This is a genomic window from Thiomonas sp. FB-Cd (assembly GCF_000733775.1).
Classification (GTDB): Bacteria; Pseudomonadota; Gammaproteobacteria; order Burkholderiales; family Burkholderiaceae_C; genus Thiomonas_A.
Window position 1 is genome coordinate 1,085,708 of sequence record NZ_JPOE01000005.1, and the last position, 57,389, is coordinate 1,143,096.

The window sequence follows — 57,389 nt, forward strand, 5'->3', positions numbered from 1 at the left end:
CACTGACCCAACGGCGATCCGCAACCTTCTTCTTGGCTCGGGACGCCCCTACGTCTCGTTCGGAGATGTCCTGACCATCTGCTGGTCTCTAGGCATACCCGTCCTGCATCTGCGCCTCTTTCCAGCGCGCACGAAGGGTGTGACCGCCATCGCAGTTCGCCTGGGAGAACAGCATGCGATTCTGGTCGCGCGCGAGTCCGGATCAGAAGCCCAATACATGTTTCACGTCGCCCACGAGCTGGGGCACATCGCGCTCGGCCATCTCAAGGGAGCGTCTGCGATCGTCGATGCCGATCCCAAGGATCCGGACAATGACCCCGGCGAGTTGATCGATGACGAGGAAGAGGTTGCGGCAGATCGATACGCGCAAGGTCTACTCACGGGCAGCGAGAACTTCTCGGTAGACCGAGATGGCCTCGGCACACATGGCACTGCACGCGAGTTGGCTCAGATGGCGATCGCAGTGGGTGCAACCATGCAAGTCGACCCAGGCCACGTTGCCATGTCGTTCGGGCACACAACCAGCGAGTGGTCGATGGCGATGGCTGCTGCATCTCGGGTAGCGACGCAATCCGAGAAGCCCGGCACGCTGGTTAACCGAGTGCTGTGGAGCCAACTTGGGCGTGCCGAGGCAGATGCCATGGCACAGTCGCGGGCATTCCTTGAGGCAGTCGCCCCCATATGACGGCGCTCCTCATCGACAACGACATAGTCATCAAGTTGGCCCGCATGGACGTTTTCAACGAAGGCGTCCATGCAATCGGGTATTCCTCAGCCGACTTAGGCTCGCTAGCCGTTATGCTGCGCTACATGGGGCAGCTTTCGGAGGCTAGGCGCCTCCAGCTAACGCACTCTAAGGAAGAGGCAGATCGACTCCATGCGGCGCTACAGTCGATCACGGTCATAGAGCCGACTGACGCGGAAACTAGGACTATTGCCAAGGTAGGTAAGCTAGCTGTCGAGAGCGGCCTCGATCTGCAAGAAGGCGAGCTCATGCTTGCCGTGATCGCCGTCAGCCGAGGCAACCTAAGAATTGCAACCGGGGACAAACGCGCACTGCGATCGCTTCCAGCGCTCGAGACTCGTTGGCTCGACGCGGGCGCACTCCGGCGGCAGCTCTACTGTCTAGAGCAGATCTTCAAATCGATTTGCGCGACCCTCGGTCTGCAGCGCGTTCGCGCGGCGGTCAATACATCGCCAAGGGCTGATGAGACTATCCGTTTCGCCTACGATAATATGCAAATGAGTGGCAAAACCGCCTTCATCGCATTCCTCGATTTGGTGATCAAGGAGCACGTCGAAAAACCCGCACCAGGCTGGCTCGCGTAGGCAGCCGCGACATCCCCAGCTAGCGGAGAACAACGGCGTAGGGTTGCGCCAGCTGGGCAGCTAGGCTCAGTTTCACGACCCGATCATCGGGCCCGGGATGTGCCGCAGGGTCATAGACGAGGCAAGCTTTGTCAACACGGCCGCGAATATATTGGTCTCCGCGCGTGCCCACCATGCGACCGATGCCCACGGACGTCTTTGACAACGGCACACTGAGGTCGAAGTCGTCCAGTGAGTTGACGATGAGCGCGAAGCGCGACCCAATCACATTCACTCCTTTGGGGACAGGCTGGTAGGTATTGCCACCGTCCGCGCTGAATTCCTTTGCCTTACCCGCGGCGTAGTGATGGGAGGAAATCTCCTCCATCAGTAGCATGACCTTCGTGCCATTCGCCGAGACCTGTTTAACGAAGGGTTGAACCGCTGTGAAGGGATGGCAGCTATTGCCACCGTAACCCCAGAACGAAACGCCCGCCGCCGCGATCTCCGCGCGCTTGCGAAGAATGATGTCCTGGAGCGACTCATTGGCGTGGACGCCGACCTTCATGTAGAGAAACGGATCACCTTGCTTGAGCATGGTCATTGGGAATCTCCAAGCAGTTCTAGCTGATAGGTGCCATCGACAGCCTTGCCGTAGTCAACTCGATTGGCGTCTCGCACGTATTTCACGCGAAGGTTCTGTTCGCGGCCATAGAAGTCCTCGAGCCTCTTTTCATGCAGCGCGTAGCTCTTCATTGGCAATTGCCGATCAGGGTGCGAACGGAAGAACAGGTTGCAGGACTTCAGGTCAGGCGCATCATCCAGATGGTATTCGTGCAGGTTGGTCTGCATCTCCTGGACGAAGAAGCCGTTGTCCAACGCGAATCGCTGAGCCTGCGCCAAGACGCGCTGCGACCAAGGCACAGCCTTGTCATCTGCAATCACCACGACGCCAACGGCATCTGCCCCGCAGGCCTCCATCCCCCGCTCCGCGAAGACCTTGACGCTCTCGCCATCGTTACTCGCGCCCCAGGGCGGATTCGTATAGAAAGCGTTGAATTGACCCAGGATATCCTCTGGCAAAGGGTCAATGCAGTTGTAGAGGCGAGACTTGATGCGATCGGACATCTCAGCCCGATCAGCGAACCTGGCCACGGCGTTGACAATTCGCTCGTCGAAATCGAGCACCAAGATGGAGCTGGGTCCCTCGTCGAGAACTTGTCGATGCATCAGATAGGCTAGGCAAAGGCTGATTGCGTCGCCGTCCCCAATGAATATCAATCGGCGATCAGCAAAGCGCTGGGCGACGAGGCTTGTTTGGAGCACCATGTCTCCAGCCTTCATGTAGATCTGGTCGAACTCGCGCAAAGGCTGTGGCCGATTCTGGATAACGTCGGAGACCGCGTTGATTGCTCGTCGCAAGTCTAGTTGGGCATTCGAACGTGTTGCCATGGGTTCCTTAACTGATCGACACCAGGGGGCCTGTCGCGCACAGTGGCGCGCCACTCAATAGAACACAATCTAACTCCAAAACACTACATACCAGCGCCGTAGGAAGGTACTATAGATTCGGCCCACAAATAGATTGAACTTATTGAGTTTTTCCGCATCTCAGATTCATGGAAAAAGACGATGCAAGAAAACTCAGCCCAGCCGAGCAGCACGAGCGGCGCCGGCAAGTCATCCGCGCCCACAAACGAGGGCGAACGCGCACGCAGATTGCCCAGGAGATCGGGTTGAGCTACACGGCAGTGAGCAAGACGATCGCGCGCTTTGAATCGCAGGGATTGGCGGGTCTGGCGCCGCGCACACGCGGTCGGCGCAGTGGCGAGGATCGCGCCCTGTCGATGGAGCAGGAACAAGCCATACAGCGCCTCATCTGCGACCACCGCCCGGAGCAGTTGAAGATGGACTTCGCACTATGGAGCCGAGCCGCCGTCATGCAGTTGATCGAGCGCGAATACGGCATCAAGCTGCATGTGCGCTCAGTGGGCAAATACCTGGCGCGCTGGGGCTTCACGCCGCAAAAGCCGATCAAGCGGGCCTATGAACAGTCACCTGCAGCGGTCAAGGAATGGCTGGACACGCAGTACCCGCAGATTGCGCAGCGCGCCAAGGCCGAGGGCGCAGAGATTCACTGGGGCGACGAGACGGCGCTGGTCAACACCGATGTGCGGGGCCGCAGCTTTGCGCCCAAGGGGCAGACGCCGGTGGCCATGGCGGTGGGCGGCACACGTCAAAAGCTCTCCATGATTGCCTCCGTGACCAACCAGGGCAAGGCGCGCTGGATGATCATCGACGGCGCGTTCAACCATGAGCGGTTGATCGAGTTCTTCGAGTCCCTGGTCAAAGACACGGGCAAGAAGATCTTCCTGATTCTGGACAACCTGGGGGTGCATCATTGCAAGCCGGTGAAGGCGTGGCTGGCGCAGCACGCCGAGCAGATGGAGGTGTTCTATCTGCCCAGCTACAGCCCTGAGCTCAATCCGGAGGAGCGCCTGAACGCGGACCTCAAGCATGTGATCCGAACCAAGGTTCCAGTGAGAACCAAGGCGAAGTTGCAGGCCGCCGCCGTTGAGCACATGACCGCCCTGACCAACAAGCCCGAGCGTGTCAAAACCTTCTTTCAAGATCCGTTTGTCAAATACGCCGCATGACACTGTTTGAGGGCCGAATCAATAAAGGGGCACAGTCTAAAGTCCCGCTGCCCCCGGTAGCCTTCATCAGCCGTGGCCTGTTACGACAGTCGCGCCTTATTCGCAACTGCGTCAACGACTCCTTCGAGAGGACCGCTGCTGTCGATGAAATAGACGGGTTTTGCAAGCAGGATCCCGTACTCGATGGCGACCGAGCACTGCAGCTGGGTGTGCATGCCGGCCTCGAGGGGCGAGATCTTCGGTCGCCCTCTCGGGTCGTCGGCTATGCGCTGGCAGGCCACGTCGGGGTCGGTGTACAGGCAAACAATGCAATCCGGTGCTAATGCGAGCAAAGTCTTGGGTCCAAAGGACGTCACGCGAAATCCGTATGACTCCTTCGTGACGGCATGCGAGTCGATGATCATTGGTCCAGTCTCGCGACGCTTGGCGGCGAGCTCTGCGAGCTCTAAATCGAGCCCTTGAACATCTTCTGGTGTGATCACGGCTCCAGACATGCGCCGGATGTCATCCTCGCTCATGGACAGGCCCGTTCGACGTTCAGCGAACTTGCGCAGTTCTTTGCTGTATGCGAACACCAGCAACCCTGGCAGTCTCGTGGCCAAGGCAGCGGAGACTGTCGATTTGCCCGTTGCTGGAGCACCGGTCAGGTAAATGACCGGAAAGCGTTGCACTTGCATGCGTCCCTCCCACGCCTATGCTACACGTCTGGCACGCGAACCTGCGCTGCAGCGCCAGGATCGTTGATAAAGGTAGCATCATTCAATTGGAGGACGCGAAATGACAAAATTCGCAACGCGCCTGAAGGAAGCGGGGGGGTGAAGCTACAAACTATCGATGGTGAGGGGACCGTCGTTGATCCCAAGCTACCGGGGATGCCAGCCTATCCATATGCGAAGGCATTGTCGGGAGATAAAACGGTTGCCCAGTAAAAGCGACGCTTGAACACGTGGATGCCGCGAATGCTCTTCCATGTTTCTGACTTCGCTGACACCAGGTTGCGCACGGCAACTCGAAGCTCAAGTCCATTCGTGCGCCGAAGTGAGCGAAAAATTGGTGTCACACGGGTGGATTTGCACCCCAAAAGGCAATCCGAGCGAGAAGCCGCATTTTATCTGTGTGGTGTTCGCAGTGTCGCTGTTCTCGTCTGCGGTCGCCGAACGCTGGAGGCCGATCGGTAAACCTCTCGGCCTGGAAATCGGAACTCCGACAAGGCCTAGCCAGTTCCGCCAACTTCACTAATTCGTTTCATCCTCTTCACTAATTTCTTCGCAAAAAGTGACTTCCAGTCCCATTCACTTCGCTATGTTGACACTATTTGTCGACTTAGCGAAGTGAATGAGACTATAGCGAAGACGGTGCGACTATAGCGATCATTTCAGGGGAACGGCATGCAAATCGGGGCGTTTCCCCGGGGTGATGGACTGTGGCGAGTCGACTGGTTCGGCGGCATCGCGTTCCCCGACCTCCTGCTCCGCCGCAACCAGCCTTCGGTCTTCGTTCACCTTTCGCGCGTCACCGATCCGGCAGTGCTGGCGGACCCGATGGCGCCGGTCAGTGCCGCGTCGACCCTCCCGTGGCAGAAGCAGTTCAAGTGCTGGGTCTCGGTCGACTCCACCATGCTGCTGCGCATCGGCGACCTGTGGTCCGACCAGCGCCTCGTCGCCTCTCCCGAACACGAGGTCGAGATCTTCGAGAAGATCAAGATCGACCGCACGACCGCCCAGCTGCTCAAGGTCGGGTACAGCGACGCCAACGACAACTTCCTGCTGCCGGCCGCCGAGCACCCATGGCCAACACCCGCTCGTACTGCGTCCGGGTGGACCTCGGCGAGGGCCGCAGCATGGTCGTCCCGAGCATGGAGCTGGCGCGGTTCTACTTCGGCTCGTCGAGCCCCTTGCTGGCATCGCTGTTCCTGCCACCGTTCGACTCGAAGCGGTTGTATTCGGCGGTTCGCATCGGCCCGTTCGGCGAGGATGTCGAATTGGACCTCGCCGAAGGAGTCCCAAAGGAGTCCGGGCCCGACATCGCGCGCATCGCGGCTGACAAGACCGCCGCGAACGCCGCCGCCATGATCGCCGTCTCCCTGCTGCGGCAGCCGCCGCCAGGCGTCGCCGACATCTACCCGCAGTGCGTGTTCCCGTTCGAGGGGGCGACGACCATCAAGGCCTCCGGGAAGTGGCTGTCGCTCGGCGGACAACCGCGGTCGACCTTCCTGGCCTACCGCCTGCGCTCGTGTTCGCATCCATTCCCGTTCGAGAACCTGCAGGTCAAGACCACGGGCGCTAAGCGCCGGCCTTGGCGTCCCGCGGCGCCGAGCGGCAGCGCAGGCACCCAGAGCCGCGTAGGCGCCCCGGATGCAAAGGACCCCACCTTGCGGGAGCGCGATGCCTCCGGCGCGCTCGCCCCTCGCACCAGGCGGCTGCTTCTGCGCGAGGTGAAGTTCCCAGACTTAGCGTACAAGCGCGTGTGGAGCGAAACGCAGCTCGCGGAAGGTGGCACCGCGCCCGTCGCGGCCAAGGGCGTGACTGCGGTCCCCGATTTAGCTGTGGGTGCGCCGGGTTCGGTACGGAGAGTCCGTTCGATCTCACTGGTCGAGGCGCTGACCCAGCCTAAGGGCCCGCCCGCATTTCTGCGGCCGGCCATCGAGCGCCTTGCCCGGCTGAAACGAATCGAGGTGACGCGGCTTACGGCGAGCCTGGACGATGGGTGGACGGTGCCGATTCCCTACACGGTCAGCGACGATGGCGAGATCCCGCCGGAGGTCTTCATCGCGGATGGGGGCTCCGATCGGATTCGACGCGTTGCCGCAATCTCTCTTCGCGCAACACGGCAGCACGTGTACGTCGTCGTCAAGGAGACGGATGGTGACGCGATTCACGTGGACCGCGGGTCCCGAGAGGTCGGCCTTCGGGCGCTGCTGGATCGCGTGTTCGGCATCACGCCACTCAGCGACTGACAGTCGGCCTTGGACTAAACCGCTTATATGGATGCCTCCCGGATAGCAAGCAGATTTTGCTTGTGATGAGAAGAAGTCGGCTGCGTCCTTATATCCGGCCTCATTGCAGTTGCCCAGTTGCCTGGGATCTGCGGGCCCCGATGCTTATTCGCTGGCGAACACCTCATCTCTCGCGAGGACTTTTTACGTCCGAGCGGTTTACCAGGTTTTGCTCACCCGCGGTCTGACCACTTTCACATCACTTCGCTTGTGCTGCCTGCTATCTATTCACACCTCCTGTCAGCGGATTGGCACCATTGTTTGGCGCCGGCGATTCACGCCATTTCGGGTTTCACACTCACATGGTTGCTTTCATACTCCTGCGCTTTGGCAGTAAGTGCCCAGATCGTTCTCGCCATCTTGGCTGCCTGCGCCACGCAGACGACATTCGAATGGCGTCGTACTTTCAGCCCCGCCATCCAGGGACTTGGTTGCCTGACGTTGTGCACTACGCCTCTGGCACCATTGACCAGCAGGGTACGTAGGTAGGTGTCCCCTCGTTTGGAGATGCTGCCCAGCCGAACTTTGCCACCGGTGCCACTTTGTGACGGCACAAGGCCCAGCCAGGCACAGAATTCACGTCCGGACTTGAATGCGCTGGCTTCCCCCATGGTTGCTATGGCCGCTGTGGCGGTCAGCAATCCGACGCCTGGAATCTTGGCAATGCGCTGCATCTGGGGGTCTTGCTGGAGTTGCAATTTCAGTCGACCCTCTATGGCCAGAATGTCCACTTCAAAAGCCTTGACACGCATGACCTGCTCCCGCAAGCTGTCGACGACCACCTGCGGGAGGGTGCTTGCCAGCGCCTCAAGTGCCGACTCAATTTCGCTGAACAGCGCTTTATCGCCCTTGGCGAAGGTGGCTCCGAATTCGTAGAGTAACCCTCGCAGTGCATTGGTCTGCATGATTCGCATCTTCATCAGTGCCTGACGCTGCCGGTGCAATGTCAACGTCGCCTGCTGAGCTACTGATTTGATGCCCACAAACTTGACACCAGGTTGCTGCACCGCCAGCCAGATGGCGCGTGCGTCCGTGGCGTCGGTTTTGTTTCCGCTGACAAATGGGCGAACCACTTTGGCGTGCAGAAGTCGCACGGTATGGCCCAAAGAGCGCAACGCCCGTGCCCAGTAGTGTCCACTGCCGCAAGCCTCGATGGCGATCAGGCTGGGCCTGCGGTTGGCGAAGTGTTCTAGCACCTTTGCCCGCTTGATTTGCACGTTGGAGATTTCGCCGGTCTCCATGTCGACGCTGTGCAGTTGAAACACCTTCTGCGCAATGTCCAGGCCGACCACCTGCTGCCCGGCCATCGTGCCAATCACTTGTCCCGCGTGCATCCCAGTATTACGACTCATGATGGATCCTCTGTGGTGTTGGTGAAGACGGTGGTCTATCACTTCTTGGGCGCTTTGATGCCGTATCCAGCAGAGGATTCACCCGCAACTCGGGACTTCTCTACTGACCAACGGCTGTTCAGGCTTTGTGCCCAATCCACTGCCCAGCCCGAAGGAGGGAGGCATCCATAGCATCTCTCGCGGTAGGCGCTCCGGGAGGGGCTGCGCGGGTTCGGAGGAGTGGTGATTCCTATGTTGGACACAGAGACCATCGGTCACCTGATCGTAGGCTTCCACGATGAGGAGCGGGGCCCCTTCTATCGCGGCCACAGTTCGGCCACGCGAGGCGTGCCGAAATGCACCAAGCGAGAATGTGCCCTGACGGGCGAGACCCTCGGCACCGAATCCCCATGAAGCTGCTCATCGTCGAAGACAATCGCGCCTTGGTGGCCAACCTGTTCGCCTACTTCGAGGCGCGCGGCCATATTCTGGACGCAGCGCCCGACGGCGCCACCGGCCTGCGCCTCGCTTCCGACAACCACTATGACGCGATTGTTCTCGACTGGACGCTGCCACGCATGGACGGGGTACAAGTCCTGCAGGAATTGCGCCGAAGCGTGCGCAAGGACGTCCCCGTGCTGATGCTCACAGCCAAGGGAGAAATAGCCGACAAGATAGAGGCGCTGCGCATCGGTGCCGATGATTACCTGGTCAAGCCGTTCGACCTTGCCGAGTTGGAGGCACGGCTGCTTGCGCAGATCCGCCGCGCCAGCGGCCGGGTGACCGATGCTCGGCTGCAGATTTGTGATCTGGTCATGGACCTGAGCACGGCGGAGGTTACGCGCGACGCGCGGCCCATCGCCCTGCAGCCGGCAACCCGCCGCCTGCTCGAAGTGTTGATGCGGGCGGCGCCGGCGCTCGTGCCGCGGGAGCGGCTGGAGGAAGTGCTATGGGGCGACGACCCGCCCGATCGCGACCTGCTTCGCTCGCAGATGCACGTGTTGCGACGTGCGATCGACGCGCCATTTGCGAGCAAGCTGCTGCACACGGTTCCCAGGGTCGGCTATCGACTCGCCGCAACAGCGACCCCCGACGACCGTGAAAACGAATAGCCTGCGCGCCCGCATCACGGTAGGGCTGCTCCTGTACGCGGCGGTGCTGAGTGCGGCCGTGATCGCTGTCGGAGGGTTCCTGAACGACCGGCACGAGCGCCTGGTATGGATGAGCCTGCTCGGCGACGTGATGGTGCGCGATCTGCGGGCTGCCCACCTTCCGGCGGGCGACGTCAACCCGCCGAGGGTACGCCTCGTCGACCTCGACTCGCCCGCCGCGCGGAGCCTGCCGGCCGAGGTGCGCCGCCTCGGTCCGGGGCTGTACGACGACATCGACCCGGAGAACCTGCCTTACGCAGTCCTGGTGCGGGACGTTCAGGGCCATCGAATGGCAGCGCTGATCGACATCTCGGCGCAGCGGGCACAGGAGCGCCGTCTCGCCTACCTGCTCGATGCGATCGTCGCGCTGGGGCTTGCGCTGCTGATGGTTGCCACCTGGTGGCTTGCCGGCAGGTTGTTACGCCCCGTTTCACGTCTGGTGGGCGCCGTGCATGCACTCGATCCATCGCTGCGCGAGGCGCGTTTGACGCCGGGGTACCAGTTGCATGAGATCCAGGCGCTGGAGACCGCATTCAACGGCTTTCTGCAGCGGCTCGACGGCTTCGTGCTGCGCGAGCGCGAGTTCGTCGACACTGCGAGCCACGAACTGCGCACGCCGATCTCGGTCATCGCTGGAGCCGCCCAGGTGCTCGAGTCCGAAACGCTCGGCGCCGATGGTCAGCGGGCGCTGCAGCGCATCCGCCTCACGACCGATTCCATGCAGGACACGCTGGCGGCCCTGCTGCAGCTCGCCAAGGAGCCCTCGCCAGCGGCTGCGCCTGCGCCCCTGGCGCTGGAAACATGGTTGCCCGACCTGATCGATGACTACCGGCCCCTGCTCGAAGGGCGGCCGCTTTCCCTGGAGGTCGGCACCATTGAATCCGCCTCGGTGCGTGTTGCGCCCGCTGTTGCGGCGATGATCTTCGGCAATCTGGTCCGCAATGCCATTGAGCACACTCCGGCTGGGCGTCTGGAGATCGGCCTTCGGAAGGGTGTGTTTTCCATCGACAGCCGGGGCGATGCGTTGGACGCCGCCGCGGTGGCCCGTCTCTATCGCTCGCTTGCCCTTGCCGATGCCGGACGCACCCTTGGAGCCGGTATCGGACTGTATCTGGTGCGGCAGTTGTGCGATCGGCTGGGGTGGAGCCTCGCCTACACGCACGGCGAATCGGGTGAGCTGCAAGTGCGGCTGGACCTGCATCTGCGTGACGACGGCCGGTCTGAGCCGACGACAAATTGACGACACCCGCGTTCCTAGCATGAGCGCTTTCCCTCATGCGATACGACGCGATGAAGACCCGTCTGTCGGCCGCTTTGCTCGTTTCCGCGCTGCTTGCCGGATGCGCGAGCTACACACCGCAGCCCATCCATCCCGACAAGACTGCGGATGCACTGGCTAGGCGCACGCTCTCTGATCCCCGTTTGCTGCGCTTCCTCGCGGCCCAACTGCACAAGAGCAGTGCACCACCCTGGAACCTCTCCACGCTATCCCTGGTGGCCGCCTATGAGCGCCCCGACATGCCGCTGGCCGAGGCCAGGCTGCTGGAGGCCAAGGGCGGCGAGACCACCGCGGCGGCGCTGCCGAACCCGAACCTGCAACTTGCGCCCACCTACGACACGACCACCCCAGCGCCGCCCTGGACGGTCGGCCCCGTCGTCACCTTCCTGATCCAATCCTACGGTGCGCGTCCCGCACGCATCGCGCAGGCACGGGCTCGAACCGAGCAGGCGCGCGAGGCCATCGCCGTCACCGCCTGGCAACTGCGCGGCCAGGTGCGAACAGCCATGCTCGATCTCTGGGCTGCGCAGCAAGCCGCAGCGCTTGCTGCGCAGCGTGCGTCCCTTGCGGAGCGCTATCGCGAGGTCGTCGCGCAGCGCTATCAGGCAGGCATGGTCTCGGCAGCGACGCTGACCACCGCGACGCTCGCCCTCAACCAGGCCGAACTGGAGCTCGCATCGCAGCGCCGCGCCAGTCGACTGGGGCGAGCCTCCCTGGCTGCCGCACTGGGCTTGCCGACCACCGCGCTGGATGGCGTCGATCTCGACATGCGGGGCATCGCCCACCCACGGCAGCCCGGCCGCCTTGAACCCCTGATCCACTCGGCGCTCACCTCGCGCCCGGACGTACTCGCTGCTCTCGCGCATTACGCCGCCGCAGAGGCCGCGCTGCGCCTGGCGGTTGCGCAGCAGTACCCCGCCATCGACATCGGTCCCGGCTACCACTACGACCAGGGCGACAACAAGTTCATCCTGTCGATATCCCTGCCGCTGCCCATCCTCAACCAGAACCAGGGCCCGATCGCTCAGGCCCGCGCCGCACGACGAGTTGCAGCCGAGCAGTTCCTCGCGACCCAGACCAACGTGCTGGCCGAGATCGATCAAGCACGGACGGACTGGCACGCCAGCGTGTCCGAGCTGGACAGCGCGCGCCGGCTGCGCAAGGCCGCCGCCGATGCTCTCAAGCGGGAGCAGGACGCCTTCGCCGCGGGGCAAATCGGCCGGCTACGGATTCTCGGCGCCAGGCTGGCCTACGTGCAGGCACAACAGGGCGCGCTGTCGGCGTCGGTCCACGAGCGCAACGCGCTCGGCCGCCTCGAAGCGGCGCTCTACCACCCCTTCCTGGTTGCCAACCGGAGCCAATGATGCTCAGGACACACCTTCTCAAGTGGGCCGCGTTTTCGGTCGCGGCCATTGCCGCCGCGGGCACTGCCGGCGCGAGCGAACTCTCCACGGTCACCCTCGATGCCAAGGCCGTCTCGGCGGGCGGCATCCGCACCGTCGAGCTGCAGCAGGTCGAGCGCGCGCAGACGATAAACGCCTTCGGCATCGTCCTCGACCCGGGCCCCTTGATCAACCTGGCGGCTCAGATCACCGCTGCGCGGGGCAAGCTCGCGGCGGCGCATGCCGCAGCGGCGCTCGCGCGTAGTGAGGCTGCACGCGCCACCAATCTGTACGGTAACCAGCACAACATCTCGCAGGCGGCTTTCCAGGCTGCGCAAGCGCACCTGCAGGTCGCTCAGGCCGAACAGGCCAGCGCTCAGGCGCAACTGGGCGAGCTCATGGCCCGCGCACGCACCGACTGGGGTGCCAGGCTCGGGGCCGCAGCGGCCTCCGGCGCCGCGCCACTACCGCAGTTAGAAAGCGGCACTCAGCAGCTCGTCGAAGCCAGCGTTCCGCTCGGCCAATCGCTTCCGCGCGTATCGACCCATGCCCAGGCGTCGACACCCGACGGCCAACCCGTGGCCCTGCGATGGATCAGCCGCGCACCGCGCGCTGCAGCGGGGGTCGCTGGCCCCGGTCTGTACTACCTCATGACGCCCCAGGACTCAGCGCCCATCGGGACGCCGATCACGGTCACGCTGCGCGGACCGGGTACCGTGTCAGGCGTGCTGATTCCTGCGTCGGCAGTGGTCTGGCACGACGGGCATGCGCTCGTGTACCGCCAAAGCAGCACCAACACCTTCACACCGATCGCGCTGCACGAGCCTGTGCGTGTCGGACAGGGGTATTTCGTCTCTGGGCGTGACGGCGCTGCGCTGCAACCTGGACAGCACATCGTGGTCGCTGGCGCTGCGTTGGTGTTCTCGGCGTCACAGGCGCCGGCGCCGGCTGCAGCTGCCAAGGCGGCCAAGCCGGACGATGACGACGATTGAAGGGGAACGTTGATGCGTGCAATCGTCGAGTTCTGCCTGCGTCTTCGCTGGCTGGTGCTGTTCGCGGCGCTCGCGCTGACGCTCGTGGGCGTCGTCGCGGTCATCCATGCGCCCTATGACGTGTTCCCCGAGTTCGGGCAACCCTCGGTTACGGTCGTGACCAACGCCGCGGGGCTGGCGCCCCGACAGATCGAGGCGCTGGTCACCACTCCGGTGGAGGATGCCGTCAACGGCATTCCCGGCCTTGCGCACCTGCGCTCGCAATCGATGGAAGGGCTGTCGGTGGTCACCGCCGTGTTCGGTGGCCGCACCGATGTGTATCGCGACCAGCAACTCGTGGCGCAAAGGGTGGCACCGCTGAGCGCCATGCTGCCGCCCGGAGCGACCCCGGTGATCGCGCCCCTGCAATCATCGACCGGGGTGGCGTTGTCCATCGGACTGAGCTCGTCCAAGCTGTCGCTGATGCAGTTGACCCAGATCGCTCGCTGGACCGTCCGTCCGGCGCTGCTCGCCGTGCCCGGGGTGTCGAAGGTGGTGATCTTCGGGGCGCAGCCTGAGCAGTTCCAGGCACAGTTCGACCCGCGCAAGCTCGTGGCCTTGCACATCGGGCTGAATCAGCTCACCACGGCGGCGGCCGAATCGAGCGGGGTGCGCGGCGCAGGTGTCGTCGATACGCCCAACCAGCAACTCTTCCTGATGAGTCATGGCCAGGCCACAACTCCGGCAGCGCTGGCCTACAGCCTGCTGGTGCGCCGCGCGCACCAGAGCGTGACACTGGGCGAGGTCGCGCACGTGGTGGCCGCGCCGCCACCGGCCATCGGCGGCGCGCTGGTGGGTACCAAGCCAGGTCTGCTGCTGGTCGTGGGTTCCCAGTACGGCGCCAACACGCTCGCCGTGACCCGCGGTCTGGATCGCGCGCTTGCGACCCTGGCGCCGGTGTTCCGGCACAATGGGATTGCGGTCGAGCCCAACGGTCTGCGTCCGGCCTCGTTCATCGACACTGCCCTGCGCGACGTGCGCAACTCGCTTTCCATCGGCGCGCTGTTGATCGTGCTGGTGCTGTACCTTGCACTGCGCAACTGGCGCACGGCGGTCATCTCGTTCGCGGCGATCCCGTTGTCGCTGCTCGCCGCCGCGCTGATCCTGGATCATTTCGGCTTCAGCCTGAACACGCTCTCGCTCGGCGGCCTGGCGATTGCGCTGGGCGAAGTGGTGGACGATGCCGTGGTGGGCGTGGAGAACATCCATCGCCGCCTGCGGGAGAATCGTGCCCTGGCCCAGCCGCGGCCCGTCTACGAGGTCATGCTGCGCGCGACCATGGAGGTGCGCAAGGCCGTGATTTTCGCCACACTGGCGGTGACCATCGTGTTTCTGCCCGTGCTGCGCCTCTCGGGCGTTGCAGGGCGCATGTTCAGCCCGCTGGCGCTGGCCTACATCTTTGCCATCCTTTCCTCGCTGGCGGTCGCGCTCACGGTGACCCCCGCGTTGGCGATGCTGCTCCTTGGGCATAGCCATCTCGATCCCAAGGATCCGCCACTGGTGGCCAGTGCCAAGCGGGGCTACGGTCGGCTGCTGGCCGGCGTGCATAGGCGTCCCGGCCCGGTGTGGGCCTTGGTGGGGGTGATCGTGGTCGCCGGCCTGGCCAGCGTGCCGTTGCTGCGCACCAGCTTCCTGCCTCGGTTCAACGAGAACGACCTCATCGTGCATTTCCAGACGGCGCCCGGCACGTCGCTGGCGACAACGATGGACATCGGGAAGCGCGCCGTGGCGATCATGCAGCGCATGCCCGAGGTGGCGCATGTGGTGATGCACGCCGGGCGAGCCCACCTGTCCAACGGCAATGCGCTGACCAACAAGGCGGAGATCGACGTGGGTTTGAGCACCAAGGGCAACGCCGACAGCGCCGCCACCGAGGCACGCATCCTGGAGGCGGTCCGTGGAGCGCCGGGAGTGCGCTGGTGGGCCAACACCTTCCTCACTGAGCGTATCCACGAGACGCTGTCGGGCGTGACCGCCCCCGTGGTGGTGACCCTCTACGGCCGCCATCTCTCGGCGCTGAACGACGACGCCCAACGCGTCGCCGAGGCGCTGCGTCAGGTGCCGGGAGCGGCCGGGGTGCGTATCCAGGCGCCCCCCGGTACTCCGGAACTCTCGATCACGCTCGACCGCGCGGCGCTGACACGCTATGGCTTCACGCCGACGCAGATCCTGAAGGCCATCCAGACCTGCTACAGCGGCACCATGGTCGGCCGGGTGTATACGGCAGGAGCATCGTTGCCCATCGTGGTGGTGCTTCCCCCATCCCTGCGCTCGGACCCATCAGCGATCGCGAAGGTGCCGCTGGTCAACCGCGACGGCACGGTCGTGTTGCTGGGCGCGCTGGCACGCATTCGCGAGCGCTCCGGCCAATCGCTCATCCTTCACCGCAGCGCGCAGCGCGTGCAGCTCGTCACCGCCAACGTCAGCGGTAGTGCCAGCCACTTCGTGACCTTGGCCCGCCACCGGCTTGCGCATCTCCCCCTGACGTCGGGCGACTACCTGCGCATCGGCGGCACGGCGGCAGCGTCGGGCCAAGCCAGACTGCAATTGGCGCTGGATTTCGGACTGGCCCTGGCAGCGATCCTGGGCCTGCTGTTCATCGCGCTGCGCGACGGGCGGACGGTGGCGCTGCTGGCCGTGAACCTTCCCTTCGCGCTGGTGGGTGGGATTGCCGCAATCTGGATCGCCCGTTTGCCCATCTCGCTGGGCGCGGCAGTCGGCTTCGTGACGGTGTTCGGGATTACCCTGCGCAACTCGATCATGCTGCTGTCGCATTACCGGACACTGGTGACCGAGGAGGGCCTGCCCTGGTCCTGGGAGACGGCGCGCCTCGGAGCGATGAACCGGCTTGCGCCCATCCTGATGACGGCCTCGGTCACGGCGCTGGGCTTGCTGCCGTTAGCGATCGGCGCACATCTTCCCGGTCAGGAGATCGAAGGGCCGATGGCCATCGTGATTCTCGGCGGCTTGTTCAGTTCGACCGCGCTGACCCTGCTGGTGCTGCCGACCCTGGCGCTTCGCTTCGCGCGGTTCGTGGCGGTGGAGCCGTGGGGTACCGCCGCGGCACAGTCGTCGATGCCATGACGATTGTGGAGATGCCTTGGACCAGAATCACATCTGCCCCAACTTCACAATACCTTGGTGCCGGAAGTCGGCTTGCAGTCTTGCTGATCTCGGTGGCCGGTTTGCACACCGCTGCAGTCGTTGCCACGGGCACACCCTTATGCCTGCTTTGGCCGAACACGAGACGCTGGTCACCAATGGCGGCACCTCGGCCCAAGCGAGCGCTGGACGCTGCCGGTGGCGACGACAACAACGCTGCAGGCAGCGGTCGATGCGATCGTCAGCACCCTTGCCAGTCAGGCCGCCATCGCGACATGACTTAAGACACCCGAACTCCGCCGAACCAGGGGCGGTTCAGCGGGGTTCGGGTGGGCTGCCCGATCATCGCCGGGATATGCAGCGTTATGCGGCGCACTGCTTGCGGCGCTCATCGGTGATCCGGTGACTCCGCCTCTGATGAGTGCTTCGGCGCTGATGGGAATCGGCAATCTGGCGGCACCTGACGGAGCGGCACGAGCACGAGCAGGTTATTGTCCTTCACTCTCCGCTGGGTAGACGAATTTCGAACGATGTATACCCGTCCGCGCAAGTCACGCCCACGCTGCCGCCGTGCAACTCGGCAATTGCCTTGACGATCGCCAGACCGAGGCCGCGCCCTTCGGCGTCGAGCTCCGACCGCGCGCGCTCGACGCGGTACAACCTCTCGAAAACGCGCTCCCGCGCCGCGATCGGAATCTCGGGACCTGGATTGACCACCTTGATGCACATCGCGCCGTCGCTCGTCGCTTCGAGAGCTACGCGAACGGTTCCTCCTTCATCGGTGTATCGGATGGCGTTCGACAGGAGATTCGACAGCGCACGGCGGATCAGCATTCGATCCGCGATCACGCGCGCGTCGCCGCTCCTATCGAGCGTGATGTCTCGTGCCGAGGCCAGGTTTTCGTAGAAATCGAGCAGCCCGTCGACTTCGTCGCCAAGGCGCAGCGGCTCAAGACGTAGCGCAAGTTGTCGATTGTCAGCCTTCGCGATGAACAACATGTCGGAGATCATGTGCGCGAGCCGCTGGCACTCGGCTTCATTGGCTTGCAGCGCAGACCGATAGGCGTCGAGGTCGCTATGCCCGTCGAGCGTGACCTGGGTCTGCAGCAGCAGATTGTTGACCGGTGTGCGAAGTTCGTGCGCGATGTCGTCGGAAAACTCGCTCAAGCGGGCGAAGGCTTCGTGCAACCGCAAAAGCATGGTGTTGAACGCGTCGACCAGCGACTCAAGCTCGCGCGGGACGTTGCCGCTGGGCATCGGCTGATCGAGGGCTTTGGCCGAAATCAGCGCGACCTGCGCGGACAGGCGCTCCAGCGGCGCCAGGCCGCGGCGCGTGATCAGCCACGAAAGCCAGCCTAGGCCAAGCGCAACCTGCAGGATGCCGAACCAAAGGAACTCCCGAAAATCCTGAAGGAAAGTCTGGTCCTCGGTGATGTCGAGCGCGATCGCGACGGTCGCGTCCGGAACTCCGGTGCCCAGCTTCAAGTACCGTGCGCGCGCGATTCGATAACTGTGTTCATCGTCGCTCCACGTCACCGGTGCGCCCTGTCCCTCGTCGCTTGCCACCTCCAAATGCGCCAGCACGCGCTGGCCTCCGGCGGCGTAGACGATGTGCCCGGCGACGGTGAGCACCATGGCCATTCCTGGATGGCCGAACGCCATGTCGCGGAAGCGCCGATCGAGCGCGCCGGAATCGGCCAGGTTTGGCGAGCTTCTCAGGATCTCGCGCGTGAGATCGAGCTTGCCCTGAAGCTCCTCGCGGTCGTGGTCGCGAAACCTGTAATTGCCCGCACGCTCGAACACTACCCCAGCGATCAGCAGCGCGACAGCGCCTGCGGTTGCGAACAGCAGGCTGATTCTCGTGGTCAGCGAAAGCGGCCGCTTCATGCTTCGGGCACGTCGAGCACGTAGCCGACGCCGCGCACCGTCCTGATCAGCTTCACGTCGAATCCGTCGTCGACCTTGCTGCGCAGCCGGCTAACTGCGACGTCGACCACGTTGGTTCCGCTGTCGAAGTTGATGTCCCAGATCTCCGAGGCAATCTGCAGCCGCGGGATCACTTCGCCGCGGCGTCGCATCAGCAGTTCGAGCAACGCGAACTCCTTCGGCGTCAACTCGATGCGCCGACCGGCGCGAGTCGCACGCCGGCGCAGCACGTCGAGATGCAGTTCGGCGACGTTCAGGTGGTCGACGATCTGCGTCGGCTGGTCGCGCCGCAACCGCGCACGCAGCCGCGCAAGCAGCTCGGTAAATGCGAAGGGTTTGACGAGGTAGTCGTCGGCACCGAGTTCCAGTCCCTTGACGCGGTCGTCGATCGCCTCACGCGCGGTGAGGAACAGTACTGGCACGTCGCGCCCAGCGCCGCGCAGTTGGCGCAGCACCTGCCATCCATCGAGCAGAGGAAGCATGACGTCAAGCACGATGACGTCGTAGTGCTCGTCAAGCGCGAGCTGCAGGCCTTCGGCGCCGTCGGCCGCCGCATCGACACGGAAGCCCGCCTGCTCGAGGCCGAGTTTCAGGTAATGCCGCGTCGTTGCCTGGTCTTCGACGATCAATACTCTCACCGGTCCTGCTCCGTCTGGGCGGAATGCCGCATGCCGATGACCTGAACCTTGCGGCATTGTAATGGTTGCGCAAGGGTCACGTTAGAGCAGCGATCCTAGATTGTCAGGCGTGGACTTTATGCAAACGCCGAAATGAGCACAAGCCTGCTTCACCTCTCGCATTGGCAGCTCGGCAACGCGGAGGGATCTGATGAAGACAGACCGGGAAATGCCCGAACCAGCAGACCGATCTCCGGGCGCTGCAGGATTGCTGCCGCCGACACTGGCCGCGGGATTGGCTGGCCTGGCTTTCGGCGCGCTCGGGCTGCTCGCCGAGACGTTGCCCGGCATTCGCGCCTATCTGACCTTCTACCGTCCGCTGGGTTGCCTGTCCGGGATCATGCTTTCGACCGCGGTGGTGCTCGCGATTGCGTGGGTCTCATTGGCCGCGCTACGGCTGGGCAGCGCAATCTCACTGGCCGTTGGCATCGCCATGAGCCTGTTGATGCTGTGCCTGGGTACGACCTTGCTGCTGCTGGGGATCAGCTTGCATGCACTGGGTTACTGAATTCTCCGAATCGCCACCTGCCGATCGCCATGGGCGGCAGGCTTGCGCGCTACGCCCTCCATGGTTCAAACGTGTTCACAACAAAGGAATTGCCATGAAACTCGCATCCCGCTCGGTTTTGGCCGCCACGCTTGGCGGTGCGGCCGCAGCCGCTCTCGCCGCCGCTCTGCTTGTCGCGCCGGCAACGGCATCGGCCAAGACGCCGATGGTCGGCCCGGGTCCCTACGTGCCCGGCCTCGGCGCGATGATGCTCGGCCCGATTCAGGGACGTCACGCCAAGCTCTGGTTCGCCGGCAACGCTGGAAACTGGGAACTTGCGGCGTATGAGCTCGACGAGTTGCAGGAATCGCTCGAAGGCGCAGGCAAGTTCCATAAGGGCTTCAAGGGCAAGCCCGTCGGCCCGATGATCAAGAGCATGACCGAGGAGCCGTTCAAGCTCGTCGACAAGGCGATCGCCGCCAAGAACAAGGCCGACTTCGTTGCGGCCTACGACAAGGTTTCCGAAGCTTGCACGTCGTGTCATGCTGCCGCCGGCTTTCCGTACATCGTGATCCAGCGTCCTTCGGATCCGTGGTTCAGCGACATGAAGTTCAGCAAGTAATTTGGCCGCGAGGCAGCTTGAACAAACCCGCTGCCTCGCCCGCGCTTCTCCCCCTGTCATCAAGATCACTATGAGGCGTACATCAACGCTGCTCCTTGCCGGCCTGTTGGCGGCGCTCCGGCCCGCGCTGGCCGGACCACCCTTTATCACCGACGACCCGGAACCTGTCGACTTTGGTCATCATGAGTTCTACATTGCCTCGCAGCAGGTAAAAACACAGGACGGGCGAAGCGGGACCTTGCCGCACTTCGAATTCAATTACGGGTTCGCGACCGACGCGATGGTGCACGTACTGCTACCCAACGCGTTCAACGTGCCTGCAGGCGGTTCGATGCAAAGCGGGCCCGGAGACGTCGAGTTGGGCATGAAATATCGCTTCCTGCACGAGACGTCGGCACTTCCGGAAGCCGCGGTGTTTCCGTTGGTCGAGGTCCCGGCCGGCGACGCGAGCAGGGGGCTGGGCAACGGCGCCACGCAGTTTTTCCTGCCGCTGTGGCTGCAGAAGAATTGGGGCTCGTGGCAAAGCTATGGCGGCGGTGGATACTGGATCAACCGAGCCGCGGGAATGCGCAACCACTGGTTCTTCGGTTGGGTGGTGCAGCACGATCTGAACGATCACCTGACGCTGGGAGCCGAGCTCTACCACAACGGAGAACAGGCGGTCGGCATCCCCCAGTACATGGGCTTCAACCTCGGCGGCCAGTACAACTTCGACGAGCATGACCACCTGCTGTTCTCGCTCGGGCGAGGCTTGAGCCACGTGGCCCAGACGGACCAACTCACCTCGTACGTGGCCTACCAGTGGACGTGGTAGCGCCAGGCTACCCGACCTCGTCGGCAAGCTTGACCTTGCCCGGGCCTGGGCTGACCTGCGCGCTCGGCGCGACGGGGGCATACCGGCGTTGCTCCTCGGCGCGGATCAGGGCCTCGAGCTCCTGATGCAACAAGGGCTGTGAACCGCAGCGCAGCGAGCGCGCCCAGCCGCGCAGGGTTTGCGCCTCCGGCGCGCCACGCGCCAGGTCGTGTCGCCATGCGCGCAGCAGCGCACGGGAGTCGCCGCGCTGCGCGATGCGCTGCCAGCGTCTCCGGCAAAGCCAGACTCCGATGGCCCCCACACAGACGCGCGCCAGCGCCGCCAGCAGCACCAGCGCGCCGACCAGCCCGACCGCCTCGAGGATGCGCAGGGGCCGCGGGTCGTGCGCGCGCAACTGTCCCCAGTCGGCCACTGCCAGCCTTGGCGCACCGAGGCGGGGGTCGTAGTAGGGGATGCGCAGTCGCGGGTAGATGAGGCGGCCACCTGCCACCACCCGGAAGGCGAGCTCGATGTGCCAGACCGGGGTCAACGTGTGCGTGGAATCCGGATCCAGGCGCAGACGGGGTGCATACATGCGCAAACCGCGACGGGGGGCCGGCTGGGCACGCCTGCGGCCATCGCCGTGCTGGCCGCCGCGTTCGTGCTGACCACGCTGTTCACGCAGCGCCGGATTCCGTCGTCGACCATCCAGATCCTCGTGTTCTGCATCGTCGGCGCTGGAGCCGCGCTGCACCTGCGTATCCGTTGGGACACCATCGCGCACCTGGTCGTGCTGTGGGTCCTCGCCCCGCCCGTGGCCTTCGTCCTGGGCTATGCCTTCACCAAGCTGTTCGACGCGATTCCGATGCTGGCCGGCTCCCAGGGTGCGGCCGCGCATGTCGGCCGAGCCCTGGTCGTCGTCGGCGGCGTCGCGTCGCTGGCCATGGGCGCGAACGATGTCTCCAATGCAACCGCGGTGTTTCTCTCCGTCGGGCTGTGCGGACCGTTGCTGGCCGGCCTGATCGGCGGGCTCGGTCTGGCCATCGGTGTGCTGACCTGGGGGCGGCCGCTGCTCGAGCGAGTGGCTTTCGACATGGTCAAGATGGACCTTGCCATGGCGACGGCGGCCCAGTTGGTGCAAGCCCTCGTCGTGCTAACAGCGGTGGTGTTCGGCTACTTCACGTCCATGAACCAGGCGTTGATCGGCGCCATGGCCGGCACCGGCTTCGCGCGGGGCCGGCAGACCATCGACAACAAGGTCATGCTCGGGGTGGTGCGCGGCTGGGTCATCGGGCCGGCGGCGGGTGCCGTGCTCGGGTACGGATTCGCCATGGCCACTCGTGGCTGGTGGCCGGTGAGCACACCATGGCTCTCGTTGCCACAAGCAGGGGCCAACGCCCGTTTTGGCCGATGTCCAGTCTTCGCCCGACCAACGTCGCATGCTCGGCTAAAAGAGACGGTGGGAGCGGCCCGCGTCGGCGACCGCAGTGCTGCCGGCAGCGGTCGCCGATATCAACGATCGCGTGAGCATCTGCGCGTACCACTGGCGAAGCCTGCAGGCGTGGGGGCGCCTAATGCAAGATACTCCCCGATACGGCAAGTAAAGAGGGAGCGGAAGTGGAGTGGTCTGAAGAGGAAATTAAGCGCGCCATCGCAGCAAGACGGATTCGCGCGATCACGCTCGACACATCGGCTTTCGACAGGAACGGCAACCGCTTCGAGCACGGGCTGCTAGTGTAGTGTTTGATTCTTAATGGAACTTACGTGCAGTACCAGTCTCCAATGCTGTACTTCGGTTTGCATTGGAGAGAGCGATTGCGAGTTGCCCCGATGATTGTGTTGACGGATGAACAGGAGAGCGAGTTGACCCGGCTCGCGCGCTCAAAGCGCACCAGCGTCAGGCTGGTGCAGCGTGCGCGCATCGTGTTGCTGGCTGCGCAGGGCCTGCAGAACAAGGACATCGCCGAGCAACTTGGCATCGGACGCGTGCAGGTCGCGCGCTGGCGCGAGCGGTATGTGGAGTCGGGGCTGCGAGGCATTGAGCGCGACCTGCCGCGCGGCGCGCCGCCGGTGAAAGTGGACGTGGCCAAGCTGGTGGAACTGACCACGCAAACCACGCCCGAGGCCGCCACGCACTGGAGCACACGCAAGATGGGCGAGGTCCTGGGCGTCAGCGCCAGCACCGTCATGCGGCATTGGCAGGCGCACGGGCTCAAGCCTCATATCGTGCGCGGCTTCAAGGTCTCGCGCGACCCGAAGTTTGTCGAGAAGCTCGAGGACATCGTGGGCCTGTACGTGTCCCCACCCGAGCACGCGCTGGTGCTGTGCTGCGACGAGAAGAGTCAGGTCCAGGCGTTGGATCGCACGCAGCCGGGTCTGCCGCTGAAGAAGGGGCGCGCTCAGACGATGACGCACGACGACAAGCGCCACGGCACGACGACGCTGTTCGCGGCGCTCAACGTGCTCGACGGCCAAGTCATCGCCCAGTGCCAGCAGCGCCATCGCCACGCCGAGTGGCTGAAGTTCCTGCGCCAGATCGACCGCGAAACGCCCAAGGACAGGACGCTGCATCTGATTGCCGACAACTACGCCACGCACAAGCATCCCGTCGTGCAGGAGTGGCTGGCCAAGCACCCGCGGTTCAACATGCACTTCACGCCCACCTCGGCGTCGTGGTTGAACATGGTCGAACGGTTCTTCCGCGACATCACCGTCAATCGCTTGCGCCGCGGCGTATTCACCAGCGTGCCAGAGTTGGTCACCGCCATCGACGAGTACATCGCCCATCACAACATCAAACCGAAGCCATTCATCTGGACCAAGAGCGCCGCCGACATCCTGCAGAAGGTCATTCGCGCCAACAGTCGCTTAAGTTCCAAACAGAATGGAACACTACACCAGGTGAAGCAATCCAGAATGCCAAGACGCTGATCAACCGCTTGGATCCGCTGATACGCCAAACAACTAGGGGACTACACCGCACGCCTGGCCGCGAGCGGTGTCTGACCCAGCCACGCGTGCAATTGATCGCGTTGGTGCTCGCTGGTGTGAAGCCCCACTTTGCTTCGCCGCCAGAGGATGTCATCCGCGCTGCAGGCCCATTCCTCCCGCCGAAGGTAGTCGATCTCCGCTGCGTAGAGATCAGGCACAACAGACGGGCCGAGATCGGCCAATTGTTGGGCCCGTTCACCTGACTCGGTCATCAAGACGCGGTCGATACGGCTGCCATAGGCTCTGGCCAAACGCTCCGCAAGTGGCTGGGGCAGCCAGGAATAGTGCCGCTGCACGGCTCGCAGGAAGTTGGCGAAATCGATGTCCGGACGCTCCCCAGGCTGAATCCAGGCCGACAGATCGCCCCCAGGAAGATACGCATGACGCGTCCAGGCAGCTCCCGGCGCACCAATGGCGAAGCAGAGTTGATCCGCAGCTTGCTCGGAGAGTTTGCGGAAAGTGGTGATCTTTCCGCCCCAGACGGTGAGCAGAGGCGCACCGCCAGTCACCACTTCAAGCCTGTAGTCGCGCGTAACTGCCGAAGCATCCCCGGCGTAGTCTTCCAGCAAGGGGCGCACGCCCGCGTAGCGCCACACCACATCTTCAGGTTTGACCTCCGCGCGGAAATAGCGGTTCACGGCCTTGCAAAGGTAGGCCACTTCGTCATCGCTACAGATCTCCACCCCACTGGGCTCCGCCACTTGCACCTCGGTGGTACCAATCAAGGTGAACGCGCGCTGGTAGGGAATAGCGAAGACGACCCGGCGAGCGTCAACCTGGAGCAGGTAAGCGTCCGGGTGTGTGAACAACTGAGGCACCACGATGTGACTGCCGCGCACCAGGCGCAGCGACATGTGCGCGTGCATCGGGCGGCCGTCGGCATTGCGGACTGCTCGTTGGAGAAAGCGTTCTGCCCATGGGCCTGTTGCGTTGACCAAGGCGCGGGCGATGATGTGCTGCGTTTGCCCTGAGGCCTGGAGCAGAGTGACATGCCAGCCCTCGGCGCTGCGCACGGCGCTGGTGCAGGCTGTGTGGGTGCGCACGGTGGCCCCGCGGTCGGCGGCGTCGACGGCGCACAGCGTAACCAGTCGCGCATCGTCCACCCAACCGTCGGAGTAGCTGAACCCTCGCACATAGTTGAGCTTGAGTGGTGCCCCGGCGCGATGGGTACGCAGGTCGACTCCGCAGGAGCCCGGCAGCCATGTGCGCCGCGCCAGATGGTCGTAAAGGAACAGACCCGCACGAAGCATCCAGGCCGGGCGCATGTCGGGAGCGTGCGGTAGCACAATGCGCAGCGGGCCCATGATGTGTGGGGCGCTGCGCAGCAGCGCTTCGCGCTCTTGCAGCGACTTGCGGACCAAGCCGAATTCGGAATACTCCAGGTAGCGCAGGCCCCCATGAATCAGCTTGGTAGAGGCTGAGGACGTGTGCGCTGCAAGATCATCGCGCTCGCATAGCATGACCTTCAGTCCACGCCCGGCGAGGTCGCGGGCAATGCCTGCGCCGTTGATGCCGCCGCCAACGACGAGTATGTCAAAGGTCTCCGGCGCAAGGCACGATTTAAATTCGACTGTCATCGTGCGCCAATGGTAGGCGCGCTGCGCGCATGCGAAGCTGCGCCTTCGCTTCATCAAAAGCGGAAGCCCTTAACACGTCGGCGCCGGACCCCCACTCGGGCGTCACGCCTTGCATCCACGTCCGAGCAGGATTCGCTCCCGAGGAACAAAGCGTTCCTCGACTACTTGGCAGAGCACTGGGGGTAAATGCGGTGCTTGACATGGCCTTGACGACCTATTCTTGCTTGGCAAGAAACGTGGTTGTGCGAATCGCCATTCACCCGGAGCGGCAGTGCACACCCGCCTGATGCATTGGGGTTGAAGCGCTTGGTGTTCCTGGCAGCATCGGAGGGGCATGATGGATGCAACGCGCAGAACTTGGATGATCGCCACGGGTGTGGCTTCCTGTGTCGGCACCGCAGCAACTGCGACGGCCTTCCTGGAGTCGATGGAGCCTTCGAACGAGGCTCAGGTCAATGGCGGCCCGATCCCGGTGGATCTCAGCCGATTACAGCCCGGCCACCATATCGTGCTGTTGTGGCGCGGCCAACCGATCTGGATCGTGCGTCGCACACCCCAAATGCTGGCCACACTCAAGCGCACACAGGACCTGGTCGCTGACCCGTTGTCGCGCAATACCCAATACCCGACACCCACGTGGGCGCAGAATGCTTGGCGCTCGATCAAGCCCGAGTATTTCGTCTTCATCGACATCTGTACCCATCTGGGTTGCGCGCCTATTGGCCGATTTACGCCTGGCCCACAACCGGGTTTGCCGAATGACTGGCTCGGGGGTTGGCTATGTCCCTGCCACGGCTCGCGCTACGACATGGCAGCGCGTGTATTCAAAAACATGCCCGCGCCGGCCAATATGATCGTTCCCGACTATGAGTTTCTAAACGACACCAAGATCATGCTCGGCACGCATCGGCTCTGATGCTTGCATCCGGAGAACGCCATGAGCATGCAAGGCAAGCGCCTGTCCTGCTCAAGCCCAAAAACACTGGAAGGCGCTGAGCTCCACGCGGATGGTCCAAGCCTGCATTCCAGGCTGTGAGTGAATCTCCCAAATCGGTGATGAACCCTTCGGCTTTGGCCGTCCGTTCAGTCTCGCCAGCCACCGCACAAGATTCAGGATAAGCAAGGGTGCTTGCGGCATCCGCGTTATTCTTCATCCTCGTGAGCGGGCAGGTTTGCGACGCCAATGCTTGGTTCAATTTTTTGCGCGTTACTTCGGCCTGAGTCACCGTGTCTCAGGTCCAGTGCTTGCCCCCGTGGAGGTGAAGCTCGCGGATGAGGGGCAGCATTGAGCGCGGGGATGTCACCAGTGACACGGGCCCAACCGCCTGAACAAGCATCTGTCGACAGGCGTTTCGACGAGACATGGAGAACCACATGAACAAGCACAACGAACTCGATGTCCTCGTGATTGGCGGCGGCCCGGGCGGCACGCCCGCTGCATTGGCGCTGGCGCAAGCGGGCAAGCGCGTACTTCTGGTCGAAGCTGGCCAGGGGTTGGGTGGAACCTGTCTGTTCGAGGGATGCATCCCGTCCAAGATCTTCCGCGAGGCCGCCGCGCGGCGGCGCGAGATCGCGCGTGCGGCGGAGTTCGGCCTGCGTTTGAGCGGCAGCGGCGCCGCGCCAGATATCGATTGGGCGGCCGTGCAGGCGCGCCGCCACCGCATTCTCAGCCAGCGTGCGCAAGGCGCGCTGATGAAGGCCAGGGCGTTGCCGTCACTTGAGGTGGTATTCGGCCGTGCTCGCCTGACGGGGCCGCGCTCGGCGCTCATCGAGGCCGATGATGGCAGTCGCGAGGTGCACTTCGACCGGGCGATTCTCGCGACCGGATCGATGCCCGTGCGCCCGCCCGTTCCGGGCGCTGACCTTCCCGGAGTGCTCGACTCGACCGGACTGATCGAGATCGGCGCCGTCCCCGGGACGCTGGCCCTGATTGGCGCCGGACCGGTCGGCGTGGAAATGGCGCAGATTTTCGCGATGCTCGGCAGCCGGGTCACGCTGCTGGAAGGCATGCCACGCATCCTCATGCCGGTCGATGTCGTGCTGGCCGGGATGCTTGCGCAGCGCCTTGCTGCCGACGGCATTGCACTGCAGACCGCAGTAGCGGTCAATGCCATTGAGCGCAGGCAACAGCAGCATGTCGTCTGTTACACCCGGGACGGCAAAGACGCGGAAGTCGCTGCGGACGCCGTCGCGATCGTCGCTGGCCGGCAACCCAACGTCGCCGGGCTAGGGCTGGAGAACACCGCCGTGCGCTTCGACCAGCACGGCGTCAAAGTCGATGCCCTTCTAGAGAGCAACGAGCCCGGGATCTTCGCCACTGGCGACCTCGTCGGGCAGCCGATGTTCGCGCACTGGGCCACGGCGCAGGCGCTCGCCGTGGCCCGGCACATCCTGGGTCACGACGCGCCGTACCCGCGCCCGGAACACAACTCGGCGGTGATCTTTTCGTACCCCGAACTGGGGATGGCCGGCCTGACCGAGGAGGCTGCGCGTGCCGCAGGGCTCGACGTCGCTGTCGCCGAATACGACTACCAGATCGACGCCCGCGCGCAGATCAGCGCGGACGCCTTCGGCCGGCTGCGCGTGGTCTACGACCGGACCGATCGACGCGTGATCGGCGTGCATGCCCTGGTCGAAGGGGCCGCGGACCTGATGGGCGAGGCGGCGCTGGCGGTCCGCCTCGGATTGCGCATCGACCAGCTCGCCGCCGCCATCCACCCGCATCCGACCCTGACCGAAGCGTTCGGACTCGCAGCCCTGGCAGCTGGCTGACGGGTACGGATTCTCACCTTCGGATCCCTCGGAGACATCAGAGCTCACCGGGACTTCCCTGGAGCAGAACGTGGAGGCGGCGCATGTCATTCTTCGGATCGAATTCGTGCTCAGCTTCGCGATCGGGGCAGTCGCATTGCGGCGTTGTTGCGCATTCACCAAGAGTGCCAAGATGTCCTGGATCTTGGTGATCGCCATCGGGGCCTTCGAGCCAATCTATCTGCCCCTCGGTGTCGATGGATGGCGCGTTCTTCCTGACCGCGTCGGCGTGACCGGATGACCATCGTGCTGCCGTGGGTGCCGGACGCGCTTCGGGTCCTCGGGCACCGCGGCGGAGCGTCGCTCGCCTCGCGCATCGTGGACGAGGGAAAGAGGTTTGGCCTCGAGGATGAGGATCACTATCGCGACTTCCCGTCGGAGGTTGACATGCGCCGCCCGAATTGCGCCATCGGGGCACGACAATAGACAAAATATCCACGCAGCCGGTTCATAGGAGATGTTGACCATGGATACTCCCAAAGAAGGGGCGCTCGGCGGTTTGATGCAGGGACTAACCAGACCGGAAGCCGCGTCGCGGTTGCAGGAGTATGGCCCCAATGCGATCGCCGAGGCGGCACCCCGATCCCTGATCATCTTCCTTCGCAAATTCTGGGGCGTGATCCCCTGGATGCTCGAACTGGCCCTGGTAATCGACCTGATCCTCGGCCGCCGGGTCGAGGCGCTTTTCATCGGCGTGCTGCTCCTGCTCAACGCGGTTCTCGCCTACCGCCAGGAAAGCCGCGCAACGAAGGCGCTCGGGCTGCTGCGCCAGCGCCTGACGATCCAGGCTCGCGTGCGCCGCGATGGTCGCTGGCAGCCGATTCCGGCAGCGCAGCTCGTTCCCGGCGATCTGCTGCGCTTACGCGCGGGCGATATCGTTCCGGCGGACGTGGCACTCTCCGAGGGGCAACTGCTGGTCGATCAGTCGGTGCTGACGGGAGAGTCGCTGCCTGTCGAAGTCCGAGTGGGTGGAACCGCCTATTCAGGATCTTTGGTCAGCCGCGGCGAAGCCACCGGCGTGGTTTCGGCCACGGGAATTCGCACCTATTTCGGCAAGACCGCCGAGCTGGTCCGGCTCGCCGCGGCGCCACCACGCCTTGAGGGTCTGGTCGTCGGCGTCGCCCGGTATCTTGGCGCACTGGACGTGGTGCTCGCATTCGCGGTGGTGGTCGTCACTGTCGTCGAAGGACGGAGCCTCCTCGGTGCGCTGCCGTTCATGCTGATGCTGCTGGTGGCGTCGGTGCCCATGGCCTTGCCCGTGATGTTCACCATGTCGGCGGCGATGGGTGCGCGCATGCTCGCCGACAAGGGCATTCTCGCCACTCGCCTGGCGGCGATCGAGGACGCTGCTGCGATGGACGTGCTGTGCCTGGACAAGACGGGCACCCTGACCGAGAACCGGCTGACGGTGGGCGAAGTGCTGCCGGTCGTCGCGGCGACGGCGGACGACGTGATCCGCCTGGCGGCGATCGCCTGCGACGATGCCACGCAGGATCCACTTGACCTCGCCATCCTGCGCGCCGCGGGCGAGCGCGGGATCAACCCGGGGCAGACGCAGCGCCTGGGCTTCGTCCCTTTTGATCCGGACACCAAGCGCTCGGAAGCGTCGGTCCGTGACGGCGAGCAGGTGCTGCGCGTGGTCAAGGGCGAACCTCGAACCGTAGCCGACCTGGCGCAACTGCCGTGGGAGCCTATCGGCGGTGCGGTCGAGCGACTGTCCGCCGACGGCTCGCGCGTTCTCGCCGTCGCAGCCGGAGCGGGGGGACGGCTCGAACTCGCCGGGCTGCTGTCGTTCGGCGATCCGCCGCGCGGCGACTCGGCGACTCTGATCGCAGAACTTCAAAGGCGCGGGGTACGCGTGCGGCTCGTCACCGGTGACGGCGAAGCGACCGCGCGGGCGATTGCGTCCAAGGTCGGGATCACGGGCGAGGTCGCCCCGGCGGGGACGATCCGCGAAGACCTGGGTCCCGAAGAGGCACTGCGCTATACCGTGTTCGCGCGCGTGCTGCCGCAGGACAAGTTTCAGCTCGTGAAGGCGCTGCAGAAGGCGGGGCATGTGGTCGGAATGACCGGCGACGGCGTGAACGACGCGCCCGCACTGCGGCAGGCCGACATCGGAATCGCGATGGCCAACGCAACCGACGTCGCCAAGGCCGCAGCGAGTCTCGTGCTGACCAAGCCCGGCCTGGGCGAGATCGTCACTGCGATCGACGCGAGCCGCCGCATCTATCGGCGGCTGCAGACGTTCACCCTCACGATGATGACGCGCAAAATCACCTTGCCGCTGTTCCTCGCACTGGGGGTGCTTGTGCTGAATGCCTTCGTACTCAGCCCGCTTCTCATCGTGCTGCTCATGATCACCACGGATGTGGCAACCATGGCGGTCGCCACCGACCAGGTGACGGCATCGCCGGTCCCGGAGCGGTGGGCGATCGGCCCGCTGATGACGACCGCGCTCGCGCTCTCGATTCCCCTGCTGATCTTGTGCTTCGGGGTGTTCTGGGCTGGAGCGCACGTCTTCGGTTTGGACACCGCAAGGACTCAGACGCTGATCTTTGCGTGGATCGTGTTCGCGGGGTCGCAGGGAATCCTCTACGTGACGCGATCCCGGGGATTTCTCTGGACCAGGCCTTATCCAAGTCGCTGGCTGAACGGCGTCACGCTGGTGCTGGTCGTCGCGACCATTGTCTTGGCGATCCAGGGCTGGCTGATGGCGGCAATCAGCCCCTCGCTGGTCGCCGGGATGCTGCTTCTCGCCGTCGTGTATCTCATCGCGGCCGATGCCGTCAAGGTTGCGCTCGCCCGCTCTGCGTCGTCGCGCCATCGCGCGTCTGCGCTGCCGGTGCGCTGAAATCGGGATAGGGATTCCATGCATTGTTGCGAAGCAAGACGTTGATTGTCGGGCGCACGGCGAGAACGAGCGCAAACAGGACGAAGAAGGTCCATGATCCCCCAAACTGTCGCGAGGCCCGACCTGCGGATCTGCGCTCACCCGAGGGTTTCGATCCCGGGCCAGCCCCATCAAGGCAAGGATGACCATCGCGCGCCTCGACCGCCTCACACTCCACTGCAACATTCTGGAGACGGGCAGCGAGAGGCTTCGCTTCCGCCACAGCACGGCAATTGCCAAGACGGGTATCAAGGCCCGGGAGCAGAAACTCTCCAATGCCGGAGAGCCCGTCCATCCGCGCGAACCCGAGTCAACGCGTTGAAGCCCAGGCCCTTGGGGCAAGCCGCTTTGGGATTCGCCCGTCGCAGCTTGCCCCAGGAACCATCACCCGCAAAGCAGGAGACCCATCCCTCAAAAGCGCAGACTTGTCCATATCCGACTGCATCGCAGTCGGCATCGGACCTGGGTCAAAATTCCGTCGGCATGAACACTCTACGCGGGCCCATTGCCCATAGCCTGATAGAAAGCTGCACTGTCAGCTAGTCGCTGCGCCTGCGCAGCGATCAGATTGATGCGGGTCTGCTGAGCCTGCTGTTGCGCGACGAGGAGTTGTACATAGTTCGCCGCTCCCAATCGATATTGGCGTTGCACCAGTTCAAGCGATTGCTGGGATGCGATGTTGGCAGCGCTCTGTGCCTGCAGGTACTGGGCGTCATCGTCGAGAGCGCGCAAGACGTCGGCCACATTGCGCAGGGCTTGCAAAACGGTAGCTTTGTAGTTGGCAGCCGCGGCGTCGAAGCCGGCCTCGGCTCCCCGCGCCGCAGGTCGCAATCCAGCATTGAATAGCGGCTGTGCCAATTGCCCGGCCAGCCCCCAGACCAGTGAACCAGGGCCGAACAGACCCGCAGTGGTGAGCGCCTGAGAGCCGAGACTGCCGCTGAGGGTGATCTGGGGATAAAGGCGAGAGACAGCCACGCCGTATTGAGCGCTCGCAACGTGGAGCAAAGCCTCAGAAGCACGAATGTCCGGACGCTGCCGCACCAATTCCGACGGGACGCTCAGCGGCAGTTGCCTCGGCAAGTGGAAATCCGTCAAGATGAAATGGGGCAAGCCCGTGGCTGCTGGCGGCAAACCAGCCAAAATTGCCAGCAGATGGTTGGTTTGTTCCAGTCGGTTGCGTAGCGGCACGATACTGGCGCGCGTCTGCTCGACTTGGGTTTGCAGCGCCAGTACATCAGGCTCGGAAGCATTGCCTAGCGCCAACCTCTGGCGGGTCAGGTCAAGCTGGCTGGCCTGGGCGGCCAGGATTGCCTCGCTCGCCGCGATTTGCCCTGCAAGTTGAGCCTGGGTGATGGCGGTGGTCACAATATTGGCTGCGACCGTCAGGCGAGCACCTTTGAGTTGGTAGCGCTGATAATCCGCCTGCGCCGCTAGGGCTTCGAGCGCGCGACGGTTACCCCCTGCAAGATCCAGGTTGTAGCTCACACCGACGCTGGCGTTGTAGAGACTGAACGTGCGCTCGGGGCCAAGCTGGCCCTGCTGCGCTGGGCTGATACGCTGACGCTGTAGACCGAGTTGCGCATTGGCCACGGGGTACAGCGTTGTACCGGCTTGCGCTGCGTAGGTCTCTTCGGCTTGCCGCAGCGTGGCTTGCGCTGCATCCAGCGTGGGGTTCGATTGAAGCGCCTGCCCGATGAGGTCATCAAGTTTGCGAGAACCGAATTGCCGCCACCAAATATGGTCGCTGGGGGCTTGCACCGCACCTTGTGCATCGCCCAGAGCTGTGGGCGAGGACGCGAAGGCGACGGGAAGCTTCCCCGCTGTGTAGGATTGCACGACGGGAGGTGCAGGACGCTTGAAATCCGGCCCCGTAGTGCAGCCAACGAGCCCAGCGGCAACAAGCATGATCCACGCCTGGCGCAACTTGATCGCGGAGCGCGATAGGCCCACCGCAGGTAAGGCGATCGTCATTGGAGTGGTTTCCCTTCGCCAGTTTCCTCTTCGGTCCGTCCGTCGCGAATGTGATAAAGGCGTTTGAAGGTCGGGATGATTTTGTCGTCATGCGTCACGACGATGATGGCCGCCGCGTATTTACTGGCCATCTCGTTGAGGATGCGCATCACGGCGAGCGCACGCTCGCTATCCAGCGGTGCCGTCGGTTCGTCCGCAAGAACGACAGGGGGCCGATTGACTAAAGCACGCGCGATGGAAACACGCTGTTGTTCGCCGCCGGAGAGTTCAGGCGGCATGGCATTGGCGCGGTGATCGACATCAAGCGCCTTGAGTAGTTCATGCGCGCGCTTACGGGCCTCTGTGTTGGAGGTGCCGGCAAGCATTGGCAACAGGGCCACGTTGTCCGTGACGTCCAGAAATGGAATCAGATAGGGGGATTGGAAAATGAACCCGATTTTGTCGCGGCGCAAAGCCCGAAGATCGGTGATCTTCCAGCCTTGGTCATAAATCACCGCCGACCCAACAGTCATGCGTCCGGCACTGGGTTCGATCACGGCACCAAGGCACTTGAGTAGCGTGCTTTTGCCCGATCCCGAAGGACCAACCAAACCCACCACCTCTCCTGCAGCGACTTGCATGTTCACGCCCTTGAGCGCATCGACAGCGGTATCGCCTTTGCCATAGCGTTTCGCGACGCCCTCGATGCGCACGCCCTGTTCCACGGGCTGAGCCTGTGGCTTATCCACCAATCGCCTCCGCAGGGTCAACCTTGAGTGCGACACGGATGGCCAGCAAACTTGCCAGCACGCAGATGAGCACGACAAGGAAAAAGGCGCGTGCCGTATCCCCGGGTTCCAGAAGGACGTACTTCGGAAAAAGCGGTCCCCAGTAGGTCGCAGCAATCTTGCCGACCACGAACCCGATGAGCCCAAGCCCGACGGCTTGCTGCATGATCATTGCAGCGATGGTGCGGTCTCGGGTGCCGATGAGCTTGAGCACAGCAACCTCGCGGATCTTGCCCATGGTGAGGGTGTAAATGATGAATGCAACGATCGCCGCGCTGACGATGGCCAGGATGACGAGAAACATGCCAATTTGTTTGGACGCGGTGGCAATCAGTTTCTTGATCAAGATCGCTTCCATCTGTGCGCGGGTGTAGACCGTCAGCCGCTTCCAGCGGCGAATGGACGTCGCCACTTCGTCGGGTGTGTAACCGGGTCTGATTTGCACGAGCACCGCGTTGACATAGGGATTGGTGCTTTGCGAGGCGATCACGGCGTTGAGCAGGCCTGGCACGCCGGGCCGGTTGAAAGCGGGATTCTCCGCAGTGCGCGCACGATTGCGCACGATCGAGTCGTTATCCTTGAGAAACTGGGCCTGCTGCGCGTCCTGCAGCGGAATGAAAACCATCGGATCTCCTGCCGAGGACACCATGCGGCGGGTCAAGCCCACGACGGTGTATCGCTCCCGGCGAGTCTGGACAACCTCGCCGAGCTTGAAGCCAGTCGTGATGTCCGCGACCGCCTCATAATGGCTTCGGGTAATTTGTCGGCCTGCAACGAGATAGGGCGGCCAACCGGGCGTGCCAGGCTCACCCGGCGCGATACCCGCCACCATGACGCGCACATCGCTGCCGCCCCCTTGATCGATTCCACGCACCTGCATGGTCAGGTAAGTGACGTCGGCAGCATCAGCAACACCGGGCATTGCCCGAACGCCACGCCAGGTGTCATCGTTCAGGCTGGATGGCTCTGCGTAGGGTCCGAGCGTGTCCTTTTGTACGACCCAGAGGTCAGCCCCACTGTTGTCAAGAAGTGCCTCAGCATCGTCCACCATGCCACGATACACCCCGGCCATGGTGAGCGTTACCCCAATCAGCAACCCCAGGCCGATGCCGGTCAGGACGAATTTCCCGAGCGAATGCAGAATGTCGCGGCCTGCCAAGCTGATCATGAGGGGGCCCCCGGTATCTGGTGCACGATCCGGATGCGTGTATGGGCGCCGAGCGTACTTTGGCTGTATTCCACGATCTGATCGCCTGCCTTGATCCCTTCGAGAACCTGCACATGCCCGTCCAGGTCGTTTGTGCCCAGCTTGACTGGCAGGTAGCGCAGACGTCCGCCGCGGACCAGCCAGACCCCGGTTCGCCCGTCGATGCGCTGAATGCTGGCATTGGGGATGACTGGCATGGGTGGTTGCGTCGGCAGGGATACCGTGGCCTCAGCCAATTCCCCGAGCGGTGGGAGCGGCTGCGGGATCCGGTCGAACACGATCTTCGCCAAGGTCTCTTCAGTTACTGAATCGGCTAACGGATCGACCCACAGGACATGACCCTGGTAGGTCTGTCCGGAACGGGAGCGCAGCACGATCTTCACGGGAAGACCCGCCCGCAATCCAGTCGAGTTCAACTGATCAAAACGGACGTCGATCCACAGGCTCTTTGGATCAAGCATCTCAACGACAGGCGTGCCCGCCACCACCGTGCTGCCAGGATTGACATCGCGCGCTGTGACCACGCCCGCCACCGGAGCAATCAGATTCAAATTGCTGCGCTGAGCGAGAAGTCCTTGGAGCGTGGATCGACTGCTGTCAAGCGACTGCCGCGCTGCGGACAGGGCGGATCTCGCCGAATCCCGCCCTGCCAAGGCGTCCTGGAGTGCCTGCTGCTGCGCGGCGAGCGTCTCTTCGCTCGTGGTGTGCGCTTGCAGCAACCGTGCATAGCGTTGGGCCTGCGCTTCGGCATAAGCCTTGCGCGCCTCGGCGTCACGACGCTGCACCTCGGCCGTCTGCACGGCTGCTTCAGCTCCTCTGAGCGCGGCGCGCTGCGCGGCGATTCTGTCATCGAGATCGACCGGGTCCATCTTGCCCAGCACTTGCCCGGCGCGCACGGAATCGCCGACATCAACGAACAACCGGTCGAGCTTTCCCGTCGCTGTTGGCCCTATCTGGTAGGTGTAGTGCGCCCCAACCGTCCCAATGCCGAACAGCGCAGGTCTGATGCTCTGGCGCTCAACCTTGACGACCGTCACCGCCACGGGGGCTAACGGGCCCGCATACAGGATTCCGTACACAAACAGCGCCAGCAGCACGACCACTGCGGCGATGATTGCCAGCGCGCGAGCGCTGACGGGCATAAATCGGCTTTTCATGGTGGGTCTTGGCGACCGGTCTGGCCGCGAGCACTACGTGATCGCCGAATCTCAAATTGACCGCAATCTCGTGCGAAACGCGCCACCTGTGGTGATCACTGGATCACGAGGTGGATGACGCATTGCGGACCGCCACGGAGTTCCGCCACGATTTGCGCCATGCCGGGCGCGGAGCCCGCCTTGGCTCGCACCTCGACGATCCCGAGCCTCGCATAGCCGGGGCCAAACGGGTGCGGTGTCAGCGTGACGGGCGCACCGGTCGCGGAAATCGAACCCACAGGTTTGCCATCGGCGAGAATCGTGAGCCCGCCATTCGCCGACTCTGCAAGACTGAGTGAGGCGCGGGGCTGATCAGGCAAGGTTGCCAGGAAGTCGATGGGAATTGGCGCCTCCTCACCAGCCCCCACACGTTGCCAGTCCTCACCCTTCCCGCCATGGAGTTGGTTATAGACAGCGATGTTTGGCACAGGTTTGGGCGTAATGCGCGCGACCGCGTGGGTCGTCCCCGAAAGAGGTCCCGCGTCCACGAATTGGACCGAGATCGGATAGTCGCCCGCTTCGGGGTTGATCTCGGGTGTGCGCAAATGGATGGCCTTGATGCCGGGATTGCCCTTCTCGCCAGCGGGAACGGCCGCGTTGAAGTGAACGGCGATCACGCGCGGATCCTGAGGATCTTGCTGGACCGAAAACTTCGCTGGAACGGACCCTTGGGTCCACCGGATCATCACCGAGCCGAGCGGCAAACCGGGTTTCGGCGTGAACTGTTCCGGGAAAGTGAAGCGGATGGTCGCCCCCGCCGGGATCGCCAAACCAGGAACGGAAGGATCGAAGGATTTGTCAAAGACAAACCAAGCCTCGAATGGCTCCTGCGCAGCCAGCCCCGTGCTGATCATCGGCTGATAAGCGATCGTCGTCGACGGCGCATCGGCCAGCGCCGAGCCCACGAGGAACGAACTCAAGGCGACGACTGCGCCTGCGACAAATCCGATTTTCATGGCCATCCCTCCTGCACGTGTCTCGTATCAAAATACGACGCCGACACGCACATCGCCTTGATCCACGACAAGGTCATTACGTATTGCTAGTGCAACCGATACGTCGCGTGGCAGGCCACGCAGGTCTGGGTCATGCGTGACAGTGCAAGCAAGGGCTTGGCGCTATCGCCCGTTACGGCAGCGTCCTGTGCCGCTACGGCAAATTCACCCGCCTGCTGATGCAATTGCGCCCCCAGGTGCCGCATGCCGGGCGGCATGTACCGGGCCTCTTCGGTCATCTGGTCGCCATGCATGGACGACATGCCGAGCTTCATCGTGGCGATCTGCGCCGCAGCGTCGAAACGATGTTCGGCCAGCGCTTGCTGGATTTCTGCCAGCCCTTGAAGATGCATGCGCATGGTGGCGAGCGTCTTCTGCTTGAGCATAGGGGGAAAGTCAACGTTCTGTCGCGTGTCCGCAGGAGACGCCGCATGTTGCGTGCTTGGCGGCATCGATGCTTGCATCTGCGCATGCGCAGATGCAAGCATCACTCCACCAAGCAATGCCAGTGTGATCCGGTACGCGCTGTGCATTTTGAGCCCCGAGTTGAAAGGGAAACTCACCGTACCATACGCGCCAAATCAGGAATTGCACATGATCGCGAGCATCTTGTTCCCACAAGCTTGAGTCCTATCAAATAGGTTGTCCGCGACTGCCGTGGTCATCTATGGACCGCCAACGACACCAATGCGGCCCGCCGAGACACGAGCGGAATGTCGCGAATGGGCCGACTCGCGTCGGTCGCCGCTGCCGCGAGTCGGCCGCGGGCTCCGCTTCGCGAACATCGAGTAGCAGGAGGCCATTTCACTGCTTGCGCGCACCAAGCGCGCCGCCGCGGTGTTCAGCGGGTTGCGCCATGCAGGAAGGCCCAGACGACCACGGCCGTCATCACCGTCACATAGATGCGCAGCCCCCAGAACACGACTTGCTGCCGGGGTGTGAGTTGCACCCGCCGCACATCCGCCAGAGGCTTCTCCCAGCCTTCGCTTTCGATGAGGCGGCGAATGACGGCTGGATCGAATTCGTGCAGTTGCTTCATGACTCATCCTCCGAGGGCATGGGGAAACAAGGTGGCGATGCCATACAGGACATTGCACACAATCAGCCCAACCATGATGGCGATCGACACCGCATTGCGTCGCGCCGAGTTGACGTGGTCTCCCATGAGTTCGCGGTCATTGAGCAACATGAGCAGGAACAACATGGCCGCCGGCATGAAGACTGTGGCAATGACCTGCACACTCAGGTTCAGAAAACCCAGGGGAATCTGAGGGATCATCACGGCGATAGCCGCCAAGGCCGTGCCGACGATTGCCGGCAGATAGAACCCCATGGCCTTGCGCGGCGGCGCGTTGATTGAGCGGTCGATCTCAAACGCCTCTCCAATCGCCCAGGCACTGCTGGCGGTAATCACGATGGAGGCGATCAGACCGGCCTCCATGAGCCCCAAAGCAAACAAGGCCATCATCCCATCGCCCAGTTTGCTGCGAATGGCGCGCAGCACCATGTCGGCATCAAGATTCTGCACATTGGGCACACCTTTCAGCGTTTGTGTGGCCAGAACGATGATCGCCATGGCGACCAGCACCATGCCGATGATGCCGAGCATCAAATCGCGCCGACCCGCGCGGATGTCTTGCGGCAGCAAACCTTTGTCGACGACACAGGATTGCTGGAAGAACAACTGCCAGGGTGCAATGGTTGTCCCGATATTGGCCGAGATCAGGATCAAGAACGTGAGGGACAGAAATCCACCTGGGACGATCCAGCCGTGGCCGACGAAGGCTTGGGTCACCGCATGCCAGTTCGGATGCGAGAACAGAGCGAGTGGCACGAAGATCAGGTTGAACACCGCGATGGAGAGCGAAATCCGCTCCCAGGTCCAGTACCGTAAAAACACCAGGACATACGTAATGAAAACCATTGCGGCAGGCACCGTGAGCCACTGCGAAAGCCCCAGGGCCTGACCACCCAGGCGAATGCCGATGAACTCGGTCATCAGTGTCAGCACATTGGCGACCACCAGGTCGATGAGTGAGAACCACCCCCAAAAGGCGCCGTAGCGCTTCCAGATGAGTTCAGCATGGCCGCGACGGGTCACTGCGCCCAAGCGCACGGTCATTTCCTGCACCACATAGGCGACAAAGCCCAAGAGAATCATCATGGGCAGAAAAATGCCCAATCCGAAAGTCGCACCAGTCTGCGCGTAGGTCACGACGCCACCGGCGTCGTTGTCCCCCAGCATGACCAGCACACCGGGCCCGATGAGGGCCAGTCCCAGGGCCAGGCGCGTGCGCCAGTTCTGCTTGCCTCGGCGCAGTTCATCCACATGCAGGCGATCGCGCAAACGCTGCTCAAGGTTCTCCGGCAAGGGGGGGCAGTCCGGGCAAAGCTTGGAGTCGAGGGTCGCGGCATCCGTGCTCATGGACGGCTTCCCCGCGTCGGGGTGTTTCGGGCCTGGCGTTGATCAAGACGCTCCAGGATGACACCCAGTGTGGCCAGGCGCACATCCATGATGGTGATCTGCACCGGTTCTGCGACAAGCGCGCCAACGGAGGCTGCGGCACGCGGCGCTGACCTGCTACGGCACGGCAGCAGGCGGGCGATGAGGTTTTGAAGCACAAACATCAGTTCCTCCGTTCGTGTGAGACGGCACAACAAAAGTTGCGCGCAGGCGTCGCAAACACGCTTACGCGATAACCAACACGAAGAGGGGGAGTACAAGAACGAGGAACTCGTTCTGGAACCACCGCCAGCCAGAGGGCGGCGGCAGCGAAGAACAGGGTCTGCTGTCGAAAGCCTTCAGGCGTTCACTTCACTGATCGACAACTGTCACTGTCCATTGGGTGGATTTGAGCCGGGATACGGCAAAATATGAAACATCGGCAATCATAGTTGCAGCGCAACATACGAGTCAAGCAGGCATCAAGGTGCGTCAGATGGCTGCTCGTCAACCGATGCGAACGTCGTGCCTGATGCGTGTTCCCTTCGGGGCATGCCGCATTCCGACGCACGCCCCGACCCGCTCCACTCGTCCTAACATTGCGGCATGGATACAGCCTCTCCGACACCCGCCTCGAGCCACCACACCCTGTACTGGGAAGACTTTCCCGCAGGCCACGTGACGGATTGCGGCAGCACCACCATCAGCCGCGAAGCCATCCTGGACTTCGCCCGCCAGTTCGACCCCCAGCCCTTCCACGTGGACGAAGAGGCAGCTCGCCATTCATTGTTTGGCGGCTTGGTCGCCAGCGGCTGGCACACCTGCTCCGTCGCCATGCGCCTGATGTGTGATGCCTACCTCCTGCGCACAAGCAGCCAAGGTTCTCCAGGTATCGACGAGCTTCGCTGGCTTAAGCCGGTGCACCCTGGAGACACGCTGACGCTGCGCATGACTGTCCTCGATTCGCGCCCGATGCGCAGCAAACCGCATCTGGGACTCGTGCAATCGCAATGGGAGATGCGCAATCAAAACGGCGAGTCCGTGCTCAGCATGAAGGGCTGGGGCATGTTCAAGCGCCGCCCTGACGCGCTGCCGACGCAGGAGATCGCCGCTTGAGCGTCGGCACGCAATCTCGCCTATGGGTGGCAGCGCAGTTTGGGCTCATTGCCTTGATGCTGGCGTGGCCAGCCGATTGGGCGTGGGACGCCACGGCCATCGCGCTTGGCGTGCTGGCTGTGGCATTGGGTCTCTGGGTGTTCGCCTACAACCGTCCGGGCAATTTCAATATCCGGCCCGAGCCCAAGGCTGGCGCCACGCTCGTCACGCGCGGACCGTACCGCTGGGTCCGCCACCCCATGTACGTGGCGCTGTTGCTGGGCATGGCTGCGGTGGCGGCGCAGGCGCATAGCCCTGTACAACCCCTCCTGTGGGTGGTTCTGGTCGCCGCACTCAACTTCAAAGCCGCGCTTGAGGAGCGCCTGCTGGCAACAAAGTGGCCCGATTACGCCGCCTACTGCGCCCGCACCAAGCGGTTCATCCCGGGCGTCTGGTGAGCCACGCGGCAAGCGACAGCAAGACACTGGCGGCCGCGATCGGCGCGCCAGGCCAGGCAACGACCCAGGTTTGCAACGCCAGCGTCGCCACGGGGGCAATCCGTGCCAGTGCCGCAAGCGGGCGGGGGCGATGCTGCGCACCTGGTGCAAACCACAGCAATGGCAAGACCAGACCGCCCACGGCGACCTGCACGGCCAGGGCCGCCCAGCCTGCGCTGCTTGGAGCAAGCAGCCAGTTCTCCCCCGCCGCAACGGATGCCACCGGCAGGGTGACGGCGGCGCCGATGAGCTGATAGAAAAGGAATTTCTCACCACCGCAGTGCACGAGGCGCGCATCGCGCGTGAGGCGCGCCTCTGCCGCCCACACCAAGCCGGCGCCCATCGCGCACGCCGCGGCCCAGCCCCTTGCCAGAAGAAGCCCGCCGAGCAAGGCCATGATGGCCAGTAATAGGCCGATCAGAATGGTGCGCCGCGGGCCTCGGCTCACGAGCGCGTAACCGCCCTGCATGGCCACCAACACGCCGAATCCTAGGACAACGGCTAGCGGCGCATGGACCTGCGCAATGGCGACGTACAGCAGGCCCAGGCGGAGGCTGAACAGCAGGCCTAACCAGGCCCCGGGAGCCAGTGTGTCATCCTGCGCAAACACGGCCACGTTGTGCCAGCGCGTCCACAGCCAAACCAAAAGCAACGCGGAGGTCGTCGCGATGGTGGCCTGCAACAGCGGCGGCACGCTCGCCGCGGCCACTCCGATAGCGACCGGCTGGGTGGTCCAGAGCAGGGCGCTGCCCAGCTCGCGCGAGCGCACGGCGTGCGCGGCTGGGTCACCGATGAGGGGAGGAACAGCGGCCGTCATGCACGCAACGCCCAGGTCTTGCGCATGGCCGGTTGCTTTGCGGGGGCTCAGGCCTTCTTGGTGTTTCGCTCGGCCGCCAGCGTGGCCGCCACCGCGGGGCGGGCCTGCATGCGCGCCATAAAGGCTTGCAACGCCGGCCAGGGCGCCAGATCTGGACCGACAAAGCCAGCCCACGTCAGCACCGTGAACAAGTAGGCATCGGCCACCGAGAAGCCGGAGGGCAACAGATAGTCTTGCTTGGACAGGGTCTGGGCGATGTAATCGAATCGCTCGCTCAGGCGCTTCTTCTGCGCCTCTTTCAGCGCTTCGGTTGAGTCCGGATTGAACAGCGGGCTGAACTGCTTATGCAGCTCGGTGGAGATGAAGTTCAACCATTCCTGCAAGCGGTAGCGCTCCATGGTGCCATTGGCCGGGCCAGATGCGCCTCGGGTTTGCGGTCGGCCAGGTACTGCACGATGGCTGGACCCTCGGTGAGAAGGCTGCCGTCATCGAGTTGCAGGACCGGCACATACCCCTTGGGGTTGATGGCGCGGAAATCGCCGCCGCCGTCCATTGCTTTCGTACGCAGGTCCACCTTGACCGTTTCCACCGGCAGGCCGAGCTCGTGCAAAACGATGTGCGGGGACAGCGAACACGCGCCGGGACTGAAATACAGTTTCATGCAAGATCTCCTTCAAAGCGAAAAAAGTAAGGGGCAAGGCGTGCGAGCTGCCCCGCACGAACCGTACCGCATGCTAGCCACGCATCGGAAATCGTGCAGGCGATGCGTCAACTGCACCCCTTCAGCCGTCTAGACCTTCCTGCACTTGCTCGGCCGCGCGCAACACGGCTCTGGCCTTGGCTTCGGTTTCGCGCCATTCCATCTCCGGCACCGAGTCGGCAACCACGCCAGCAGCCGCCTGCACATACAGCCAGTTGTCCTTCACGATACCCGTGCGGATCGCAATGGCCACATCCATGTCCCCCGCGAAGCTCCAATACCCAATGGCGCCGCCATACAACCCGCGGCGAGTCGGCTCAAGCTCGTCGATCACCTCCATGGCCCGGATCTTGGGCGCGCCCGACAGGGTCCCCGCAGGAAAAGTCGCACGCAAGACATCCATGGCTGAAAGCCCTGGCTTGAGCAAGGCCTCGACATTGCTGACGATGTGCATGACGTGCGAATAGCGCTCGATGGCGAAGGCTTCCGTGACCTTCACGCTACCCGTCGTGGCGATACGACCGAGGTCATTGCGCGCAAGATCGATGAGCATCAGGTGCTCGGCGCGCTCCTTCGGGTCCGCCAACAGCTCGCGCTCCTGGCGCGCATCATCCTCAAGCGTTGCGCCCCTCGGGCGGGTTCCAGCAAGGGGGCGGATGGTGATCTTGCGTCCCTGCGTCACCGCTTCCTGGCGCACCAGAATCTCGGGCGACGAGGCCGCCACCTGAAAGTCGCCGAAATTGAAGTAAATCATGTACGGCGAGGGGTTGAGCGAACGCAGCGCGCGGTACAGTGACAATGGCGACTCGGTATAGCGCTTGCGCAGCCGCTGGCCGACTTGCACCTGCATGAAATCGCCGGCCGCGATGTAGTCCTTGGCACGCTCCACGGCGTTGATGTAATCGGCCTTGTCGAACTCGCGCTCCGTCGGGGTCACGGTGCTGCGGGTCATGGCAGGCGCAGTCACGGAAAAGCGCAATTGCTCACGAAGCGCACGCAGGCGCGAGCGAGCCCGTGTAAAGGCCTCGGGCTGGGTGGGGTCAGCGTAGACAATCAGGTACAGCCGCCCCGACAGATTGTCGATCACGGCAAGCTCCTCGCTCAGCAGCAGCAGAATGTCGGGCAGTCCCAGCGGGTCGGGCTTGGGGTGGCGCCTGCCTGAGGCCATCAGGCGCGGCTCGATGTAACGCGCGGCGTCATAACCGAAGTAACCGGCCAAACCACCGCAAAATCGCGGCATTCCCGCCGGCAGCGCAACCTTGAAGCGCTGGTAGTAGCTTTCGATGAAATCCAGCGGCGGCTGCTCGGAACGCTCGACCTCGACGCCGTCGTGCAGAACCCGCGTGACGCCGTCCTTCACGCGAAGCTCTGTGCGTGCGGCCAGTCCGATGAAGGAATAGCGCCCGAAACGCTCGCCGCCCACAACCGACTCCAAGAGAAAGGTATTGCGCCCCCCTTGTGCGGGGTGCGCCAGCTTGAGATAGAGCGAAAGCGGGGTCTCCAGATCCGCGAATGCCTCGGAAACCAGGGCGATGCGGTTGTAGCCCTCGCGCGCTAAAGATTGAAATTCGAGTTCGGTCATGGCGTCATGTCTTTTGATCAGAGCCCCTGCCGCGCTTGGCCTTCCCGACGGAAGGCTGTGTCATGTGCGGCCTCATGGCCAGCACGAGGCACCGGTGCGGGCAGGGCTACGGCGCAGGTGCGGATTGCAAGGGCGCACGCGCAGTCGAGTGGGTGGGAATCGGGCGCTCAGGCCCGCCAGGGCCAAGCCCCCCGGTCCGCTGAACCGAAGATGTGTTTGCGATGGACGAACATGCGCGCGATCAAGTGCGTTGCCGGGCACGCTAGCGCAGCGCCCGAAATGGCTCGACTGTAGCAAACCCGCGCCCCTCTCGGCGCCGGGACGTTGGAGCATGACGGTCGTGCGGGCTTGCCAAGCCCGGGAATTTGTCGGAAACTGAACGAACGTGCTTTTTTCCACCCATCCGCACTTCGGAGACGCCATGCCCCCTACCAGCCGCGCACCGGGCCTCGTGCCACGCCTGCTTCTCGCCGCCACGCTCACGGTATGCGCACAGGCTGCCCATGCGCTGGACATCCACGGGGTGCAGATCGAGCCATCACAGCAACTTGCGGGCAAGAACCTCGTGCTCAATGGGGCTGGAACACGCTACTTCGTCTTCTTCAAGGTTTATGTTGCAGCGCTGTACCTGCCCAGCAAGACCGGCAGTGCGAAAGCTGCGCTGGACATGCCCGGACCCAAGGAATTGCATCTGGTCATGCTGCGCAATATCAGCGGCAAGGAACTGGGTGACAAGCTCACCGAGGGGATTCAGAACAATGTCTCGGCACAGGAATTCTCGGGATTGATTCCGGCGATGGCCCGACTTGGCGGACTGTTCGCCCGAAAGCGCAACCTCAAGACCGGCGAGACGGTAAGCCTGCGGTTTGTTCCCGGACAAGGCACGACCATCGACATTGACGGCGCGCCCGCCGATGCGCCCTACGCCGAGCCTGACTTTTTCAATGCCATGCTCAAGATCTGGCTGGGCAAGGATCCCGCCGACGCCCGGCTCAAGGGTGCCCTCCTCGGGGATGCAGCGCAGAGCAACTGAGCCCGGTTGCCGCGCCTGCCGCCCGCGCTCCGGGCCTGACACGGCGCAAGATGTGAACTGGCTCGGCGCACGCCAGCGCGCGCTGCGGCATGCGCTTGCGAGCGCTCACAGATTGTTGCGAAATCACACCCCTCACGCCCGGAATGCGTGAATAATTGATCACTTATATTGAACGCTCAAGCAAGAGCCCGAGGAGTCATCGATGAAAAAAATCATGTTGGCCGCAGCGCTGGCCACAAGCTTCGCAACCATGAATGCCAATGCCGCGATCAAGGTTGGCGGTGTGTCGGTTGAACAATCCAGTCCAGCCAACGGCACCCCCCTCTGGATCAATGGCGCGGGCGTGATCTCCCTGGCCGGCCAGCGCATGGCAGCAGCGCTGTACGTGCCGGAAAACAGCACGTCCGACTCCGCCATCATGACCGCAAGTCCGAAGGAATTGCGACTGATCCCAATGAAAGCCGTTGGCGGCGCGCAGCTCGGCCAAGCCATTGATGCCCTCGTGAAGAAAAGCGTATCGGCTGCTCAATACAAGCAGTACGAGCCCGATCTCGCAAAGGTGAAGGACATGTTCAAGAGTGTGAAAACGATCCCCGCAGGGCAGACGGTGTCCCTGCGATCCTTTGGCAAGCAAGGCACTTACATCATGGTCCCCGGCGGACTGAAAATGGCTCCCCTTGGCGGGGCCGAGCTGTTCGACAGCCTGGCCCGGGCGCTGCCGCACGCCGTGATCAACAGCGCCGCAGTGCAAAAGCAGAACCATCCCTCAGCCGATTGCTTGGGCTGTGCAAAGCCCGCGAAGGCGCTTTGACCGCACGGCCGCCGTCCCGCACCGCGGCTGCTGCGCCAGGCATGGCTAGGCCGGCGCGGGATTAGCCATCCGCCGGCCGTTCGTCGACGGCTGGTGGCCCTTGCCGCTCAGGCCGGCAGCTGCAGCGGAAGCTGATCGAGGCGGTCAAAGTAGGCGGCAGCAGCCGTGGCGCGAATGGGCTCGCCGTGGTTGTAGCCGTAGGTCGCCAGAACCACGGCGCATCCGGCACCTCCAGCCGCCAGCGCGTCGTTTTGCGAGTCGCCCACCATCAGCGTGTGGGCCGGATCGATGCCAATTTGCCGGCAGGTCTCCACCAGGGGCATGGGATCGGGCTTCTTGCGCGCAAACGCATCGCCGCCATTGACCGCGCGAAAAAAGTCCAGCAGCCCCTTCTGGCGCAACAGCTCACGCGCATACGCGGTGGGCTTGTTGGTGATGCAAGCGAGCACCAAGCCCGTGTCGGTAAAGCGCTGCAGGCCCTCCAGCACTCCTGGGAACACGTCCGAATGCTTGCCGTTCACGTCGGCATAGTGACGCTGGTAGGCGTCGATGGCCCGCGGATAGAGTTCGTCAGCCTGGGCGTCAGACACGTGGATGCGAAGGGTCTGTGCAACCAGGTATTCCGAGCCCTTGCCGATGCGCACCTCGACCTGGTCACGGCTGACCTCGGGCAGGCCAAACTCAGGAAGCATCCGGTTCAGCGTGGCGTGAAAGTCGCCAAGCGTATCCACCATGGTGCCGTCGAGATCGACGATCGCGGCACGCATGGACCGTCCATTCACGCTGAGCCCCGGCAGTTGTAGCTGTGCATTCATTTGACGGACTCCAGATTGGCACGCATCGCGTCAATCACAACCTTGTAGTCGGGTTGCCCGAAGATGGCGCTGCCGGCGACAAAGGTGTCAGCGCCAGCGGCTGCGACCTTGGCGATATTGTCCGCCTTGATCCCGCCATCGACCTCGAGCAGGATGCTGCGCCCGCTCCTGGCCGCATAGGCGTCAATCTTGCCACGCACCAGCGCGGTCTTGTGAAGCGCCTCCTCGATGAAGCTCTGGCCGCCAAAGCCCGGATTGACGCTCATGATCAGCACCAAGTCCACCTTGTCAAGCACGTAGTCCAGCACTTCCAGGCTCGAGGCCGGGTTGAATACGAGCCCTGCCTTGCAACCGGCATCCCGAATGAGTTGCAGGGTCCGATCCACGTGGCGGCTCGCCTCGGGGTGGAAGCTGATGATGTCGGCCCCCGCCTTGGCGAAAAGCTGCGCCAGGGCATCCACGGGCTCAACCATCAGGTGCACGTCCAGGGCCACGGGTGAGCCATTGGCGCGCTTGCAATAGGGCTTGATCGACTGCGCGACCTGCGGACCGATGGTCAGGTTGGGCACGTAATGGTTATCCATCACGTCAAAGTGAATGAAGTCGGCGCCGGCGTCGATGACCGTGCGCACTTCCTCGCCCAGACGGGCAAAGTCGGCTGAGAGGATACTGGGTGCGATGCGGTATGGTTTCATGGTGGCGCGATTGTAAAAGCCCTGGATCCTCGAAAACGCCCCGGGTGTCTACAATCGGACGCACCATGAATGTCTATCAATTTTCCGTGGCTGTGACGCCCGAATTTCTGCCCGAGCAGTCCGACACTGAACAAGGTGTGTGGGCTTACAGCTACACCGTCAACATCCGCAACACCGGAAGCAAACCCGCGCAGCTCATCGCACGCCACTGGGTGATCATGGACGAAACCGGCCGCGTGGAAGAGGTCAAGGGCCTGGGCGTTGTCGGCCACCAGCCATTGCTCAAGCCAGGAGAGACCTTCGAGTACACAAGCTGGACGCGCCTGAATACCCCCTCGGGCAGCATGCGCGGCAGCTATTTTTGCGTGGCCGAGGATGGCACCCGGTTCGACGCACCGATCTCGGAATTCGCACTCATGCCGCCTGGCGTGACCCTGCACTGAGCGCGCTTCCCGGCATGGAAGCCCGGCCCGGCAACAGCGCTCAGGCGCAGCTCGAGGCCCTGCTACGCAGTGCGGATCCGGCTTCCTTGCGCCCTGAGCGCCACTTGTGGCTCATCGCACTGCTGCACTGGCTGCGCGCCGGCCCCCAGCCCCATCTCCTCATGCCGGCGCTGACCACCGAGCAGCTCGCGTCGCTTCCGGCTCCGGTGTGGCGAGCGCAGGCGGTGCTCGACGCCCTGGACGCCGACGCTGGCGCCCACGCCAGCGTGGTGGCGCTGCTCCAGCGCTTTATTGTGCACAACGACGCCACTGCGCTGCTGGCTGACTTCGGCTTCACCGCCCGCCCGGCGTTCTGGTCCGAGTTCGCCGCGCGCCTGCGCCTCAAGCTTCTGCCCGCCACACCGGACACCAGCGACTTGGCCGCCCTGTTTGGACTGCTGTTTCCCAGCGCGGATGACGCCGCCTGGCTCGTGGCTGTACCCGACCCCGTGCTGGCGCGCATCGCCGCGCTGCTCACCGTGCAGCGGGCGCCCAACGCCCCCGCGGAAGCGGCGGCGGGCGAGGCCCCGACTCAGCGCGCCGGGCAGGATATCGCCGCACATTGGCGCGGCGAAATTCAGGAGGCGATCACGTACAGCGTGAGTCAAATTCGCGCCGCGGCGTTTTCCCCCGATCTGCGGCGGCGCATGCGCGCCACCAGCGAAGCCGTGGAGGACGCGGTATCCCCGTTTCGTCAACTGGCCGCCGCCTGGGAGGCGCTGCAACCGCAACTCCAAGCTCCCGTCGACTCGGGTTTGCCGAAGGCAGATGCCGACGGCGCCGCGCTGCCCCAGGCGCTCACCTATTTCCGCGCGCTCCTCAGCGCCTGCGCACAGGCCGTGCGAACCGTACCCGAGCATCTGGAAGACAACGGCGTATCGGTTGCCATCGTCTTCGACGCCACCCAGCTGGGGCGGCGCATCGCGCGGGTTGAGACCTTGCTCGGCTGCTTGCTGCACGCCAACGCAGCGCGCGGGCACGCGCAGATGCTTGGCGAATTCGTGGGCATTGCCAGCCGGCGCCGCAGCATCCGTGCGCTGCTGGCGCGCAACACGTCGCTGCTGGCGCGCAAGATCGCCGAGCGCCACGCCGAGACCGGCGAACACTACATCACCCGCACGCCGAGCGAGTACCGCGCAATGCTCTTCGCTGCCGCCGGCGGCGGGCTCGTGATGGGATTCACCACATGGGGCAAACTCGGCCTTCTGGGGCTGCGGTTGCCGCTCATTCCTTCCGGGTTCTGGGTCGGAATGAACTATGCGACCACCTTCGTGGTCGTCTCGCTGTTGCATTGGACGATTGCCACCAAGCAGCCTGCCATGACCGCGCCGGCCATGGCCGACAAACTTTCCGACCTCTCCGACCGCGCGGCGGTGGAGAGCTTTGTTGGCGAGGTCGCCGCTCTCATTCGCTCACAAGCCGCCGGCATCCTTGGCAATATCGCCATGGTCTTCCCCGTTGCGCTCGTCCTGGGATTGGCCATGGCCCGGGCGACTGGGCACCCATTGCTCAGTGCAATGCACGCCGAGCACGAAATTCGCTCGCTGTCGTTGCTTGGGCCCACGCCGCTGTTTGCCATGCTCACCGGGCTTTTGCTTTTCGCCTCCAGCGTCGTCGCAGGCTGGGCTGAGAACGCCTTCGTCCTGAACAGGCTCGACAGCGCCATTCGCTGGAACCCGCGCATCCGCAGCACCCTTGGCCCTGAGCGCGCGGCGCGCTGGGCCACGTGGTGGCGCAGCAATGTCAGCATGATGGCGGGCAACGTGTCGCTGGGCCTTCTCATGGGGCTGCTGCCGGCGCTGCTGGCCGGCTTCGGCATCGCGTTTGCTGTTCGGCACGTCACCCTGTCCGCGGGCATGATGGGCGCATCGGTCGCCTCGCTGGGGCTCGGCGTGCTGCGCGAAGGCTGGTTCTGGTGGGCGGTGGCCGGCATCGTGGCAACCGGGTTGCTCAACGTGGTGACGAGCTTTTATCTCGCGTTTCGTCTGGCGCTGCGCTCACGCGGCATCGGCCTGCAGGACCGCCGCCTGCTCAACGCGGCGCTGCGCCGTCAACTCTGGCGCAGGCCTTTGAGCTTTGTCTGGCCACCGACGGAGGCGCCATGATCCGGTCGCGCGCACGAGGCGCATGGCTGCTTGAGCGCTCCCGTGCCGCGGCGCGACGGGCAGCGCTGGCACTGGCTTGTGCCCTGCTCGCCAGCTGCGCGTCACCGCCTTCTCAGGCGCCGTTGCGCTCCGCACCCATCGCGCCCGCCGCCGCGCCGAGTGCACCGCCTGGGGCCATGGCGCCGCTCACCGGCAACGGATTGCGCCTGCAACCCGCCAGTTTCGACGACCTGCCGGGGTGGCAGGCTGATGATTTCGGCAACGTCTGGTCAGCCTGGCTTCAGGACTGCCGCGCCCCGGTGCCCCAGCTGGCTGCGGCGTGCGCCGCGGCACGCGGCGTGGCCGCTGATGACATCGCTGCCCAGCGCGCGTTTTTCGAGCAATGGTTCCAGCCCTGGCAAGCCGCCAGCGTAAACGGGCAGGATCAGGGGCTCGTCACCGGCTACTACGAGCCCGTATTCAGGGGATCGCGCACTCGCGGCTGGCCTTACGTCGTACCGATCTACGGCTTGCCGGGTGACCTGCTGGCCCGGCCCGATGCACCGGACGGCATCACACGCGGCCGCATCGCATGGAGCAACGGGCGCAAGGAGCTCCTTCCCTACTGGAGCCGCGCACAAGTCAGCGCAGATCCGCAGGCATTGGCCGCGCTTGGGCGCCATGTCGTGGCGTGGCTGGACAGCGCCGTCGACGCGCTCTTTCTTCAAGTGCAGGGCTCCGGCCTGGTGGAGTTGCCCGACGGGCACATGCTGCGCCTGAGCTACGCAGGCGACAACGGCTGGCCGTATAAATCCGTAGGCCGCTGGCTCCTCGAGCAAGGTGAGCTCCGAGGCACGGTGACCATGCAGATCATCCGCGCGTGGGCGCAGATGCACCCGAACCGCCTGCCGCAAATGCTCGACGCCAACCCGCGCATGGTGTTCTTTCACGCCACGCCGCTCGAGCACCCCGGACGCGGCCCCATCGGGGCCATGGGCGTGCCACTCACGCCCATGCGCAGCGTGGCGGTGGACAAGCGACTGCTCACGCTTGGCACACCGTTGTGGCTTGCCACAAACGTTGCTGGGCAACCATTCACCCGCCTGGTGTTTGCCCAGGATGTCGGCGGCGCCATTACGGGCTCGCTTCGCGCGGACTTGTTCTTTGGCACCGGGGACGCCGCCGGGGATGCGGCCGGGCGCATGCAATCGCCGGGACGCATGTGGGTGTTGCTGCCGCGCGGCGTTGCACCCTGATGCACGCGTGGCACGGGTGTGGCTCGCCGCGCTGCCCTGCCTAATCTTCTGGTGTAATTGCCCCAAGTCCCCTCATGCCAACCGTGCATGCCCGACCGTAGGAGAAGCCCACGATGCGCCCCAGCCCGCACACGCGATGCACCCGCTTGCAAACTTCGCAACACCCGCCGTCCTCCGGGTGCCAGCGCCTTGGGACCGTCTTTGGCACCGTCGCGCTTGCTGCGCTGCTGGCGGGCTGCGAGACCGCGGTGCCCCTCAATGGGCCCGCGCCGATCGTCAACATCCCGATGAGTGCGCCGCCAGCTCGCGTCCCGCCCGCGCCGCGCAACACGTACAGCCCGCCACCTGCGCCAAGCGCCCAGCCGCCCGCTGCGGAAGCTCAGCCCCTGCAGCCCACGCCCGGGATTGCCGTGCAGCCGCTGGCGCCCGAATCGGCGCCCCTGCCCGCTCCGCTCGCACCCAGTTCACAAGCCGCGCCCCCTGCCTCAGGCGCCATGGCACCCCCTGCAGTCTCGGTATACCCGCCGGTTCCCACTGCGCCGGCGCAGCAGCCAATGCCGTCTGCCTCCGGCCCGCAACCATCGGGGCCGTTGCCGGCCAACGCCGTGCGTTTCGTGTGCAATGACGGCACGTCATTTATCGCCACGTTTGGCGACGTCAGCGTCACACTTTCCACCGCCTTGGGCGTCGTACGGCTCGACCAGACGGTCGCCGCCGATGGTGCCCGCTACAAGAACGGCGACCTGCAAGTCTGGTTCAAGGGCCGCCAGGCAACCGTGACCAACCTCACCCAAGCCGGGGGCAGCGCGCTATGCGTGGAGCAGCGTTGAGGACCGGCAGCGGCGAGCACGGCCGATTGCATCCGCCGGTCTGAGGCCCTTCCCAAGGCCCTGCGGCGAATGCCGCGCTCTGCAGCCGGTGATTGCGGACTCCGGCATTCGCCCGCCTCGGGTCCGAAACGCCGACCGGCTCCGTCACCCCAGGGTTGCCCAAGCCGCTGGCAATTCCCACAATCCGGCACTAGCATCGCGTTGCTGACGATCAGCCCGTGCCCACAAGGCGCGGAGGCGGCCCGGGCGCAACACGTTTAGGGCCAGACGCACAACCCGCAGCACGCGCTGCATGCGGCGGCCGCTCATCCCCCAAGGCTGCCCACCAAGGAGACAAGTGCCATGGACGCACCCCTTCCCGAAGCGATACGCCGAGCACTCGCATCGGTCTCGCTCGACGACAAATACACCCTTGAATCGGGCCGCGCCCTAATGAGCGGCATTCATGCCCTGGTGCGCCTGCCGATGCTGCAGCGCCAACGCGACGCCGCGGCGGGCCTGAACACGGCCGGATTCATCTCCGGCTATCGCGGATCTCCGCTTGGTGGCTATGACCAGGCGCTGTGGAAGGCTAAAAAGCTGCTTGCCGCCAACAACATCGTCTTCCAGCCCGGCGTGAACGAGGAGCTGGCAGCGACGGCGCTGTGGGGCACGCAGCAGTTAGACCTGTATCCGCAAAGCAAGCAGTATGACGGCGTGTTTGGCATCTGGTACGGAAAGGGCCCCGGAGTGGACCGTTGCTCGGACGTGTTCAAGCATGCCAACATGGCCGGCACGGCACGACACGGCGGAGTCATCGCAGTGGCCGGCGACGACCATGTCGCCAAGAGCTCCACTGCGGCGCACCAGAGCGACCACATTTTCAAGGCCGTGGGTTTCCCGGTGTTTTTTCCGAGCAACGTGCAGGATATCCTGGACCTCGGCCTGCATGCGCTGGCGATGAGCCGCTACAGCGGGGTGTGGGCAGGGATGAAGACCATCCAGGAGGTGGTCGAGTCCTCGGCATCGGTCGACGTGTCGCATGACCGCGTGCGCATCATCCTGCCCACCGATTTCGAGATGCCGCCGGAAGGCGTGCACATTCGCTGGCCGGACGACCCCTTGTCGCAAGAAGCGCGGCTGATGGACGTGAAGTGGTACGCGGCCCTGGCCTATATCCGCGCGAACCGTCTGAACCACACCGTGATCGATAGCCCGCGTGCGCGGCTGGGCATCATGGCCTCGGGCAAAGCCTACAACGACACACGCCAGGCGCTCGCCGACTTGGGCTTGGACGCCGAGGCCTGCGCGCAGCTGGGAATCCGCCTGCACAAGGTGGCCGTCGTGTGGCCACTGGAAGCTGCCATCACGCGCGAATTCGCCACCGGCTTGCAGGAAATCCTGGTGGTCGAGGAGAAGCGCCAAGTCATTGAATATCAGCTCAAGGAAGAGCTCTACAACTGGCGCGAGGACGTGCGCCCGAATGTGATTGGAAAGTTCGACGAGCGCGAGGGAGACCGCACAGGAGGCGAGTGGAGCCAACCGAACCCGGGCGGCAACTGGTTGCTGCCCGCCAAGGCCGACCTGAATCCAGCCATCATCGCCCGCGCGATCGCCAGCCGGCTCGACCGCCTGGGCATCCTGCGTGAGGCCGGGGTGGACGTGCAGCGCGGAATTCGGGAGCGCATGGAAATCATCGGCGCCAAGGAACGGGCGCTTGCCGCGATGCCCATCTCCGAGAAGCGTCCACCATGGTTCTGCTCGGGCTGTCCGCACAACACCAGCACGCGCGTGCCGGCAGGCTCGCGCGCGACGGCCGGCATCGGCTGCCACTACATGGTCGTGTGGATGGATCGCAGCACGACAACCTTCAGCCAGATGGGGGGCGAGGGCGTGGCGTGGGTCGGACAGGCACCGTTCAGCAAGGACAAGCACGTGTTTGCCAATCTCGGCGATGGCACGTACTACCACTCCGGTCTGCTGGCCATCCGCCAGGCCATTTCCAGCCAGGCCAACATCACCTACAAGATTCTGTTCAACGATGCGGTGGCGATGACCGGTGGCCAGCCCGTGGAGGGCGGCCTCACGGTCCCGCAAATTACCCGCGAGCTGCAAGCTGAAGGTGTGCGCGAGATCGTCGTCGTCACCGACCAGCCACAGAAATATGCGGGCGTCCACGACCTCGGGCCCAACATCGCCGTGCACCACCGCGACGAACTCGACGCGATCCAGCTGCGCCTGCGTGACGTGCCCGGCACCACGGTCATTGTCTACGACCAGACCTGCGCGACCGAGAAGCGCCGGCGTCGCAAGCGCGGGTTGATGGAGGATCCGCCGCGGCGCGTCGTGATCAACCCGTTGGTGTGCGAAGGGTGCGGCGACTGCTCCGAGCAGAGCAACTGCTTGTCCGTGGAGCCGCTGGAAACCGAGTTCGGCCGCAAGAGGGCGATCAACCAAAGCACCTGCAACAAGGATTACTCCTGCCTCAAGGGATTCTGCCCGAGCTTTGTCACGGTCGAGGGCGGAGCCTTGCGCAAGCCCAAGCCAGCCCAGGCCCCCAGCGCAGATGCACTGCCCGTCTTGCCCGAGCCGGCCATTCCCGATCCCGTGAAGGCCGACCGCGCCGGCGGCGGCTGCTACGGCATCCTGGTGGCGGGCGTGGGTGGCACCGGGGTCATCACGATCGGCCAGCTCCTGGGAATGGCCGCGCACATCGAGGGCAAGGGCATCGTCACCCAAGACGCGGCGGGCCTTGCCCAAAAAGGCGGCGCGACATGGAGCCACGTGCTCATCGCCGACACGCCGGAGCACATCCACACCACGCGCGTTGCCATGGCCGAGGCCGAGCTCATCCTCGGTTGCGACAGTATCGTGACGGCCGACCGCGAGACGCTCTCGCGCGTGCGTGAAGGCCGCACCTATGTGGCGCTCAACACCCACGGCACCCCCACGGCGACCTTCGTGCACCAGCCGGACTGGCAGTTCCCGGCCGCAGCCTGCCGCGCAGCCATTGAGCAGGCTGCAGGGGCCGGGCAAATCGCCGGGTTCGATGCCGAGGATGCTGCCGTGCAGTTGCTGGGCGATGCGCTGTATGCCAACCTCATGCTTCTGGGTTTCGCATGGCAAAAGGGCTGGCTACCGCTGCAGCGTGCTTCACTGCTGCGCGCCATTGAGCTCAATGCCGTGGGGGTCGAGAAGAACAAGACCGCGTTTGAATGGGGTCGTCGCGCTGCCGCCGACCCCCAGGGCTTTGCCGCGCTCACGGCGACCGGACAGGTGATCCGCTTCGTTCGCCGCCCCTCGCTGGACGAGGTCATCAAGCGGCGCGTGGAGTTTCTCACCGATTACCAGAGTGCTGGCTACGCAGCGCAATACGCTGCGTTCGTCGCCAAGGTGCGCGCGGGCGAGGGCCCACTGCAATCGAGCCGGCTGAGCGAGGCGGTGGCGCGCTACCTTTTCAAGCTCATGAGCTACAAAGACGAATATGAAGTGGCCAGGCTGCACCGCACCCCGGAGTTCGCCGCGCAAATCCAGGAGCAGTTCGAGGGTGACTTCAAGCTGCATTACCACCTCGCACCGCCTTTGCTGTCAAAGCGCGATGCGAAGGGGCACTTGGTGAAGCGCGAATTCGGGGCCTGGATCGGCACCGTCTTCGGCGCCCTGCGCCACTTCAAGGTGCTGCGCGGCACCGCGCTGGATCCGTTTGGGCACACGGCGGAGCGCCGGCAAGAGCGCGCGCTCATCGCGCGCTACCGTGACACCGTGGGCGAACTGCTGGGCGGGCTCAATGCGCAAAACCTTGAGCTTGCCGTGCGCATAGCCAGCGTGCCGGAACATATTCGCGGCTTTGGCCACATCAAGGCCGATCAGCTGGAGCAGGCGCTTGCGCAGTGGGATGCGTTGATGCTGCAGTGGCGCCAAGGCGGATCGAACACCGGCGATGGAGCGCCGGCGTTGACCGCCGCACGTCCACAGCCCGAGCACGCCTGACATTCTTCGGCCGCTTTGGGCGAGGTGGCGGGTCCCAGGAGGCGCGGATGGCGCGCACCCAGGCGAGTCCTGGGTGCGCGCTCGCCGCCTCAGTCCGGATGCGCTCCGGATGCTTTGTGGGGCGTGCCGCTGCGCTACCGGCGCTCGAAGATCCAGGACGCCGCAATGCCCAGCGCGAGGCCCCAGAAGGCACTTCCGATGCCGAACATGGTGAGGCCGGACGCGGTGACGAGAAAGGTGACGAGTGCAGGCTCGCGTTCGTCTTCTGTGCCGAGCGCATTGAGCAAACTGTTGCCGATGGTGCCCAGCAGAGCCAGTCCAGCGATGGCGACCACCAGAGCGCGCGGAAACGCGGCGAAAACGCTGGCAATCGTCGCGCCCATGATGCCTGTCACCAGATAAAACACGCCGGCCCAGACGGCCGCGCGATAGCGCCGCGCCGGGTCGGGGTCCGCATCCTTGCTCATGCAGATCGCTGCGGTAATTGCCGCGAGATTGAACGAAAATCCGCCAAACGGTGCGAGCAGCACGCCGGTAAGACCGGTCCAGCTGATCAAGGGTGATGATGGCGTGGCGTAGCCGTTGGTGCGAAGGACCGCCATGCCGGGAACATTTTGCGAGGCCATCGTGACGATGAACAGCGGCAACCCCACCCCCAGCACAACGGGTAGGGAAAACGCCGGTGAGGTCCATATGGGGTGCGTGAATGCGACCCTGATGCTGCCCACCCTGATCATGCCCTGCGCCGCGGCAACAAGGAGCCCGAGCAGGAAGGTCAGGGGCACGGCATAACGCGGCAGATGACGTCGGGCGAGGAGAAAGAGCCCCAGCATGAGGCTGACGAGCAGGCGCTGGTCGGGTAAGGCGGCAAAAACATCCAAGCCGAACTGCAAAAGCACGCCGGCGAGCATCGCTGAAGCCAACGCCTTGGGAATGCGTCGCATGATCTGGTCAAACCAGCCTGTCACGCCGCAAAGTGCGATCAGCGCCGATGCGAAAACAAAGGCGCCGATTGCCTCGGCCATGGGAACTCCCGCTAATCCAGTGGCCAGCAAGGCCGCACCTGGTGTTGACCAGGCGGTCAGCACCGGGCTTCGAAAATAAAGAGACAGTCCGATGCATGTCAGCCCCATG

51 protein-coding genes and 1 pseudogene (2 of these 52 running past the window's edge) are annotated in these 57,389 nt (G+C 64.0%); 28 read left to right on the forward strand and 24 right to left on the reverse strand.

Translation table 11 applies throughout. The features are described 5' to 3' along the window. Together CD04_RS0118830 and CD04_RS0118835 are read left to right on the forward strand one after the other, a co-directional pair. On the forward strand, nt 1-685 hold the 3' portion of the coding sequence (locus CD04_RS0118830; protein WP_197033166.1) for an ImmA/IrrE family metallo-endopeptidase. The gene continues 338 nt to the left of window position 1, outside the view; the window shows 685 of its 1,023 coding nt (coding positions 339-1,023); its start codon lies beyond the left edge, outside the window; its stop codon occupies nt 683-685. After that, nucleotides 682-1,329 (forward strand): hypothetical protein, encoded by a 648-nt coding sequence (locus tag CD04_RS0118835; RefSeq protein WP_031409602.1) that lies wholly within the window; start codon nt 682-684, stop codon nt 1,327-1,329. Before CD04_RS0118830 ends, CD04_RS0118835 begins: the two co-directional genes overlap by 4 nt. 19 nt (nt 1,330-1,348) lie before the next feature. Here CD04_RS0118835 and CD04_RS0118840 read toward each other — a convergent pair whose 3' ends face one another. Together CD04_RS0118840 and CD04_RS0118845 are read right to left on the reverse strand one after the other, a co-directional pair. After that, nucleotides 1,349-1,912, reverse strand: coding sequence for a hypothetical protein (locus CD04_RS0118840; protein WP_031409604.1), 564 nt, complete (start codon nt 1,910-1,912; stop codon nt 1,349-1,351). Then, on the reverse strand, nt 1,909-2,760 hold the full coding sequence (locus CD04_RS0118845) for a bis-aminopropyl spermidine synthase family protein (protein WP_031409606.1): 852 nt from the start codon (nt 2,758-2,760) through the stop codon (nt 1,909-1,911). Before CD04_RS0118845 ends, CD04_RS0118840 begins: the two co-directional genes overlap by 4 nt. Nucleotides 2,761-2,927: 167 nt before the next feature. Here CD04_RS0118845 and CD04_RS0118850 point away from each other — a divergent pair, with 167 nt between their 5' ends. Next, entirely contained in the window at nt 2,928-3,965 is a 1,038-nt protein-coding gene (locus CD04_RS0118850) for an IS630 family transposase (protein WP_031404467.1), read from the forward strand. A gap of 80 nt (nt 3,966-4,045) precedes the next feature. Here CD04_RS0118850 and CD04_RS0118855 read toward each other — a convergent pair whose 3' ends face one another. Continuing rightward, entirely contained in the window at nt 4,046-4,642 is a 597-nt protein-coding gene (locus CD04_RS0118855) for an ATP-binding protein (RefSeq protein ID WP_081858087.1), read from the reverse strand. A gap of 693 nt (nt 4,643-5,335) precedes the next feature. Then, nucleotides 5,336-5,749 carry a hypothetical protein gene (locus CD04_RS22810; RefSeq protein ID WP_051849432.1) on the reverse strand — a complete coding sequence of 138 codons (414 nt, stop codon included), beginning with the start codon at nt 5,747-5,749 and terminating at the stop codon, nt 5,336-5,338. 2 nt (nt 5,750-5,751) lie between these two features. On the opposite strand from CD04_RS22810, the gene CD04_RS22270 reads away from it, so the two are divergent. After that, a complete protein-coding gene (locus CD04_RS22270) occupies nt 5,752-6,921 on the forward strand; it encodes a hypothetical protein (protein ID WP_051849433.1) in 1,170 nt (389 codons plus the stop codon). 314 nt (nt 6,922-7,235) lie between these two features. Here the strand turns inward: CD04_RS22270 and CD04_RS0118865 are convergent, their stop codons facing one another. Further along, the gene (locus CD04_RS0118865) at nt 7,236-8,267 is read right to left on the reverse strand and encodes an IS110 family transposase (RefSeq protein WP_031404103.1); all 1,032 of its coding nucleotides are present in this window, start codon (nt 8,265-8,267) and stop codon (nt 7,236-7,238) included. Nucleotides 8,268-8,701: 434 nt separating this feature from the next. Between CD04_RS0118865 and CD04_RS0118870 the strand changes: the two genes are divergently transcribed. Genes CD04_RS0118870 through CD04_RS0118890 form a run of 5 tightly spaced genes read left to right on the forward strand, consistent with a single transcriptional unit; the run spans nt 8,702 to nt 16,218 of the window. Further along, on the forward strand, nt 8,702-9,403 hold the full coding sequence (locus CD04_RS0118870; protein ID WP_031409610.1) for a response regulator transcription factor: 702 nt from the start codon (nt 8,702-8,704) through the stop codon (nt 9,401-9,403). Nucleotides 9,404-9,461: 58 nt separating this feature from the next. After that, on the forward strand, nt 9,462-10,682 hold the full coding sequence (locus tag CD04_RS0118875; protein WP_231480692.1) for a HAMP domain-containing sensor histidine kinase: 1,221 nt from the start codon (nt 9,462-9,464) through the stop codon (nt 10,680-10,682). A 35-nt stretch (nt 10,683-10,717) separates the two neighbouring features. Then, entirely contained in the window at nt 10,718-12,085 is a 1,368-nt protein-coding gene (locus tag CD04_RS0118880) for a TolC family protein (RefSeq protein WP_231480693.1), read from the forward strand. Beyond that, nucleotides 12,082-13,095 (forward strand): hypothetical protein, encoded by a 1,014-nt coding sequence (locus tag CD04_RS0118885; RefSeq protein WP_231480694.1) that lies wholly within the window; start codon nt 12,082-12,084, stop codon nt 13,093-13,095. Before CD04_RS0118880 ends, CD04_RS0118885 begins: the two co-directional genes overlap by 4 nt. Nucleotides 13,096-13,107: 12 nt before the next feature. Further along, nucleotides 13,108-16,218, forward strand: a complete 3,111-nt coding sequence (locus CD04_RS0118890) for an efflux RND transporter permease subunit (protein WP_031409618.1) — start codon at nt 13,108-13,110, stop codon at nt 16,216-16,218. Nucleotides 16,219-16,734: 516 nt separating this feature from the next. On the opposite strand, the gene CD04_RS0118895 is transcribed toward CD04_RS0118890, so the two are convergent. Together CD04_RS0118895 and CD04_RS0118900 are read right to left on the reverse strand one after the other, a co-directional pair. After that, complete coding sequence (locus CD04_RS0118895; RefSeq protein ID WP_031409619.1) at nt 16,735-18,123, reverse strand: heavy metal sensor histidine kinase; 1,389 nt, start codon at nt 18,121-18,123, stop codon at nt 16,735-16,737. Then, nucleotides 18,120-18,800 carry a heavy metal response regulator transcription factor gene (locus tag CD04_RS0118900; protein ID WP_031409621.1) on the reverse strand — a complete coding sequence of 227 codons (681 nt, stop codon included), beginning with the start codon at nt 18,798-18,800 and terminating at the stop codon, nt 18,120-18,122. The genes CD04_RS0118895 and CD04_RS0118900 overlap by 4 nt, the downstream gene beginning before the upstream one ends. Nucleotides 18,801-18,990: 190 nt before the next feature. On the opposite strand from CD04_RS0118900, the gene CD04_RS0118905 reads away from it, so the two are divergent. The 3 genes from CD04_RS0118905 (at nt 18,991) to CD04_RS0118915 (ending at nt 20,762) form a co-directional block, all read left to right on the forward strand. Next, on the forward strand, nt 18,991-19,347 hold the full coding sequence (locus CD04_RS0118905) for a hypothetical protein (protein ID WP_031409623.1): 357 nt from the start codon (nt 18,991-18,993) through the stop codon (nt 19,345-19,347). A 118-nt stretch (nt 19,348-19,465) separates the two neighbouring features. After that, nucleotides 19,466-19,948, forward strand: coding sequence for a hypothetical protein (locus tag CD04_RS0118910; RefSeq protein WP_197033167.1), 483 nt, complete (start codon nt 19,466-19,468; stop codon nt 19,946-19,948). Nucleotides 19,949-20,018: 70 nt separating this feature from the next. Continuing rightward, entirely contained in the window at nt 20,019-20,762 is a 744-nt protein-coding gene (locus tag CD04_RS0118915; protein ID WP_031409627.1) for a hypothetical protein, read from the forward strand. A gap of 7 nt (nt 20,763-20,769) precedes the next feature. On the opposite strand, the gene CD04_RS23400 is transcribed toward CD04_RS0118915, so the two are convergent. Next, the gene (locus CD04_RS23400) at nt 20,770-21,336 is read right to left on the reverse strand and encodes a hypothetical protein (RefSeq protein WP_231480695.1); all 567 of its coding nucleotides are present in this window, start codon (nt 21,334-21,336) and stop codon (nt 20,770-20,772) included. Here CD04_RS23400 and CD04_RS23405 point away from each other — a divergent pair. Continuing rightward, on the forward strand, nt 21,295-22,476 hold the full coding sequence (locus tag CD04_RS23405) for an inorganic phosphate transporter (protein ID WP_255333800.1): 1,182 nt from the start codon (nt 21,295-21,297) through the stop codon (nt 22,474-22,476). The two genes, CD04_RS23400 and CD04_RS23405, sit on opposite strands and share 42 nt — an antisense overlap. A gap of 95 nt (nt 22,477-22,571) precedes the next feature. After that, complete coding sequence (locus CD04_RS0118930) at nt 22,572-23,672, forward strand: IS630 family transposase (RefSeq protein WP_156030371.1); 1,101 nt, start codon at nt 22,572-22,574, stop codon at nt 23,670-23,672. A gap of 41 nt (nt 23,673-23,713) precedes the next feature. On the opposite strand, the gene glpD is transcribed toward CD04_RS0118930, so the two are convergent. Further along, the gene (glpD, locus tag CD04_RS0118935; RefSeq protein WP_051849524.1) at nt 23,714-25,309 is read right to left on the reverse strand and encodes a glycerol-3-phosphate dehydrogenase; all 1,596 of its coding nucleotides are present in this window, start codon (nt 25,307-25,309) and stop codon (nt 23,714-23,716) included. A gap of 337 nt (nt 25,310-25,646) precedes the next feature. On the opposite strand from glpD, the gene petA reads away from it, so the two are divergent. The 5 genes from petA to CD04_RS0118965 all read left to right on the forward strand — a co-directional run bounded on the left by petA (nt 25,647) and on the right by CD04_RS0118965 (nt 31,332). After that, nucleotides 25,647-26,225, forward strand: coding sequence for a ubiquinol-cytochrome c reductase iron-sulfur subunit (petA, locus tag CD04_RS0118940; RefSeq protein WP_031409636.1), 579 nt, complete (start codon nt 25,647-25,649; stop codon nt 26,223-26,225). Nucleotides 26,226-26,683: 458 nt separating this feature from the next. Further along, entirely contained in the window at nt 26,684-28,081 is a 1,398-nt protein-coding gene (locus CD04_RS0118945) for an NAD(P)/FAD-dependent oxidoreductase (protein ID WP_197033170.1), read from the forward strand. Between the two features lie 276 nt (nt 28,082-28,357). Continuing rightward, nucleotides 28,358-28,546 (forward strand): hypothetical protein, encoded by a 189-nt coding sequence (locus CD04_RS0118955; protein WP_031409642.1) that lies wholly within the window; start codon nt 28,358-28,360, stop codon nt 28,544-28,546. Between the two features lie 40 nt (nt 28,547-28,586). Continuing rightward, on the forward strand, nt 28,587-30,971 hold the full coding sequence (locus CD04_RS0118960; RefSeq protein ID WP_197033171.1) for a plasma-membrane proton-efflux P-type ATPase: 2,385 nt from the start codon (nt 28,587-28,589) through the stop codon (nt 30,969-30,971). 181 nt (nt 30,972-31,152) lie between these two features. Beyond that, nucleotides 31,153-31,332: a hypothetical protein gene (locus CD04_RS0118965; RefSeq protein WP_031409646.1), complete on the forward strand. Its 180-nt coding sequence runs from the start codon at nt 31,153-31,155 to the stop codon at nt 31,330-31,332. 170 nt (nt 31,333-31,502) lie between these two features. Here the strand turns inward: CD04_RS0118965 and CD04_RS0118970 are convergent, their stop codons facing one another. From CD04_RS0118970 to CD04_RS0119010, 9 genes are all read right to left on the reverse strand, one after another. Then, nucleotides 31,503-32,981 (reverse strand): efflux transporter outer membrane subunit, encoded by a 1,479-nt coding sequence (locus CD04_RS0118970; protein ID WP_051849435.1) that lies wholly within the window; start codon nt 32,979-32,981, stop codon nt 31,503-31,505. Further along, on the reverse strand, nt 32,978-33,685 hold the full coding sequence (locus CD04_RS0118975) for an ABC transporter ATP-binding protein (protein WP_031409650.1): 708 nt from the start codon (nt 33,683-33,685) through the stop codon (nt 32,978-32,980). The genes CD04_RS0118970 and CD04_RS0118975 overlap by 4 nt, the downstream gene beginning before the upstream one ends. A gap of 16 nt (nt 33,686-33,701) precedes the next feature. Continuing rightward, the gene (locus CD04_RS0118980; RefSeq protein ID WP_031409652.1) at nt 33,702-34,916 is read right to left on the reverse strand and encodes an ABC transporter permease; all 1,215 of its coding nucleotides are present in this window, start codon (nt 34,914-34,916) and stop codon (nt 33,702-33,704) included. Beyond that, nucleotides 34,913-36,112, reverse strand: coding sequence for an efflux RND transporter periplasmic adaptor subunit (locus tag CD04_RS0118985; RefSeq protein ID WP_031409654.1), 1,200 nt, complete (start codon nt 36,110-36,112; stop codon nt 34,913-34,915). The genes CD04_RS0118980 and CD04_RS0118985 overlap by 4 nt, the downstream gene beginning before the upstream one ends. 95 nt (nt 36,113-36,207) lie before the next feature. Then, the gene (locus CD04_RS0118990) at nt 36,208-37,107 is read right to left on the reverse strand and encodes a hypothetical protein (RefSeq protein WP_156030344.1); all 900 of its coding nucleotides are present in this window, start codon (nt 37,105-37,107) and stop codon (nt 36,208-36,210) included. 86 nt (nt 37,108-37,193) lie between these two features. Then, nucleotides 37,194-37,679, reverse strand: a complete 486-nt coding sequence (locus CD04_RS22275; protein WP_051849436.1) for a hypothetical protein — start codon at nt 37,677-37,679, stop codon at nt 37,194-37,196. Nucleotides 37,680-37,987: 308 nt separating this feature from the next. Beyond that, nucleotides 37,988-38,185: a hypothetical protein gene (locus tag CD04_RS22280; protein ID WP_038168566.1), complete on the reverse strand. Its 198-nt coding sequence runs from the start codon at nt 38,183-38,185 to the stop codon at nt 37,988-37,990. Between the two features lie 3 nt (nt 38,186-38,188). After that, complete coding sequence (locus tag CD04_RS0119005; RefSeq protein WP_031409659.1) at nt 38,189-39,571, reverse strand: NRAMP family divalent metal transporter; 1,383 nt, start codon at nt 39,569-39,571, stop codon at nt 38,189-38,191. Next, complete coding sequence (locus CD04_RS0119010; RefSeq protein WP_031409661.1) at nt 39,568-39,774, reverse strand: hypothetical protein; 207 nt, start codon at nt 39,772-39,774, stop codon at nt 39,568-39,570. The genes CD04_RS0119005 and CD04_RS0119010 overlap by 4 nt, the downstream gene beginning before the upstream one ends. 421 nt (nt 39,775-40,195) lie before the next feature. On the opposite strand from CD04_RS0119010, the gene CD04_RS0119015 reads away from it, so the two are divergent. Together CD04_RS0119015 and CD04_RS0119020 are read left to right on the forward strand one after the other, a co-directional pair. Then, nucleotides 40,196-40,705, forward strand: a complete 510-nt coding sequence (locus CD04_RS0119015) for a MaoC family dehydratase (protein ID WP_031409663.1) — start codon at nt 40,196-40,198, stop codon at nt 40,703-40,705. Further along, nucleotides 40,702-41,142: an isoprenylcysteine carboxylmethyltransferase family protein gene (locus CD04_RS0119020; RefSeq protein WP_031409664.1), complete on the forward strand. Its 441-nt coding sequence runs from the start codon at nt 40,702-40,704 to the stop codon at nt 41,140-41,142. The genes CD04_RS0119015 and CD04_RS0119020 overlap by 4 nt, the downstream gene beginning before the upstream one ends. Here CD04_RS0119020 and CD04_RS0119025 read toward each other — a convergent pair. From CD04_RS0119025 to trpE, 3 genes and pseudogenes are all read right to left on the reverse strand, one after another. Next, complete coding sequence (locus CD04_RS0119025) at nt 41,123-41,998, reverse strand: hypothetical protein (RefSeq protein ID WP_031409666.1); 876 nt, start codon at nt 41,996-41,998, stop codon at nt 41,123-41,125. The two genes, CD04_RS0119020 and CD04_RS0119025, sit on opposite strands and share 20 nt — an antisense overlap. Before the next feature lie 47 nt (nt 41,999-42,045). Beyond that, nucleotides 42,046-42,659: pseudogene (gstA, locus tag CD04_RS22285) on the reverse strand (glutathione transferase GstA). A 121-nt stretch (nt 42,660-42,780) separates the two neighbouring features. Then, nucleotides 42,781-44,280 (reverse strand): anthranilate synthase component I, encoded by a 1,500-nt coding sequence (trpE, locus tag CD04_RS0119035; RefSeq protein WP_031409669.1) that lies wholly within the window; start codon nt 44,278-44,280, stop codon nt 42,781-42,783. A gap of 421 nt (nt 44,281-44,701) precedes the next feature. On the opposite strand from trpE, the gene CD04_RS0119040 reads away from it, so the two are divergent. Next, nucleotides 44,702-45,313: a chalcone isomerase family protein gene (locus CD04_RS0119040; protein ID WP_038168569.1), complete on the forward strand. Its 612-nt coding sequence runs from the start codon at nt 44,702-44,704 to the stop codon at nt 45,311-45,313. 202 nt (nt 45,314-45,515) lie between these two features. Beyond that, nucleotides 45,516-46,124 (forward strand): chalcone isomerase family protein, encoded by a 609-nt coding sequence (locus tag CD04_RS0119045; protein ID WP_051849437.1) that lies wholly within the window; start codon nt 45,516-45,518, stop codon nt 46,122-46,124. 107 nt (nt 46,125-46,231) lie between these two features. On the opposite strand, the gene gph is transcribed toward CD04_RS0119045, so the two are convergent. Together gph and rpe are read right to left on the reverse strand one after the other, a co-directional pair. Further along, a complete protein-coding gene (gph, locus tag CD04_RS0119050; RefSeq protein WP_031409675.1) occupies nt 46,232-46,939 on the reverse strand; it encodes a phosphoglycolate phosphatase in 708 nt (235 codons plus the stop codon). Further along, nucleotides 46,936-47,634 (reverse strand): ribulose-phosphate 3-epimerase, encoded by a 699-nt coding sequence (gene rpe / locus CD04_RS0119055; protein WP_031409677.1) that lies wholly within the window; start codon nt 47,632-47,634, stop codon nt 46,936-46,938. The genes gph and rpe overlap by 4 nt, the downstream gene beginning before the upstream one ends. Before the next feature lie 65 nt (nt 47,635-47,699). Here rpe and apaG point away from each other — a divergent pair, with 65 nt between their 5' ends. From apaG to CD04_RS0119090, 5 genes are all read left to right on the forward strand, one after another. After that, nucleotides 47,700-48,077 carry a Co2+/Mg2+ efflux protein ApaG gene (gene apaG, locus CD04_RS0119060; RefSeq protein ID WP_031409680.1) on the forward strand — a complete coding sequence of 126 codons (378 nt, stop codon included), beginning with the start codon at nt 47,700-47,702 and terminating at the stop codon, nt 48,075-48,077. 14 nt (nt 48,078-48,091) lie between these two features. Then, the gene (locus CD04_RS0119065; protein WP_051849438.1) at nt 48,092-50,221 is read left to right on the forward strand and encodes a site-specific recombinase; all 2,130 of its coding nucleotides are present in this window, start codon (nt 48,092-48,094) and stop codon (nt 50,219-50,221) included. Continuing rightward, a complete protein-coding gene (locus CD04_RS0119070; RefSeq protein ID WP_051849439.1) occupies nt 50,218-51,456 on the forward strand; it encodes a murein transglycosylase A in 1,239 nt (412 codons plus the stop codon). Before CD04_RS0119065 ends, CD04_RS0119070 begins: the two co-directional genes overlap by 4 nt. A gap of 146 nt (nt 51,457-51,602) precedes the next feature. After that, complete coding sequence (locus CD04_RS22290; RefSeq protein ID WP_231480697.1) at nt 51,603-52,286, forward strand: MliC family protein; 684 nt, start codon at nt 51,603-51,605, stop codon at nt 52,284-52,286. Nucleotides 52,287-52,628: 342 nt separating this feature from the next. Then, nucleotides 52,629-56,255: an indolepyruvate ferredoxin oxidoreductase family protein gene (locus CD04_RS0119090; protein ID WP_051849440.1), complete on the forward strand. Its 3,627-nt coding sequence runs from the start codon at nt 52,629-52,631 to the stop codon at nt 56,253-56,255. Between the two features lie 134 nt (nt 56,256-56,389). Here CD04_RS0119090 and CD04_RS0119095 read toward each other — a convergent pair whose 3' ends face one another. Then, nucleotides 56,390-57,389, reverse strand: partial view of a benzoate/H(+) symporter BenE family transporter gene (locus CD04_RS0119095; protein WP_031409689.1) — the 3' portion only. 170 nt of this gene lie beyond the right edge of the window; only the last 1,000 of its 1,170 coding nucleotides appear in the window; the start codon falls outside the window, past its right edge; it ends in the stop codon at nt 56,390-56,392.

Bases quoted from the DNA above. Each gene is read 5' to 3' on its own strand.
- CD04_RS0118835 (WP_031409602.1), top strand. From the start codon at position 682: ATGACGGCGCTCCTCATCGACAACGACATAGTCATCAAGTTGGCCCGC.
- CD04_RS0118840 (WP_031409604.1), bottom strand. From the start codon at position 1,912: ATGACCATGCTCAAGCAAGGTGATCCGTTTCTCTACATGAAGGTCGGC.
- CD04_RS0118845 (WP_031409606.1), bottom strand. From the start codon at position 2,760: ATGGCAACACGTTCGAATGCCCAACTAGACTTGCGACGAGCAATCAAC.
- CD04_RS0118850 (WP_031404467.1), top strand. From the start codon at position 2,928: ATGGAAAAAGACGATGCAAGAAAACTCAGCCCAGCCGAGCAGCACGAG.
- CD04_RS0118855 (WP_081858087.1), bottom strand. From the start codon at position 4,642: ATGCAAGTGCAACGCTTTCCGGTCATTTACCTGACCGGTGCTCCAGCA.
- CD04_RS22270 (WP_051849433.1), top strand. From the start codon at position 5,752: ATGGCCAACACCCGCTCGTACTGCGTCCGGGTGGACCTCGGCGAGGGC.
- CD04_RS0118865 (WP_031404103.1), bottom strand. From the start codon at position 8,267: ATGGCCGGGCAGCAGGTGGTCGGCCTGGACATTGCGCAGAAGGTGTTT.
- CD04_RS0118870 (WP_031409610.1), top strand. From the start codon at position 8,702: ATGAAGCTGCTCATCGTCGAAGACAATCGCGCCTTGGTGGCCAACCTG.
- CD04_RS0118880 (WP_231480693.1), top strand. From the start codon at position 10,718: ATGCGATACGACGCGATGAAGACCCGTCTGTCGGCCGCTTTGCTCGTT.
- CD04_RS0118885 (WP_231480694.1), top strand. From the start codon at position 12,082: ATGATGCTCAGGACACACCTTCTCAAGTGGGCCGCGTTTTCGGTCGCG.
- CD04_RS0118890 (WP_031409618.1), top strand. From the start codon at position 13,108: ATGCGTGCAATCGTCGAGTTCTGCCTGCGTCTTCGCTGGCTGGTGCTG.
- CD04_RS0118895 (WP_031409619.1), bottom strand. From the start codon at position 18,123: ATGAAGCGGCCGCTTTCGCTGACCACGAGAATCAGCCTGCTGTTCGCA.
- CD04_RS0118905 (WP_031409623.1), top strand. From the start codon at position 18,991: ATGAAGACAGACCGGGAAATGCCCGAACCAGCAGACCGATCTCCGGGC.
- CD04_RS0118915 (WP_031409627.1), top strand. From the start codon at position 20,019: ATGAGGCGTACATCAACGCTGCTCCTTGCCGGCCTGTTGGCGGCGCTC.
- CD04_RS23400 (WP_231480695.1), bottom strand. From the start codon at position 21,336: ATGTATGCACCCCGTCTGCGCCTGGATCCGGATTCCACGCACACGTTG.
- CD04_RS0118930 (WP_156030371.1), top strand. From the start codon at position 22,572: ATGATTGTGTTGACGGATGAACAGGAGAGCGAGTTGACCCGGCTCGCG.
- glpD (WP_051849524.1), bottom strand. From the start codon at position 25,309: ATGACAGTCGAATTTAAATCGTGCCTTGCGCCGGAGACCTTTGACATA.
- petA (WP_031409636.1), top strand. From the start codon at position 25,647: ATGGATGCAACGCGCAGAACTTGGATGATCGCCACGGGTGTGGCTTCC.
- CD04_RS0118945 (WP_197033170.1), top strand. From the start codon at position 26,684: ATGAACAAGCACAACGAACTCGATGTCCTCGTGATTGGCGGCGGCCCG.
- CD04_RS0118955 (WP_031409642.1), top strand. From the start codon at position 28,358: ATGACCATCGTGCTGCCGTGGGTGCCGGACGCGCTTCGGGTCCTCGGG.
- CD04_RS0118960 (WP_197033171.1), top strand. From the start codon at position 28,587: ATGGATACTCCCAAAGAAGGGGCGCTCGGCGGTTTGATGCAGGGACTA.
- CD04_RS0118965 (WP_031409646.1), top strand. From the start codon at position 31,153: ATGACCATCGCGCGCCTCGACCGCCTCACACTCCACTGCAACATTCTG.
- CD04_RS0118970 (WP_051849435.1), bottom strand. From the start codon at position 32,981: ATGACGATCGCCTTACCTGCGGTGGGCCTATCGCGCTCCGCGATCAAG.
- CD04_RS0118980 (WP_031409652.1), bottom strand. From the start codon at position 34,916: ATGATCAGCTTGGCAGGCCGCGACATTCTGCATTCGCTCGGGAAATTC.
- CD04_RS0118985 (WP_031409654.1), bottom strand. From the start codon at position 36,112: ATGAAAAGCCGATTTATGCCCGTCAGCGCTCGCGCGCTGGCAATCATC.
- CD04_RS0118990 (WP_156030344.1), bottom strand. From the start codon at position 37,107: ATGAAAATCGGATTTGTCGCAGGCGCAGTCGTCGCCTTGAGTTCGTTC.
- CD04_RS22275 (WP_051849436.1), bottom strand. From the start codon at position 37,679: ATGCACAGCGCGTACCGGATCACACTGGCATTGCTTGGTGGAGTGATG.
- CD04_RS22280 (WP_038168566.1), bottom strand. From the start codon at position 38,185: ATGAAGCAACTGCACGAATTCGATCCAGCCGTCATTCGCCGCCTCATC.
- CD04_RS0119005 (WP_031409659.1), bottom strand. From the start codon at position 39,571: ATGAGCACGGATGCCGCGACCCTCGACTCCAAGCTTTGCCCGGACTGC.
- CD04_RS0119010 (WP_031409661.1), bottom strand. From the start codon at position 39,774: ATGTTTGTGCTTCAAAACCTCATCGCCCGCCTGCTGCCGTGCCGTAGC.
- CD04_RS0119015 (WP_031409663.1), top strand. From the start codon at position 40,196: ATGGATACAGCCTCTCCGACACCCGCCTCGAGCCACCACACCCTGTAC.
- CD04_RS0119025 (WP_031409666.1), bottom strand. From the start codon at position 41,998: ATGACGGCCGCTGTTCCTCCCCTCATCGGTGACCCAGCCGCGCACGCC.
- trpE (WP_031409669.1), bottom strand. From the start codon at position 44,280: ATGACCGAACTCGAATTTCAATCTTTAGCGCGCGAGGGCTACAACCGC.
- CD04_RS0119040 (WP_038168569.1), top strand. From the start codon at position 44,702: ATGCCCCCTACCAGCCGCGCACCGGGCCTCGTGCCACGCCTGCTTCTC.
- CD04_RS0119045 (WP_051849437.1), top strand. From the start codon at position 45,516: ATGAAAAAAATCATGTTGGCCGCAGCGCTGGCCACAAGCTTCGCAACC.
- gph (WP_031409675.1), bottom strand. From the start codon at position 46,939: ATGAATGCACAGCTACAACTGCCGGGGCTCAGCGTGAATGGACGGTCC.
- rpe (WP_031409677.1), bottom strand. From the start codon at position 47,634: ATGAAACCATACCGCATCGCACCCAGTATCCTCTCAGCCGACTTTGCC.
- apaG (WP_031409680.1), top strand. From the start codon at position 47,700: ATGAATGTCTATCAATTTTCCGTGGCTGTGACGCCCGAATTTCTGCCC.
- CD04_RS0119065 (WP_051849438.1), top strand. From the start codon at position 48,092: ATGGAAGCCCGGCCCGGCAACAGCGCTCAGGCGCAGCTCGAGGCCCTG.
- CD04_RS0119070 (WP_051849439.1), top strand. From the start codon at position 50,218: ATGATCCGGTCGCGCGCACGAGGCGCATGGCTGCTTGAGCGCTCCCGT.
- CD04_RS0119090 (WP_051849440.1), top strand. From the start codon at position 52,629: ATGGACGCACCCCTTCCCGAAGCGATACGCCGAGCACTCGCATCGGTC.